Raw genomic sequence first — 44156 nt, forward strand, 5'->3', positions numbered from 1 at the left:
CCATCTGTTGCTCGCCAAGTGAAAATAAATATAGGTCTATCTAACTCATTTGGTTTCGGAGGTCATAATGCGGCTATTATTTTAAAGAAATATGAGAGAAAATGGCCCGTTTGCTTAATAAGAAAAAATCCTACATTATCAAAAGTCCACATATAAAAGGTTTAACTTTGTTTTAAATCCACAATTAAAAGTACTTAAAAATCTTTTGTGCGCTCATAATAGGTGATTTTTGGTACCAAGGTTGAAGAATTCCTTCTTAGCTTTAATTCAAAAACATCAAAATTACTGGAAGCATAAGTTTACCATAAACCAAAAGAACCATAACCTTGCCAATTCGGAAAACTTATGGTTTATATCACACCAAAATCAGAAACTTCCAGCACGTGTCATTTAATAGGATATGTAACACATTTTTTTATTCAAGAAGACATAAGTGGGTCTAACCAAAATCAAGTAAATACTTTTCAAGATGAGATAGGCCCCGAATCAAAGATAACCCTCGTCTATTAAAGGTGGGAATCCATACGATACTACTAAAGAATATAATGAAGGCGAAGAGGCATTTAGATGGATGCAAGGAAAGAACGTATAAAATACGAGAAGATGTCAAGGAACTATGAACGTATTTATTTAATCTCATTTATCCTATTAATAGTACTTATTTGTAGTAGTGTAATTATCATAGGAGCGGCAGAGGGGAAATATGGAGTGTTTTTGTTGTTAGCAATTTTATTTAACGCACGTATTACTAAAGAATTTCAAAAAAAGTATAAGCAGTATTTTAATAAAGGGCGTATATAAAATGATACATATCTTGAAAAAACAACATAGATATACATTTAAAATATCCCTATTTCATCATCTATTAACTAGTAAAAATAACCTTATATAAATAATTTTTTAGGAATTTAGGAATAGAAAACGTATCTTATTAAGATGTTATTTCCGTTCATATAATGAATTATCTTTCTAGCATATTTATAAGATTTATATCATATATTAGGAGAAAGAATGCAAGTTAGAAAGGAGCATTATAGAATGAGTTATTTGGAGGGAAATGATTTTAATGAACAAAATATGGTAAGTGTACCTAATCCCTATGTATATCAGACATTACAATCAGTAATTGGAAAACATGTGGTTATTGAAACTGGAAGAGGTAATGTAAGAGCAAAGTTAAAGGATGTGAAACCAGATCATTTGCTAATTGAAGATACGGTACCGTATATTGTACGAATTCAACAAATTGTATGGATTATGCCAAAACAATGATTCAATTGGTTTCATAGACATCCAAAGAAAAACACAGGGTTTTATCTCTGTTTTTCTTCAAATTTTCTTTTTTGGATATATGCTTGAGCATGGATAATTTCTTTCTGAAGTTCTTTTAATTCTTCCGTAGATCCTGATTCAATCTTCATGTACGTAGTAACTAGACTAATCATCATATCCATCTTCTCTACTATATTTTGAATGACTTGTTCAGATTGTTCTTTTTTAGGGTGTTGTATTGCTATTAATGCATTTTCTATATAATTATTCTTTCTTTGCTGGATATCATAAATAAACTGTTTTGTGTTTGCGTTCATTTGTTCTTCCTCCGTTTTAGATATATCTCCATTCTATCATATTTGAATGGGCAATATTAGATTCCCTAAATTGACACCTGACTAACTGAAATTCATGATTTTATATACCGACATTCAAATTAAAGATAGATTTTCAAATATTATTAATATTTTTCATCATTCATATCCCAAACGAAGCGACAGATAAACTATGTATTTTTTACATAATAAAATTAAAATTACAATAAATAATAAAAGGTTCAGCAATCTAGGAGAGAGAGCTGAACCTTTTTATTATTTTTCTTTCCCTATTCTGCCTAAACTATCTTTAATAGTTGTTTCCCCAAGTTGAGTGTATAACAATGCTGTATCTTGACTCGTATGCCCAAGTTGCTGCATCACTTGTAACGAGTCTTTTTCTTCCATATATAATTTATTTGCTAATGTATGTCTTAATTTATGAGGAGACATTCTTTTTCCATAAGCCTTAGTATATTTTTCTACTATATCTTGGATAGCCCTAACAGAAAGAGGCTGTGCAGTATGTTTATACTTCGATAAGAATACATTTTGTAACTCTTTCCCTGGAGCATATTTGCTATCCCTAATTTCCATATATTTTTCAAGATCATTTAATGCAATTGGGGTAATCCATACTGAATCTTCTTTATTTCCTTTGCGGATTACATCAATTAGTCTTTCTTTTAGGTTTATATCCTCCATACGGAGATCGGCCAATTCACTTACACGAATACCACTACCAAGAAAGAGGGAGAGGATGGCTACATCGCGCTCTTTATCTCTTAGGAAATAGAATAACTGATGTTTTGTTAAAGATTTTTCATGTTCGTACTTAACATAATTCAGAAATTCTTGATCATCATCATTATGGAATATTTTAGATCTCATACGTTTTGCACGAGCATTTAATGTTTCTTTATCTTTATGTATTTCAATTTTAGCCATCACATTTCTATAAAAATAACATTCTCCATCTTCATTCTCTGATAGGGAGGTGAGGTACTTAAATAAAGACTTTAAGGCCGAAATTTTTCTATTAACAGAGGAATTCTGCATGTTTTGTTGTAGTTTTAGAAACCTCATAAAGTTCTCAACATCTTTTTTCTTTAAATTCTCCAAATCAGAGAAGGATATGTCTTTAATGGGCTTAAATTCAATAATTTGTTCAGATAATAGCCAATTAAAGAAGACTCTAAAATCATATACATAATTCAGTAGGGTGGAGGGAGAGGCATCATGCAATTCTTTGTACTCCACAAATTCTTCTATGTAAAAGGGCATTTCATTTAAATTCTCGTATAATTTCTTACGATGTACGGATTTTTGACGTTGTTTACTATAATCCATAAAAATCACCTCATATATACTATAACAAAAAAGAAATACGAACACAAGTTCGCATTAAATTCAATTTTTACACAGACTTATTTACATAATTAAATTATGAGATACTAAAATATACTCGAAATTAAATAAGGATAGTGTAGTCATTCTAATAAAATTATAGATAAGCACGGGATAAATCTTTATTAAGCTATAAAAATTAGTACAAAAATCACATTCACAGGTGTGCAAAATAAAACAATTTTCATATATAAATTCATACAAAATGAATACACGAAAAATTTTTAACAGTTGTTATAAAATACAAATTGGTTAATTTAATCATGATTATAAGGAGTTAAATAGATCAACATAAGAAAAACTTTTATAAATTTAAATGTAATTTACTATAAAAATTTTGCAATGAGTAATTTAGTATTTGATAATTTCTATATAAAATATGAATTATATGGACACATACCAATTACAGAGATTCATGCTAACGAGCTCAAAATCCTTAAACACTTAATTAGATTTTTATTTATATATCTTATTGTTCGTAAAAACGGTATTTCGTGCGAACTTATAGCTATTAGAAAAATAGTAGCTTTACTACCATCTTCCTGTTGTTGATTCGCCCTTATTTGTTTTCTAGCTAGCGCTTCAATTACATCTTTAATATCCTTCTCAAGGGGCTTTACTGAATATGATGAAATCATACTCTCACCCTTTCATATATCAATTATGTTTAGGATATATATTCAAAAAATATAAAGTGATATTGTGAACAGAATAAAAAATATCAAAAAGTTAATTTAGAAAAAGCACTGCCAAAGTCTTCAGCACTGCCTTTTGATTAGACGTACTACGATAATGAACGTCTACTTTCTTCTATACGTTTGCTCATAAATAGAATACAAATTATTATTTAACATAGGTTCTGTATGTTCTTTTTTAGCATAATAATGATATAATTCTATCTCTCTATCATATTTAAAGTTTCACTTCAAAGTGTACTATTATCTTTAAATATTCCTTTATAGGACGAAGTTATAGTCATTGAACCAAGTTTTTTCACACCTCTCATTGTCATACACATATGCTCAGCTTCAATTACTACAGCTTGTATAATATTTGCATTCATATTTGCAAGTATCTTAGGTATCTTTTCCTTAAACAACCTTGGCTCTAAATTCAAAAGGACTACAGTTATTTAATTTCGTTTGAATTTGGTTTCTCATTTAAATTACTATGTTTTATTGAATAAACAAAATATATTGCTAATCCGATAGTTATCCAAATGCAGAAGTATAGCCATGTTCTTAATGGTAAATTTAGCATCAAAAACATACAACTTACAATTGAAATGATTGGTAATATAGGTACAAATGGTACCATAAAACCGCGTTTTAAATTCGGATGAGTTTTACGAAGGATAATAACTGATAAGCCCACCATTGAATAAGTCACCAAGCCACTAATATTAACTAAATTCGCTAATTCTTTCAAATCAATAAAACCAGCTATAAAAGAACTTCCTATTCCTATCAACCGTATTGTGAAAGTTGGTGCCCCAGTCTTCTTATTAATTTTCGCAAGTGATTTTGGTAACAGTCCATCACGACTCATTGCAAAGAATACTCGTGTTGCTGCATACATAGAAGAGAAAATAACAGCCATAAGACCAATGACTGCTCCTACAGCAATTACACCAGCGACTTTACCTTGTCCTACTACTTCCATTACATAAGCCATTGCTTCAGGTACATTTAATTCTTTATAGGAAACCATCCCTGTCATCACAAGACATACTATAACATAGATAATTGTACATATAATTAACGATACAATAATACCAATGGGAAGATTGCGTTGTGGATTTTTTACTTCTTCTGCCGAAGTTGCTAATATATCAAATCCCATAAAAGTAAAAAATGCTGCTGCCCCGCCAGCTAAAACGCCACTTAAACCATATGGTGTAAACGGTACCCAGTTTTCTGGCTTTACATAGAATACACCCACTACAATAAATAATATAACCATTCCAATTTTAATTAACACCATTATATTATTGATACGTTTACTTTCCTTTGTACCACGCGATAACATCCATGTAATTATCAATGTAATGACCATCGCTGGTAGATTCATCATACCACCTTGAGATGGAATCATTAACAGTGATTTTGGCATATCTAAGCCTAATCCAGTTATTAAATTGTGAAAATAACCTGTCCACCCACTAGCAACCGCTGCTGTTGCTAAAATATATATTGAAAGTAGCATCCAACCTACTAAATGTGCAACTAATTCACCAATTGTTGCATAGGCATACGTATATACACTTCCTGAAACCGGAAGTATTGAAGCAATCTCTGCGTAACATAAAGCTATAAATCCACATACAATTGCCGCCAATACAAATGAAAAAACAACTGCTGGTCCAGCGTCTCTTGCTGCTACTAATCCTGCTAACACAAGAACTCCCGTTCCAATTATTGAACCCAATCCTAACATAACTAAATCAAATGAACCCAATGTTTTCATTAAGGTTTTACTCTTACTAGGCTCTAATAATTGTGTAACAGATTTCTTTTTAAATAACTTACTCATATCTTCTGTATCCCCTTTGAAAAATAAGGTGTGTTCTTCTAATACTTATAACATGCATACATGTATATAAATATTGGCTAATTCAAAATTATTAAATTTACAATACATATTGTTGAATTATGCAAAAAAAATCAAAGATATTTTTCCATAAAAATTATAGGAATCGATTCCATAAACACTACTCCATATCGGTATCTAAATTTATTATTTTATCCGTCCGTCTATTTGGAGAGGATATTTCAATACTGCTTTGTAAAAACAATTGATATATCTTCTACTTCTGTTTTGAATCTTCTTCTGGGAATATTAAAATTGAGCTTTTATCCCTTGTACTTTTTATTTCTTCATCTATTTTCTCTAGTTTATCTGAAAATACTATAGAATCATGAGTGATAAAATTTCATGTTCCTCAAGTTTAAAAAATAAATACCCCAAAATGAAAAAATTTGCTTTCCCAAGTCAAAATGCATATTTTTTATTTTGGGCTATACAAGATTCTTAAGACGCGAAATAACAGTTCAATTCAAGTATGCTACGATATCAATTCAACATATATTTCAATCCTTACCTTCTATCCTGTGGTTCTATGGTTATCTTTCGTGCTATGACTTGGCATTTAAACATGACAATTGATTGAATACAGTACTTAAGTATTAAAACAAAAAGTGCAAAACTATAATGGAAACAATACCTCCCAGTACGGTTCCCAATAAACTACGTGTTTTTATAGCAATAAAGAAAGTTGGTATGGCTGCAAAAAATTCAATGTTACTTGTAAGTGATGCAATCTTTCCATCATGTATAAATATCTCTTGACCAATCAAAGCAGCTATAACAGAAATAGGGACATAATTCAACCATCTCATTAACCATTCCGGCAATTCGAAACGACTTAACACCATAAGAGGAACAACCCTTGGAATAAACGTTACAATAGCTGACCCTAGAATAATTAAAAAAACGCCCCATCTTACTTCCATTTTTCCACCACCATTCCTATTGTTGAAGCAATAATTGTAGCAACTATAACACCCATACTATTGGATAATACGAAAGAACTTCCCACAGCAATAACAACTGCTATAATTGCGACAATGATATCTAGTTTGATTGTACTTCTTCCTAACATTGTTAGTATAAGAATCCCTATAAACATCGCTGGCAAGGCAAATCCTAGACCGAATTCTTCAGGATTGGAAATCCACTGTGCCAAAAATGCTCCTGCTAAATTTGCTACAAGCCAGTTTATATAAGCTGCTATGTTAAGGCCATGCATCCATCTTTCACTGATTTGTTTTTTCTTTGCAGCTTCGCTAATAGCAACACCAAATGTCTCATCGGTAAGTAGAGAACCTACTAACATGTTCCTAAATGGAGAAAGATGCCGAAAATAAGGTGCTAGTGCTGCACTAAGTAAAATATGACGAAGATTAACAAAGAAAATCGTAATAATAATAGCAGTAAGAGAACTGCTTGTTGCTATCATTCCTGCAGCAATAAACTGACCAGATCCAGCATAGAGGATTAAAGACATGAGAGTTATCTCAGCTATGCTAAGTCCCGCAGTTTTTTGAATAACACCTGCCGCTATTCCGATACTTAAATAACCCAGTAATGTAGGGATACAATCTTTTACTCCTTTGATAAAACTATCTTCATCTCTCTGAGATGAATTCACTTGGGCGTTCGACAGACTCATTTCATTCCCTCCTTATTTTCGAATAACTAGACGCTAACACACTAACTACTATTAAAAAAATGAAAGAAAATACGGTTCAATTTATTTGAACCGTTTTCCAGTGACAACATGAAATAGATTAGAATCGTTTTTCCAAAGAGCTTCCGTTTTCTCTGGACCAACTTCTTTAACTAATTCTGAGAACATAATGTCATGTCTGATGTACTCCATTGCAATTAATACCAAGGCTGGATCCTCTGTTTTTATTGCCCATGCAGGTGTATTTGGAGAAAAATTTGCAATTAATACTTCTTCATTGTCCCGTGCGACAATCGTTAATCGACCATTCATACGTTCCTCAGCTACTTCGGGAGCCATGTAATTATGATGAGTAGTTATACCAAGTTGCATATCAGGTGCTCCAAAAAGAATAGAAAAAACATCGATTTTTTCATTAATACGTCTATCTATAGCACTTTTTATAGACGAGGCTTGTGGTTCCCAAATCGACAACCATATTTCTTCTTCTGCTTTATCTATGATATCAATCATTTCAGCAACAACATGCTCATCACTGCTGATACGATGAATAACATCTACTTCTTGTTCACTTTCTAAAGCAGATAAATTCTTTTCAAGATAATCCATAGAGTTTTCGAAGTTGTTACGTAATCGACGAATTAACTCTTTAGCTGGCAAGGGAGCGTAGGTTACAGGATCAGAAGGAACTGTATAAACCGCACCTTTATCTATTAATTTTGCCACCACTTCGTAAATCGTTGAACGAGGTACACCTGACCTTTTACTTATTTCATATCCTGTTATGGGGTAATTTTTTAAAAGACCTATATACGCTTTACATTCATATTGTGAAAAGCCCCATTTCTGAAGTTCTTTATAAAGTTCGTCCATAATAACTCCTTTAGTAGTTAGTGTAGTACTTACTATAAAATAAAGTGAATTATATGTCAAAGTTATTTTTAAATAATAACTATATAAAATACAATCCTTAAATATTTGAGTTATTTTCACATATATCTCAATTAAACTTTAATATCATAAATAGAGGGTAAATAGTCCCTTAACGTGGTATAAAAAGATTTGCAAAAATATCTTAGCAAGATAAAATTTCATTTAGGAGTTACTTTAAAACCTTAGCGTGATAGCGATGTGGTGATACCCCATCCCCATCAAGCTAACATTTTGAAGTGCCCCCAAAAAAGAAAAAACCGATTCATCCCCCATCTTCACTCCGTTTAGAGGAGGGGGTCTTCTCGGTTAAATGATAAAAAAACCAACTATATAATGACTAATAAAAATTGCTACATAAATCAAAGTGATATATGGTTGATAATCAATGTAAAATTCTTTATGTGTTAACCTAAATTTATGAGGAATTAAAACCCAACTAAGATAGTCGATAATTATCGACAATGCTGTCCATTGAATAACGGTATTAAGCATAAATTCTTTTACATTATCTGTATCTATCCCTTTGCTATATAGCCATAGAAAAACGGGGAAAATCGCAACGTTGTAAAGAACCTGATAGGGTCTAGATTTAACATAAACTGGTGATTTCAAAAAAGTTGTTCCTGCCTGTTTCGCGTTTTGCACACCAAAATATTTATTAGAGATTAGCATATGTATAAAAACTATTAATGTTGCAACACCATAAGCAAGTAACAACCATAAAAAAGAAATACCCAAATTATTAAACAACTAACTTCACCTCACTTTTAGTTACTAATACATTAGACAAATATTAGTTCAAATATATTATCCTTAAAATTCCAGTAATAATAAATCAAATATTTAGATAAAAATTCATATTTTTTAGTTAGATACTTAGTTCTCCTGATAATTACCAAATTAATAAAATCAAAGATTAGTTAATTAGACCCTCGTATTCTTTTTTAAATTTCAAATTAAGTCCTTCAGCTTTATTTGAATCCTTCACATATACGCTATCAAAGCCCTTCATATGCCTCAAATCAAAGTTGATTTTCTATACTCCTAAGCATAGGAGGTGATATCAATGAGTATTATCTTCAATCGAAAGATTAGGGTACCGTCACACATCCATCAACTTAAGGGATATTTTCAAACAAAATGTGGTTTTTTTATATAATTTTTTATTATCTTTTATAGATTTTATAAAATTAGGCATATCAAATAAACCCTGACGGGTTTCAATTTTTTACTATGCTACCTGAGGATTAGAAGTGGTATACTCATAAACAACACCCAAAATATCAAAGACTGTCTTTTTCTCATATCGATGAGATTTTCGTCCGTATCAAGTAAAAATCACTATTTTAGCTTTTTTGTACAAATATTGACACCTAGCAAGCGTTAAATGGATAAAAAGACTTTTCTTTAAATGACTCAAAAAAAAGGAATTCTTGCCGTACCCCTTTTTGAATTCCGTTTCTATAACTTGGGAATCCCATGATTATGGAAACATTCTATAATTCTACTTATTTGAATGCTTTTCTGATGGCATATTCCGCTGCAACTCATTAATAAATTTATAAGTTAATGGGGCTTTTTCTTCTAACTCAGCCTTCGTGTCTGGACCAGCATAAAAATAGGCAAAGGCTTCGGCGAAATATTCTTCCTTGTAATCGAAATATGGATTGTCATTAAAATCATCATGCTCCAAAGCGTGAATTTCAGTAAACTCATCCGAATAACTAACATTGTCAAATACATAACAATCAATGGAATGGGCTGTTTCATGCAGCTCAAGACTTACAGAACTATGCATCTTTTTATAGCTGTAACCGATTCGAGCAACAACTGTCTGCCCACCTGCACCCGGCACATCATCCCACGTATATGGAGTATGTTCCCATCCCCTTGGAACGGTTCCCCTTAAATATTCATACTCCGGCAAATCAGTAAGAGGGAAATTAATCAGTTTGACCTGAACTCCCTGTTTATGCATGGTGATCAATATATTAGTTGGGATGCTCCAGAGACGATCAACCATATTTTGAGTCTCTTCATGATCAAATTCACCCTTTGTTTCAACCGTCACAACCCTTTCAAGAACATTGTTCATTTTAAGTGATTGGGTAGTTCCGGATTCTCCAAATGTAGCAGTAGAAAATGAGAATGTTAAAACTGTAGTCAATAATAACGCGGAAAATGCTTTTTTCAATAAAATCCTTTTCATAGGCTCCTCCTAAATTTAGTATATTATAGTTAAATATTCGAAAATTAATTCTTTTTCCCTTTGTGGGGTACGACGCATGCCCATAAACCTAAGAAAACAAATCCACCCCAAAACGAAAAACGAGTTTTTTATTACAAATTAGGACAAAATCTCGTTCTGGGAGAGTTGTATTTTCTTAGCTTGATAGCGATGGGGTAGCACCACAAATCTATTAATTTAAAGAGAACTTTATTTCTGTACAGCTGCGTATAACGATTCTTTCTGACATAAAAACACGATGTCTTAAAAGACATCGTGTTTTTATGTCAGAGATTCATCTCTTGCTTCAATAATTTTATTGTATATTAGCATCTTTTTCTTTTATCAAAATTAAACTGAAATACCCGATGAGTAAAAAGACTGAAGCTAAATAAAATCCTGCTTTCATACTTCCTGTATAAATTGATAATACACCTGTGATATAAGGAGCTAGTACACTTGAAGACATTCCTATAAAATTGTATAGCCCAAAAGTTGTGCTATATAGATTTTGAGGAGCATTATTTGCTACAAAAGCTACAATTATAGGATCCATTGCAATTTTCCCCATAAAGCCATATAATACTAGCCCCACTATAATCCAAACAGTACTATTAGTAAAGCCAATTAAAAAAGTGAAGAATGAAGAAAATATCAACATAAATTTCATGATTTTGACATGTTTTTGAAAGCGGTCGTTTATCCAACTAAATAAAATACTTCCAGGAAGCGCTAAAAGTGCAATTATTGACGATAAATACCCCGCTATACTACCTTCTATTCCTTGTTCAGTTTGAAGATAATAAGGAAGCCAGGTTACCATAACTGAAAATCCATATAATGAACAAAAAGCTACAATATAACTAACTATTAAGTTTCTGTTCATTAATAAGAGTTTAATTGAACTTGAGAATTTTTTTTCTTCTATATCAATTTTCCTCTTTATTGAATTTTCATTTTTATTATCATTTTTAATAGTAAATAACATTATTATTGACACTATTATTGTTAGTAGAGCAAAAATAAAAAAAGTAATTCTCCAGCTAAACCCTAAAGATAGCGTAAAGTAACTAGAAAATATAAACCCTAAAGATAACCCTATTGCTCCTCCACTATTTATTATTGCACTCCCAATTGTTCGATATTTATTTGGAATAGATTCTGATGATAATGCAAATTGTGGACCATAAAAGGTTCCTTGTCCAATCCCGGCAATCATCCATGCAGATATAAGTAACAAATACCCTTCTGACAACCCCGTTACAGCTAAAAATATTCCAGAAATCAGAAATCCAGGCACGAGAACCCATTTTTTTGAATACATATCTCCTAAATAGCCCGATGGAATTTGTACAATTGTATAAGCTAAGAAAAACAAACTATTCATAAGCCCTATTTCTGCATTGTTTAATGAATAATCACTTTTAATCTCCCCTATTACTGGGGTTAAAATAGCGCGATTTCCATATATAAAAATCCAGCCTAAAAAAAATACAATAACTAATCTTATCCAATAAGGAGTCATTTTATTTTTTTTATTTTCTATTAATACTTTTTGTTCCATTATGTCCCCCTTTTAGAAATTTAATATTAGGGTCTTTGCTTGTAGTAGATCTGAATTGAATAAAATAATTAAATAGTTAATTTCAATAATCAATTTACTTAAACCGTGTTAATATGCTAATTCATATAATGTATGAATTAACACATTTACTCCCTCAGCTAAATCTTTAGGATCCGTATACTCAAAAGGAGAATGACTAATACCTTTATGACTTGGAACAAAAACCATGGCTGTCGGTATATATGGTGCTATAATCTGAGCATCATGACCTGCACCACTATGCATCATTTTATATACAATATTATTTTGCAAACATTGCTTTTCGATAATGTCAGTTATATCTCTATCCATTGGTACTGGTGCAGCATCCATCCACATTTTAATTTTTATTTGAACTCCTAATTGATTTGCAACTTTGTTCATTTCCTGTACTATTTTATCAGTAAATTGATGCAATTCTTCTTTTTCTACATGCCTTACGTCTATGGTAAATATAGCTTTACCTGGTACTACATTTACGATATTGGGTTCTACTTTAATTTCCCCAACAGTTGTAACAAGTGGCTCCCCATGTTCTAAAGTCATCGTATAAATCCTATGTATCATATAACTAGCTGCACTCATCGCATCTTTTCTATATTTCATTGGTGTTGTGCCTGCATGATTGGATTCACCAATTATTTCAACTGTAAACCGTCGTTGACCAACAATGTTTTGGACAATACCAATGGATCTCTCTTCTTTCTCTAGTACTTCTCCTTGTTCTACATGAAGTTCAACAAATGCTTTAATATCCTTACGAGCATATTCAGGATTAGCTTTAAATGTGAAACCAGTTTGTCTCATCACCTCTACAAATGCTTGACCATTAAAATCTGAGATATTCTGAACATCTTCTTGTTTAGCAATCCCAACAATATTTTTAGATCCCCAAAATGTATATGGAAATCGACTTCCCTCTTCTTCCGCCATGGATACAACCTCAATATTCCGCAAAGGCTGTCCATATTTTTCTTTTAAATATTTTATAGCTAAAAATCCAGCGATAATACCATACTGTCCATCAAATAATCCTCCATTTTTTACTGTATCAACATGAGAACCAGTTAATATTGTTTCGTCTTTATATTTACTACCTTCAAGCATTCCAAATAAATTTCCGATTTCATCATAATGGATAGATAATTCCTCTTTAATAAATAGTGTTTTTAGAGACTCTTGAGCCTCTAGCCACTCTGAACTATATAAGAACCTGGATACGCCCCCTTCTGGATCTTTTCCACATTCTCCTAACCAATGAAGTAAATCGAGTGTATCCTTTCCTAATTGCAACTTATCCAGTGTATGCATTAATTTCCCTCCAGTAAACTTCCAATTAATTTACTCTTATCCTCTTAAAGGTTTCCTTCTTCAAAATGTGTATTCGGAGAAGTCTCCTTAAAAAACATCATGATAATTAAACTTATTCCAAGAATGATAACAGCTGAATAAAACCCAGCAGCCATACTGCCCGTTAAATCGGCTAAATAACCTGCGATAAATGGAGCCACAATTGAGGATGACATTCCTATAAAATTATAAAGACTAAACGCTCGGCCATATGATTCTGGATTTACGTTCTCTGAAACAGTTGCAATTAGCACCGGATCTAGCGCTATTTTCCCAAAAAGACCATAAATAATAAGAGCTCCAATCATTAAAGGAATACTTTGAATATACACCGTTGCCCATAAAGAAATTGCGGCGATTGGAACCAATGTAAATACAAATATCTTTTTCTTTCCATATTTATCAGATAAATAACCAACAAAAAGTGATCCAGGTATTGCTGCCCATGGAACTAATGATGAAATAAAACCTATTTCACTTCCCTGAAATCCGCGCTCCACTTGTAAATACTTTGGTAACCACGTCATAATAACTGTAAATCCATAAATAGAGCAAAATAATACAATGAATGTAATTAAAAGATTACGGTTCTTTAATAAAGAAAGCATACTTATATCAGCCTCTACATCTATGACTGGATTACTCACATCTTTCTTTTGTCTCTTTCCTTCTTTGACAACAAAACCAATGAACAAACCGCATAAAATGGTTAAAACGGAAAATATGTAAAACATCATTCTCCAGTTTATTCCCCATTCCAACACAAAGGTACTAGAAGAAATAAAGCCTAATGATATTCCTAAAGCAGCTCCACTATTAATGATGGCAGAACCGATACTCCTTCTTTTATTTGGTATTGCCTCAGAAGAAAGTGCGAACTGTGGTCCATAATAAGTAGCTTGTGTAAGTCCTGTTAAAGCACGCGCCACTAAGAATCCTGTAAATCCAGCCATAATACCACTTACTCCTGTAAAAATTCCAAATAAAATAAAACCCGGAACCAGAATTATTTTCCTTCCAAACTTATCGCTCAATGTACCGGCCGGAATTTGTGCGATTGTATAAGTGAAAAAGAAAATACTATTTACTAAACCCAGTTGAGTATTGTTCAAGTTATACTCCAACCCTATCTCTCCCAATATAGGGTTTAAAATGTACCGATCCGCATTAAGAAATATTGTTCCTAAAGTAAATGCTAGTACAACTTTCCACCAGTAAGGAATAAAAGTAGTGGATTCTCCAAATTTATCTTGTTTTTTCATTAAAGATTCAGACATATTAACAATACTCCCTTTACATTTTTCAGTGAAAATCCACCTTATTTAATATTTTTATAAGCATACTACTTTAACACTTTGTCAAATTCGTATAATACTTTCTCTCACAATTCATTTTAAATCTATTTATGGAGAATCTTTCAAACATAACTCTGAAATAATTGGATATCCAACAACTTTTCGAATTTTTTATAAGGCCTATTTCATATATTATTATTTAATTCTAATAACTACATTGACAAATCATCTAAATATATACTGTTTTTTTAGTTATTATAACCATACTTAGGGATAACACCGTTTACTTTCAGGTTTCCTGTTTTATAATGGCAGTTATTTAGAAAAATATTATTAATGAATTTATCCAGTTATTATTTTCCATAACGTAGTATTTACATTTAAACTTTGTAATACATTCTAAGAGTTAGTATAATCTACTTATTTAGTAATTTGGCTCTTAATATCCTACATAAGTCACCCTTGGAGGAAATCGAATGAAACTATATGATATTATGAAAATCCCTATTTTTGATCAAGCTAAACTTATCGCTGGTCATAAGGGTTTAGAACAAGAAGTTTATACCGTTAATATGATGGATGCACCTGATATTATTCATTTCTTAAAGAGAAACGAATTGCTAGTTACAAGTGCATATCATTTTAAAGACGATATGTATGCATTACGAGAACTTATCATACAAATGAAGAAACAAGGTTGTACAGCATTAGGTATAAAAACTAAACGGTTTTTACAAGAAATCCCCGAAGAAATTATTTCATTAGCAGATGAAATTTATTTTCCAATTATTGAGCTCCCATTTGACATAGGACTAGGAGATCTTGTAAATCAAACCTTAAGTTATATTCTGGATATGCGAACTAATGAATTACATCAAGCAATGCAAATACATCAACAATTTTCAAATCATATTATAAGTGGAAAAGGCATAAATATGATTTTGGAAAATTTATCATCACTAATTCAGTTACCAGTAGTACTACTTGACTATCACTTACGCCCTATTTCCGAACACAATAACACTAAAGCATCTATTCAAAATTTAAAGAAGTTTTTTATAAACGGGCGTAAACTACCGTTATCAACAATAGAAATTGTTACTTTTTCTCTTCTTACTAAAACTCGTGATACAGTTTCAATTTTTCCCATTTATACACAGAATAATCAATACAGCTATTTAGTTATAGACGGCTTTATTTCGCCTTTAAATCGTTCAATGGTATTGGCTGTTGAACAAGCTGCAAACGTCCTTGCTTTTGAATTAATAAAAGAACATTCTTTAAGACAATACTCAAGACGCATTCAGGATGAATTTTTTACGAATGTTATTAATAGTGTTTTCTCTACTCAAGATGAAATTATTAATCTAGGAAAAGAATTTAATTTATCATTTGATCAAAAGTATATTTGTATTATAGGAAAAATAGATATAAAAGAATTCACTATGTCATTTATGGAATATCAAGAAGAAAAGGATCTTATATATGACTTGATAGAGGAAGAACTAAATTCTTATACTGCAAATGTTCATTTATTCATAAAAGATGATATGTATGTTTTGTTGGTGAATTGTGATGGCATTTGGAGACAAACTGAAAAAGAACGAATGATCTCTTTATTAAAAAACATACAGGTGAAAATCTATACATATTTTCAAAAAAGCATATCTTTTGGAATTGCTAATTCTAGCGAACAATTGTTACATATATCTCATTCATTTAAAGAAGCAACAGATGCATTTTACTACGGTGAAATATCAGGGAGTAAAGAATTTATTGAGATCTATCAAGCAAAAGAAATCTCAGCGATTTTACGTATGATTCCACAAGAACAATTAAAAAAGTTCTATGAGAGCACACTACATTCCCTTGCAAATGAAAATGAGAAAGATCATGCTGTACTATTGCACACGTTATCTGTTTATCTAGAAACTCATTGTGCAATATCCGAAACTGCTAAACGTTTATTTTTACACCGTAATACCGTTATTTATCGTTTAGAGAAATGTGAAGAAATACTTGGACGAAACATAAAAGATCCAAACGAAACTTTACAATTAAGAATTGCATTTAGAATAAAACCATTAATCCATGTTTGAGATTTATATAAATTAGAAGCTCATAAATAAATTTTAATTTGTTGGTGCTACTCATTATAAATACATATTATTTATGAACCTGCTTTGTATCGAAAGTTAAAAGAACTAAATATAAATCAAAAAACGATTCTTTAAATACATGAGAATCGTTTTTTTTTTTGTAAAATATTTCATCTCTGATTCTTCTCACTTTATTTTGCGCAAAATTAGCTTACTTTTAAGAGACTTTGCAACAAAATCGAAGCCCTACTTAAAAATCCTTAATTTTTATACAGAGTGAAGCATGGTTTGATGCGGTGTAACGTGTCCCCTACATCTAGAGATGTATAGAATTTTAAGACTGTTAGCGGATTTCAAGACTGTTTTTTACTGATATATTTAATGAGTAGAGCGAAAATATATTGACTACTTATTTTATAGTATAAAACTTATTGGGCCATTTATTCACTCACATTAATCTCTTATGCTATGCTTTGAACTCGAAATATATTTTTACCATTTAAAACGGTATAAAAAGAAGAGCAGCAGTGAAAATCAAGATTTATAATATAATGACTGATATTTAAATGTAATTTGAAGAAAGACAAATATTTTGACGGTTTTATATGCTAAATAATTTTTAATCCCCCATTCTGTTGAGTTAATTGAAGATGAAATATTTAGGTTAAACCTTAAATGTCAGGTTCAAATTTCTAATAAATTAAAATATATTTTGGAAGGATGAGAACAATGAAAAAATGGTTTTTAGTCTCTTGTTTAATCATGCTTTTTACAGTCATTTGTACAGGCTGTACAGGATTAAATAATCAAATCAATCGTATCGGAAAAGATTCTTATTATGTACAAGTAACCAAAGAAGGAACAAAAGAGGATACAGGAGGAAGTAAAACGGAAATATATTGTTATGAATTGCCCGCCTATGATGAAAAAGGAAACGAAAAAATAATAAAATTTACATCCGATAAGCAATTGAAGAAAGACGCATTTTTACGTCTTTATGTGAAAAAAGAAAAAGAAGTAACAGCATGGGAAGAGGTTTCTATTGAAGGTGTGCCATCAAAAGTGAAAGAAAAAATGAATAAAAAATAATTTTATTCTAAATGGTTATACACCTTTGGAGGAAACTCTACTAGCAGAGTTTCCTCTTTTTTGATACGAAGATAATACTGTAAGGAAAATGTAATGTGAATAGATAGCAAAGAAGATTTAATACACACTAAAATAAAAAAAGAAGAGAAAGTACAGGATGAAAACGATGAAAACAAGCGTTGTACGCGTAAAAGATGTGCAAAAAATATACGGTAAAAAAGGAGAAAGTCAGTCACATGCTTTAAAAGGGGTTTCTTTCTCTATCCAAGAAGGAGAATTTGTAGGGATCATGGGACCATCTGGTTCCGGAAAAACAACATTATTAAATGTGATTTCAACATTAGATAAAGCAACAGGCGGCGTAGTTGAAATTGCAGGTACGGATATTACAAAAATGAAGCAAGGTGAGCTTTCTGATTTCCGTTCACAAAAGTTAGGATTCATTTTCCAAGATTTTAACTTATTAGAGAACTTATCTGTTTATGAAAACATCGCACTTCCACTTTCACTTCAAGGTGTTTCATCACGTAATATTGGACCGAAAGTAGAAAAGGTAGCTGATATGCTAGGAATTTCAGAGATACTTCAAAAGTATCCATCTGAAGTATCTGGTGGACAGAAACAGCGTTCAGCCGCAGCCCGTGCACTTGTGCATGAACCGGCAATTATTTTAGGGGATGAGCCAACAGGAGCACTTGATTCTAAAAATGCAACAAGTCTACTAGATGCCATGACAAACTTAAATCAGGAACAAGGCGTATCTATCATGATGGTAACTCACGATCCGTATAGTGCAAGTTACTGTCAGCGAATTTTATTCATTCAAGACGGAGAGTTATATAAAGAAATTCGCCGCTGTGATACGCGTGAAGCATTTTATAAAGAAATTTTAGATGTACTATCAGACATAGGTACACAGAAATCACTGGTAAGGAGGAGCTAGTATGTTATGTAAACTTGCCTTGTCAGGACTTAAAAGTAAGCTACAAGACTATATTGTTTTACTTATGGGCCTTGTGATGTCTATTGCAATTTTTTATATGTTTCAAACACTAGCGTTGAATAAAGTATTTATTGAAGCGAATTCTATCATTAGTTGGATTCAATTCATTTTCCATGCGGGTTCTGTACTATTGGGTATCATTACATTCTTTTATATTGTATATGCGAACTCTTTTTTACTATCACTTCGTCAAAAAGAGTTTGGTATGTATATGATGTTGGGGGCCAAAAAACATAAGGTTATCATTCTTATGTTCATTGAAACAATTGTATTAGGAGTAGCATCCCTTGTAGTCGGTATTGCAATTGGTGTAGGGCTAGCACAAGGAATCGGTAAACTACTTATGCAACAGTTAGAATTTACTGCAGGTGGTTATCAAGCATTTTATATGCCCGCTGTGATTGTTACTTGTATGTTCTTTCTTGTGTTATTTATTCTATCTGGAATCATGAATAGTATAAAATTATCACGTATTACGGTTTTGCAACTGTTTCATGTGGGTTCGCAAGCAGAACGTACTTCACTAAAAGGAAGAAACATCGTTTTTGTAGCATTCTTTTCGATTGTTTTATTGATAATAGGTTATGCTGCCATGATTTATATGAATCGATTAAAACAATCCGGAATTATTATCGCATTATTTACAGTAACATTTGGAACTTATCTGTTATTTGGTACATTCCTTCCACTTTTGATTAAAAAATTCAAAAATAATAAAAATCAAATTGGAAAAGGGCTAAACGCTTTTACTTTTGCTCAATTAAGTTTTCGAATGAATAGCTTAACGAAAATACTCGCAACCGTAGCCATGTTAGTAGCTTTGGGAGTAGGTGCTATTGCAGGTGGGATGGCTTTTAAAAATAATGTGCTCCCATTAACCGAAATAATTCAGCCTTACGATGTAGTCATCCATACTCCAACTATAGAAGAAAAGAAACTTTTAAATACAATTACATTTAAAGAGAAAAAGGAATATCATTATAAAACAGATGGAACCTTTGTTTATTATGTAAAGGAAGAATTAGAGCCGAACCGTCCAATCATACCTGATTATAGTAATAATAGTAGAAAAGTTGTTTCAGAATCCCTCCAAACAGGGGAAATCCTGTCGGAAGAATGGCAAAAAGCCTTCAGCTTCATCCAACCACCTTATGTATCTCAAAAACAAAAAATCAATATTGTAAATAAAAAAAGTTATGATCATATACAAGCTAATGAGGGGATCGTATTACTTGGGACATCAGATGGTTTTCTCCGATATAAAGAGAAGTGGAAAGAACTTGATGAGTTGGAATTAGCTAAATATCCGTATACGAAATCATTGCAAAGTAAATATGTTACGTACACAGGATTAGAAGGGATGTTTAGTGGTACTATATTTATGGGATTTTTCTTAGGTATTGCGTTCTTAGCCATGATGGCCAGTTGCTTAATGTTTAAAATCCTGACTGGTGCGTCAAGTGATATACCACGTTATCAAATGCTTCGTAAGATAGGTGTTCGCCGTGAGTTATTACGGACATCCATCTATAAAGAATTCTTTTTTGTATTCCTATTTCCAGCGATAGTGGGAGTTCTTCATGTTATAGTAGGAATGAATATCTTCCAAGGTATCGTATTGAACCCATATTTTCGTATTTGGCTTCCTATTCTCATTTTTGTAGGTATTTACTTCGTATATTATTGGATTACAGTTCAACTGTATCAAAAAATTGTTTTGCCTAAAGAAGATTAAAAATTTAAAAAGAAGAAATTCTATAAAACCCCTGATTCTTTCATCCATAAAAAATCGGGGGTTTCCATATTATGTCTTACCGTACAATTTTCTTTTTTAGGTCGTGTCAGACCTAATAACGTAGCAAAAGTGGCTGCTTCAGAAAAAAATGCAGTGTAATCAATTAATCGTGTTAAGAATCCACTGAAAAGGATATTATTAAACTTTTCTTTATTTTTTGATACAAGTATTTTACATTGTATTTCATATATATATCAAATTAAATTGATATGCCGTGTAATTTAAATATCGTCACCTAAGTTTAAATATTCGTATCTAATACTTTTCGATACTCTTTTGAGGTCATTACACCAAGATACATGCTACTTCCCTTCTGAATACTGATTAAGACTAGATTTATGTTATCGAATGAAGCTTTGATTTTGCAGCTCGTTCATACTTCATTCTTTGTTGTAGTTGTCAGAAACGTTCGGGTTTAAGGAGTCTAAGTATGTTTGCAAACTTACACGTTCTTGTAAAATATAATACCGCTCATCTTGATCTATCTATCTCTCCCTCCTCTTCCTAGCTGATAGCTATACCTATCTCATTTACACAGTTATACAAGATTTTTCTTCTAGTGGAATGTAATCCGCCTCTTTTAGCTCATTAAAAGGGCGTAATTGTACACTGTATATCGTATCTCCCGCTGCTTTCATTCCCGAGAAAAAATAAATCTCTCCTTCTATTTCGTAGGCAGGACGTATGATTAGTCCTTTTTGACTTTCATATTGGACATGGCCAATTTCAACGATTCCTTCATTTAACAAGGCATCTCGAGCATTTGTATAGTCATTTCGAAAATCGGTATGAATCGTTTTATAAGACATTGTATCCCTCCAGCGTTTGATGAGTTGCTTTTAGCTATGTACATCCAGGTGTCTGGCATCTATTTTGAATGACATGTACGTTTAAATTCGATGTAGGAAAACATAATTCCTAGTTTGTTCTTGCTCTTTTATGGAAAAGTAACATTTGTCATGTTGTGTTTATAGAATCAAAAAAGAGTAACACCCTTTCTCAGGTACTACTCTATCTTTGTGTTATTGTATATATGGTTTAATATCCAAGTATGCCGACAATTTGAGTTGCTTTGTTATTACGAATGGAATAATAAATTTCTAAGCCTTTACGTTCAGCTTTTAGTACTTTACCCTTCATTTTCGATAAATGTTGTGAAACAGATGATTGGGGTATCTCTAAAATTTTTGTTAGCTGCGAAACATTAAAAGTATTTTGTTTGCTTAGCTCGTTCACAATACGTAAACGAATTGGATGCGCCATTATTTTTAAAATTTCAACATCTTCTTCAGTAATGTTAGTTTTTTTTGATTCCAGTACGGTGCTTGTCATAGTTATTCTCCTTTATTACTTTCTTATAAGAAGTTATTTACCCTAGTATTCCGTATCAAAATTTTATATTTTATATATCTCAATAGATAAAAAATTAATGTAATATTAATAAATTCTATAGTTATTATATAACGGATTTTCTATTGGAGTGTGAAGTTCATCTGGAGTTTACGTGATTTTTATATATCCTAATGTACAACTGAATAAATGTATATATGAGGTCTGATATTGCATAATCGTAAAAAACAAAAATATAAAGTTCTCATATTTACTAAAGGTAAGTAATCCTTCTATTTTATTTTTCTACAATACAATTACGTTCTTACAGTGGGGCACCAGACATCTATCAACTTAAGAATGGAAACAAAGTGTACTTTCATTTTGTGGGGTAAAGCATTCCTAAAATAGAAGCATACTCTTAATAATACGCATACCAAATAAACCCTATCGTTTTATTAAAAGTCAAGGCAATGGTAATGAAATCCTATATTTATGCGATTGAATACAATGTCACACATTTTATAAGGTAAAAAGGAAAGGATAGATGAACAGGAGAGTATACCTGTTTACATCTATCCTTTTTTACAACAATATGACCACATTTACTACTACAACAAGGATTATTACCACAACAAATTTTCATATAGTTATTGAACTATTTTTTGAATAACTAAATTAACCTCTTCGTTAAATTTAATTACGAATAAATGGTCCCCTTCCCCTTCACCTTCAATTGAATCAACTACATCTTCATTAAAAGATTCAGCATGTTGTCTACCATATCTATTAAACTAGCGGTTTTTATTTTCTCTGATTCCTTTCCATACCTAAGGTACCCAAAAGTCCAATGGATTCCCGAGGCTACCATCCACATTTGTGTCTCTGAAAAGACATTTTGTGCCACTAGACGTAACTGTAGATTCCTGAACTAGCTAAATTATGAAAATACACACAAAGATAGATTATCATCCATTACATTACTGTTTTGCTTCGTTCGAATAGAAAAACTCGGAAGAACGCCACTTCTTCGATATCTCCTCAATGTGATAAGGTGTCGTTCTACAGCATCCGCCTATTAAACGTGCACCTGCTTGGTACCATTCTTCAGATTGAATATTCAACGTGTTACATTGTTCATGACCATGCCATGTTTTTGTTTCTGGATTATAAGTTTCACCAGAGTTTGGATAAACAATAATCGGTTTTTTGGTGTTTTCCCTCAACGCTTGGATTGCACCAGTCACAACGGTTACTGGTGCACAATTGATGCCTATCGCTACAATTTGTTCACTTTTCTCAAAAGCTCGTGCACAATCCACGAGTTTCTTACCTTCACTAATCTCTTTCTCATTTTTTAGCGAAAAGGAAAGCCACGCATATGTTTCTGGAAACTCACGCAATAATGTGTCTAATACTCTTGCTTCTTGCAGGGAAGGGATCGTTTCAAATGCCAATAGATCTGCACCTGCTTCGATTAACGCAGACATTCTCGAACGGTGAAAGTCTGCTAATGTTTTATCTGTCACACCATAGTTGCCTACATACTCTGAACCATCTGCAAGGTAAGCACCGTACGGTCCAACTGATGCAACAACCAATGGTTTAGGCCTATTCGTTTGCGTATTTTCCATCCAAAAATCATCTCTTGCCCTTCTTGCAAGTAACACCGTTTTCTTAATTAATTCCAAAGCTTCCTGTTCTTGTATTCCACGCGCGGAAAAACCACTAATAGTAGCTTGATAGCTTGCTGTTATGGCACAGTCCGCTCCAGCACGAAAATAGTCTAAATGAACCTGGTAAATTAGCTCCGGATTTTCTAGTAACACACGTGCCGACCAAAGAGGATCGTCCAAATTACATCCATGCGCCTCCAATTCTGTAGCTAATGCTCCGTCAAGAATCATAATAGAATGTTGGGATAAAATAGCTTCAATTGGGTTGATTTTGTTCGACATAATCTACGCCCCTCTTTTTTAGATTTTTTGTTAGATAATAACTTCCATAGCAAAACAAAATAAACGGTATGCCGCAATATAAGGCAATTCTCTGTGTTGGATCGAATGCAATTCCAATACACGATGCCAGACAAAGGATAAAAGAAGCAATTGGTACTAATGGATATAGTGGTGTGCGATAAATCAAGTCCTTCTCTGAATTTCCTTCTTTCAAAAATTGTCTGCGAAATAGGAACTGCGAAGCACTAATACTCATCCAAACTACAACTACTGCTAGACCGGAAATGGAAACAAGTACGATATAGACAGTATCTGGTGCCACAATACTCGAGAGCAAAGCCAAAGCTCCACCCACCATGCTGAAAATGACGGCGTTGATTGGAACACCTTGCTTCGTCATTTTCCCAAAAATTGGGGATATCATATTCTTATTAGCAAGCGACCAAAGCATTCTAGAAGAGGCATAAAGGCCTGAGTTTGCCGCAGATAAAATAGCTGTTAAGATAACGAAATTCATTATGTCAGCTGAATATGGCACCCCAATTCGTTCTAGAACTGCAACAAAAGGGCTCTCTAATACCCCCGCATCGGAAATAGGCAATAACGCAGATAAAACAACAATCGTTCCTACAAAAAAGATGATTAATCTCCACAGAGTAGTTCGAATTGCCTTCGGTATCATTTTTTCCGGGTTCGCTGTTTCTCCAGCTGCAATACCTATTAATTCTGTTCCCGAAAAAGCAAAATTAACCGCAAGCATGGTCATCATAATGGCCGTAGCACCATGGGGAAATAAACCTCCACTTGTAAAATTAGAAAAGAATGGTGCAGCTTTTGAATGAGTCATCGGAAGAAACCCTAGCATTGCCGCTACTCCTAAAACAATAAAAATCGCAATAGCTATAACCTTTATCGTTGAAAACCAAAATTCGGATTCGGCAAAAAATTTAACAGTCAGGACATTTAATACAAAGATCAAAATGGCAAAAAGAGCACTCCATACCCAAACATTAATCGATGGAAACCATCGCTTCATAAGTAATCCTGCGGCTGTAAATTCAGAACCTAAAGCAACAGTCCAAGTTAACCAATACAACCAGGCTACTGTATACCCTGTACCCGGTCCAATGTATTTAACTGCATAACTATGAAATGCGCCCGTTTCAGGCATATGTACGGAAAGTTCTCCTAAACATAGCATAACTAGATAAACCACTAGCGCACCAACCAGATAGGATAGAACTGTTCCAAATGGGCCAGCTTGTTGAATAGTGTAACCCGAACTTAAGAATAAGCCAGTTCCAATCACCCCACCAAGTGATAGCATGACTAAATGACGTGCTTGCATTTTCCTTTGAAATCCTTGCCCATTTTTGTTCTCCATTTCTACTCTCCTTTAGTTATTACCCAGAAAAAACAAAAAACGCACTCTAAAAAAGAGGGCGCTACTGACAAATAAAAACGGAAGCTCTCATCTATCAGGATTATCACCCGCTGGAATTAGCACAGTGTCTACTTAAGCAGACCTGTTGCTGAGGTTTCATAAGGCCAGTCCCTCCACCTCTCTGGATAAGAAATATTTTTTTATAACCTTATCAATCCATTCAATAACTGTCAAGACAATTCTGTTTTTTAAAAAAATTATCTATTATAGAAATACAAAAAAAGGAGTATTACTATAACTGCAATCCACTCCTTCTTGGGTAGTATTTAAAAATCGAACATACAAAACCTCATTTATTTATGATACGGTTCACAAGCACTTCCTCAAAATTTGATGCATTTCTAAATATCTTCTTACTTCTTTGGCTACGGGGGCACCATACATATCCAGCAACTTAGGGATGTATGACGAGATCCCATGGCCATCAACTTAAGGATGTGTATGGTGACCCCTATTAGAATTAACCTTTAACTCTTTTTCCATAAAAGATGTATTATTTAGTAACACTTGTTTTTGATAGACTTTTTTAGTTTTATAGCCACCGATTAAACTTCCTAATGTATATTCTCTTTATAAATTGAGTAACTAGAGCATACATTGTTAAAATTCCCAATAACCACAGAAAATAATAAAATGGAAGGGGAGTTAAACCAATTTGAGTACTTAAACTGGTAAATGGAAGGGAAATTCCTATAAACATAACTAAGCCTGTAAGTATCAAAACTGGCCTAGCAGCCGTACTTTGTAGGAAAGGGATATGTTGAGTACGAATCATATGCACAATTAATAATTGTGTTAATAACCCTACTACGAACCAACCCGTTTGAAATAAGGATTGCATCTCAGGAATATTTGCACCAAATACATTCCACATTACGATAAAAATGATTATATCAAAAACACTACTTACCGGCCCAATAAAAATAATAAAACGAAATAAATCTTTTGTATCCCAACTTCTTGGTTTTACTAAAAATTCATTGTCTACTTTATCCCACGGAATTGAAAATTGGGATAGATTATATAGTAAGTTTTGACATAATATTTGAATTGGTAGCATTGGAAGAAAAGGAAGAAATGCACTAGCAATTAATAAACTTAATACATTTCCAAAATTTGAACTTGCTGTCATCTTAATATACTTCAGTATATTTCCAAACGTTGTCCGTCCTTCCACTATAGCATCTTCTAAAACATGTAAATCTTTTTCTATAAGTATAATATCTGAACTCTCTTTAACAATATCATCTGCTGTATGGATAGATACACCAACGTCAGACTGTTTTAAAGCAAACACATCGTTAATTCCATCCCCTATAAACCCAACTGTATGACCATTCATTTGAAGTGCCTTTATAATACGGAATTTTTGACTAGGATTTAATTTTGCGAACACACTTGTTTTACTTGCAAGTTTTCCTAATACCTTATCAGGAAGACTATCAATTTCATAACCCAGTACTGGTTCTCCTATATACAAGCCCATTTTCCTACATACATTTCTTGTCACGGACTCGTTATCACCTGTTAAAATTTTCACTTGTACTCCTTTCTTTTGTAGAGTATGAAGTGCAGCGATAGCCGATTGTTTGGGTGGATTTAAAAAACCTACATATCCAACGAGTATCATATCTGATTCATCATTTATAGAATAACTTCCCACTTTATCACTATTTAATTGCTTATATGCAACTGCAACAACTCGCATCCCCTGCTCTTGCCAGAGTTCCATTAGGTGTTTATTTCTACGCTGGATTTCATCTGTAATAGGAATTATCTTATTATTTTCTTTTATAAAACTACAAATTGATACAACTTCTTTAACTGCACCTTTACAAATCATTATTCGTTCGTTAGCATTTTTTTCTATAACAACTGAAACTCTTCTTCTATCAAAATCAAATAGACATTCATCTATTTTGGAGTATTGAGACAGATCATATTTACTACTATCTTTTACATAACGTATAACTGATAAATCAATTTCATTTTTATAATTTGTATGGAAGTAACTATTTATATACGCTAATCTTAAAACCTCATCTGACTTCTCTCCATTTGTATCTGTATGGCGTACCAGGTCCATCTTATTTTCTGTCAACGTGCCTGTTTTGTCGGTACAGAGAATATCCATAGCTCCGAGATTATGAATAGAAGATAATTGTTTTACAAGTACCTTTTTTCTACTCATTTTAATAGAGCCTTTAGCTAAATTAGCTGTTACAATCATTGGAAGCATTTCTGGAGTGAGTCCAATTGCTATAGCAATTGCAAATAAAAAAGCCTCATACCAATTCCCATTAATGCCCCCATGGATTAACATGACAATAGGAGTCATGATGATCATAAATTTAATTAATAGCCAACTAACTTTGCTTACCCCTTTATCGAATTTAGAATCAGATTTCTTTTTCAGCTTAACCTGATTCTTTGCTATTGAACCAAAGTAAGTATCTGTCCCAGTACCTACAACTATTACTTTTGCTGTACCACTTATAATATGAGTTCCCATAAAACAGAGATTTTCCAATTCAATTAGATTTTGGATTTTTCTAATTTTACGTTTTTTGTACATATGGAAATACTGATTTGATTTTTCAACGGGTAATGCTTCTCCTGTTAGGGATGATTGATTTACCAGTAAATTTTCTGATGAGATAATCCGTACATCTGCAGGCACAATATTTCCAGCAGATAATTCTATAATATCCCCTGGTACAAGATTCTCAAGACCAATTTGTACCTTTCCACTTTCCTCCAATAAAGTTCTCTTATTTTCTTTATAAGGAATATTTCCCTTCCTGAGGACAGTTACCTTTTCATATACAAGATTTTTTAATCTTTCTATAGACTTCTGAGAACGAATTTCTTGTATGAACCGAATTAACACGCTTAACGTCACCATAATTCCCACAATAATAGTACCTTTTATATCATTGGTAAAAAAAGATAACATACCTAATATAATTAGAAGTGAAATAAACGGACTTCTAAAAGAATTAAATAATGTTATGTACCATTTTATTCTTTTTTGAGAAACTACTTTATTTTCTCCATACACTTCAAGCCTCTTAGTAGCTTCCTCGTGAGACAGCCCTTGAGACGTTGTTTTAAAAAAATCTAACGTTGATTCAACATCACTTTTTGCAATTTCAATTAGCATATTATAATTTTTGCTCAATACTTCCTGTTTATAAAAATATTTTTTATTAGATCTCAACAAATTTACCTCCTATCCAAATAAATAGAATCCCCCTGTTTTTAAAAAATAATTTTAAAACTTCATTTTATAATTAATCTGAATTTCCAATCATTATTAGAAGTTCAATAGCACTTAAATAGTATTATTCTCACCATAAATAGTAATTTTTATTTATAAGTTCCCTCTTATTAGCAACCAAAAACTACTATAGCCATAATTTTTAACTGCAACAATTGAGCCAGCACTATACATTATCAAAATTCCAAATACAATTGTAATGATAAGCGAAAACACCAACGGATATTCCAGTAACTTGAATACTTTTTCATTTCTATTCTCTCTTTCTCTATACTTCCAACGCGTTTGTCTACAAACTTTGCGGGAACGAACTTAGGTATTAAAAACTTAATATAAATTTCTTATAACCCTAGTAACATTTTTGCAATGGTAAAGTACAGAATTAACCCCGTTCCATCGACTAATGTCGTAATGAACGGACCTGAGATAACAGCTGGATCCAGCTTTAACTTATTTAAAATCAAGGGTAATACAGATGAAACAATGGACGACCAAATAACAATGAACAATCCAGTAATAGCTACAACTTGCGCGACTTCTGTACCTACGCCTAAAGTGTACGCACGAATTAATGCTGCCACGGCTAATGTAAGACCTAGTAAAAGGCCTACTAATGCTTCTTTTTTCATAACACGAAATATATCTTTAAATTTCACCTCATTTAGAGCTACAGCTCGAACCAATGTAGTTACGACCTGTGTACCTGTATTTCCACCAGTTCCAATTAACAACGGAATAAAGAAAGCCAGTGCAACTACATGAGTCAATGTTTCTTCATAATGCCGAAGTACAGAACCAGTATATGCTTCTGCTACAAACAGAAGTAATAACCAACCTATACGTTTACGGTATATTTGCCAAATAGAGGTTTCGAAATATGGCTTATCTAATGGGGTGCTCCCTCCTAATTTTTGAATATCTTCAGTTGCTTCTTCTTCGAAAACATCCATTGCATCATCGAAGGTTATAATACCTATCATCCTATTATCCATCGTTGTTACAGGTATAGCGGATAAATCATAATCCATTAGTTTTTGGACGGCTTCCTGTTGGTCTAGGTTCACTGAAACTGAAATAACATCTGATGCCATTATAGATGATAAAGTCTTATCATCTGAAGCTAGCAATAATTCACGAATTGAAACAATTCCATTAAGCTGACCACGTGTATCCAGAACATAAATATACGAAATTGATTCAACCCCTGCCCCAATTTTTCTAATATGCGACAGCGTATCTTTTACTTTCCAATTTTCCCTGGCAGCAATATAGTCAATCGTCATCAAACTGCCCGCTGTTCCAGATTGAAAAACCAGCAGACTTCTAATTCTTTGTTGAGATTCTTCAGACAAAAGTTGTATAAGTTTTTCAGCCTGAAGTGGATGAATTGAAAGAATTACATCAACAAGGTCATCAATAGATTGCCTAGCTAATAGCTCTTCTCCTTTATCCACAGGCAAATTGGTACAAATATTATATTGCTCTTCTGGTGTAAGGTAACTGAGAATCTTCGCACCTTTTTCAGTAGGAAAACATTTCATTAAAGATATCTGATCTTTATGTTGAAAACCTTTCATTTCCATTGCAATATCATAGGATTGGTTTTTTATAAGCTCCTGCACTAAGTGTATGTCTTTTGTCGTTAATAATTGTTTTAAACATTTTTTCATCGTAAATCCTCCTTAAGGACAATGGTACTTGTTATCATTTCCCACTTCAGGGAAAACATATTTCTTAATAAATATGGGATCAATATCATCAATCATTAGTTTTCCCCCCTTTTATAAGAGACTTATTACAAATAAAATTTTGTATATAAAAAACCTCCTCTAGTGATTCAACTAAAGGAGGTAGATTTAAAAAAGACATAGCTAAATAAAGCTCATTCCCCCTAGTTGAGTTTTGGCACTATACAACGTAAAGGATGAATCATTCATCACTTAGCTATCTTAAGAAGAGCCTTAATCCGACAATTCCTGTTCTACCCATTGGCATCTTTCGATATTTTTGGGCAATAGCCTGTGTTTGTATAGGAGCCTCACCTAACAGGTTATTAATATTTTAAATTTTTTGTTTGTTTCGTATTAAAGCATATTAACTATTTTTGAACTTGTCAAGTATTGATAAAACCTATTACTTCATTTTTTGATATCATAACATTCCAAAATCACACATATATATCCGTATAATAATTTGTATTAATATAACGAATTTCATAAACTATAAACTATTATGTTAATTTTTTATTATTACACGTGTCCTGACGCTTTATTTTTGAAGATTATTGTGGTGGGAATTTTTAAAAAGCATAAAAAGCCCGATAGATAACAAAAATTTCAACTTGATTTCCTCTTACAGCTCGATATAACATGTATCTTGAAAAGAGATACTGAAAATTTAGAGGACAGGATTGAAATTTTTGGAAAGCTTCTTCATGCTTTCCCATAATTAAATTGATATTTCTAGAAGGGGTAGCTCCATAATCGATCATTTTAGTCATGGTAATTTGCATTTTACAATGAGTTATCTTTAAATGAACCAAATCTATATATAGGGGAAATATAATTAAACTTATCTGAGAGAAAAAATTAAAATTTATGATGCATACTATTACTTTATTATCCTTCACCATTCTCATTTTATATGGCATTATAATTTTTTATGTATCGTTTATTTTTTATTTCATATTTAAAGGAAAAGAGCTTCGTATATTTGCTATTGAAACAGCTTTTTATCAGCTATTTACTTGGATTATTGTATTGATTTACAAAACTTTTGTTATAAGAATTTTAATGTGTTCTGTGTTCCATTTCGATATAAATGCGAATAATATGTCAATCATATTGTGGACAGCTCCATTATATATAATCCTAACTATTTTATTTGTTTTCGGGCCTCTTAAAGGAATTTTATATGTATTACAAAGAAAAAGTTTTCATTAACCGGTTATTTCTAAAAGGATTAACAAGTAAAAAATAATAAAATCAATATATTTCACACAAATTAATTAGCTCCTTTAAATCAGGATCTAATTAATTTGTGTTTAAACGAAAATTTATAATATGTATATAAAAATAAATAAATTTATATACTTGAAACAACACATATAGAGCTACCTACCAAATCGTATCTTCCAAAGCAATTAGGTATTATAAAGTGGTCCCCTTTTTTAAAGCAATAATGCTCCCCTTCTTTAATTAACTCACCTTCACCCTGTATTACACTAACAAGAAGGAAAGCCTTTTGTTGTTCCAAACTAGTTGATCCATCTAACTCCCATTTTGCCACTGAAAAATATGGACATTTGATAAAGTTAGTTATACTCAAATCATCTACTTTTTCATGTTTAACCGTTAACTGATTCGATATAAATGGGGCTTCTATTACATCAATGCTCCTTTCAAAATGCAGCTCACGTAAATTCCCTTCTGAATCTCTTCTATCATAATCATACAATCTATAGGTTGTATCAGAGTTTTGCTGTGTTTCTAATACTAAAATCCCTTTACCAATTGCATGAACAGTTCCACTCGGCACATAGAAGAAATCTCCAGGTTTCACCTTTACACGATGCAATAGTTGGTTCCACTCTTTCTGTTCAATCATAGCCATGAATTCTTCTTTTGTTTTCGCATGATGTCCATAAATAATTTCCGCGTCTTTTATGGAATCGATTACATACCAGCATTCTGTTTTTCCTAGTTCTCCATCCTCATGCACGCTAGCATATTCATTATTAGGATGAACTTGAACAGATAGATCTTGATTGGCATCCAAAATTTTTGTAAGAAGAGGGAAACGCTCCCCCTCCATATTTCCAAATAAATCTCGATGGTTATCCCACAATTCACCCAAGGATAGCCCTTTATACTTTCCGTTCTTAACAATGCTTTGTCCATGTTGATGCGCTGCAAAAGCCCAACACTCTCCAGTTTGATTTGATGGAATTTCATATCCAAAAGAAGTTAAATGTGTCCCACCCCAAATTCTTTCTTTAAAAACAGGTGCAAAAAATAATGGTTCAGTCATGATTTAAATCCCCCATTCTATGCTATTTCATCTAGTAGTTTGTATGCTTCTGCTTTTGTTTGAACAGATAATAACCGCTCTCTATAACTATCATCCATTAGTTTTCGAGAAAGCATTTGAAGGATTTTTAAATGTTCATTTCCTTCATTTTCTTTTGGTACCGCAATCATAAATATTAACTTTGCTTCCGTTCCATCAAGGCTGTTCCAATCTATACCCGATTGTTTAATTCCAAATACCACGCTCGGTTTCCTAACGGTAGCTGATTTCCCATGTGGAATCGCAATGTTTATACCAATACCTGTAGTACTTTCTTGCTCACGGTTCATAATAGCCTGTTTAAATTCTGTCACTGAATGTAATGCACCTACCTGCTTTAACTTTTGAATCATTTCATCAATGATGTCATCTCGTGTTTCCCCTTTTAAGTCTGTTTCAATTAATTCTAAACTTGTAATATCTGTTAATTTTTTAATTTCTACCTTGTCTACTTGTTTGCCTCTTACTTGAGTCTCTCGTTCCAGTTGTTGCACTTCTATTGTTGCTGATACTTCTTTTACTTGCTCATTTTCTTGTTTTTCTAACTTCGAAACGTCTTTTTTCAATACATTTACTACAACAGCTGTCACAATAGAGCCTACAATTACAGCTACAAAAAACATAAATACATTATCTACTGCCCCTAACACTGCAACAATTGGACCACCATGTGCTACTCTGTCTCCTACATGACCAATCATCGCAATCACAGCACCCGTCATCGAACCAGCCATTATACTTGGAATAACCCGAAGTGGATCTTGTGCTGCAAAGGGAATCGCACCTTCCGTAATACCAAATAGCCCCATTGTAAATGATGCTTTACCCATTTCTCTCTCTGAATCTTGAAATTTCCCCTTACCTATGAAAGTAGCCAGTCCCATTCCAATTGGTGGTATACAAATTGCTGCAGCAATTGGTCCCATAATTTCATAGTTTCCTTCTCCAATCATTGCTGAACCAAATAAGAATGCTACTTTATTGACTGGACCACCCATATCAAATGAAATCATTGCCCCTAAAATTAATGCTAAGAGAATTGAACTTGACCCTTGCATACCTGCTAACCAAGCTGTTAATGATACGAAAACTTGCGCAACAGGAGCACCAATAATAAATACAAATGCTAAGCCTACAATAAGTGAAGTAAATACCGGAATAATAATAATCGGCATAATTGGTTGAATCGCTTTTGGAACTTTTAATTTTTTAATTCCTAACGCTATGTAACCAGCTAGAAAACCAGCGATAATTCCACCAAGAAAACCAGCACCACTTTCACTTCCGTAAAAGCTTCCTGTTGCTGCAATATATCCACCAATCATCCCAGGAACAAGTCCAGGTTTATCCGCTATACTATATGCAATATATCCAGCCAGTATTGGGACCATGAACGTAAATGATGCACCACCAATTTGTTCAATGGTTTTCCAAAAAGAACCCTCTGGAATCACTAAACCCCCAGGAGTTTTTTCTCCCCCAAGTGTTAACGCAATAGCAATTAATAATCCACCGACTACGATAAATGGGACCATAAAAGATACACCATTCATTAAATGACGATATATGGGATTTTGCTTTTTTTCCTGTTGGTTACTTTCTACTATTTTTGACTGTGAATGATAAATAGGTACATTCCCGCTGATTACTCTCTGAATTAATTCTCCTGGTTTACGAATACCATCTTGCACTCCGACAACCAACAATTTTTTACCTATAAATCTATCTTTATTTACGACTCTATCTGCAGCTATAATAATGCCGTCTGCTTCGCGAATATCTTGTTCAGTCAACTCATTTTCTACCCCTATTCCACCTTGGGTTTCAATTTTCATTTGGACTCCTAATTTATCCGCTGTTTTTTGCAAATTTTCAGCTGCCATATAAGTATGGGCAATCCCATTTGGACACGATGTAACCGCTAACAATTTCATTCTTAATCCTCCTTACACTTCTTATTAAGCGCCTACACTTACTATAAATCAATATTACGACATCAAAAGTTTCATTTTTTACCGTAACTTCCGGAAAAATAAACCTTTTATCCAAGCAAACAACAGGTTAATTAATCCTCCACTTTTCGGTTAATTATGTAAAAAGGACAAAAATTTCATGACATTTGTTTCTTTCACAAGCTTTTGAATAAAGGATGGTTGCTCACTTATAAAGGATAGTTCCTGAAACAATTGTTTCGTTACCTCTTGTCCATCACTTTTAACTGCTAGCATAAATACAAGTGATACCTTCTCTGCTCCCCAATCAATTGGTTCCTTTAATGTAGCAATTGCAATTACTGACTCTTGAATAAATTTTGGATTGCCATGTGGAATTGCGATTCCTGCCCCAATCGTTGTTGCTGACATTTTTTCTCTTATGATTGCATTTTCTGCATACTCTTTATCTACATAACCCTTACTATGCAAAGCATACGCTAACTTTTCAATTAGTTCATATGGATGCTGTATATCCTGTTGTAAAAACACTAAAAATGGAGATGTATAATTGAACATAACAAAGTCTTTTTGTTCTTTATAACTTGGCTCATCATAATTTTGTATAAAGTCCCCTAGCTTCTTTTCTTCTGGCCCCTCTAATAATGGTGATACTACTATATGAGGAATGTTTAATCTTGAAAGAGTAGTAGTTGAAATAACGAGATCCACATCACGATGTTTCATTATATAACTTTGTAAATCAGCTTTTGAAATACAGTCCATCACATGGATATGACGAAATTTACGCTCAATTTTTGTACGTAACAACTGCGACATGCCAATGCCCATATGGCAAACAATAATTACATTTTTAGATTTTCCCTGGTGATTTAACCGTTCAACAGATGCTTCAAAGTGTAGAGTAAGATAAGCCGCTTCCTCTTCTGGAATATATATAGTGAGAGATTCATTTATCTCTTCTAATACTTGTATCAATACATTAAACACATAGGGATACATTCTCTTTATATCGTGTAACATCGGATTAGAGACAGAAAGATCATAGCTTAAGCGATTCAATGCGGTATATAAATGAATCGTTAACCCTTCAATTAAAATTTTGTCTTTACTGAAATCAATTTCATACAACTGCGACATACGTTTAACTAATTGCTGTATAACCATAGAAAGAATTGGATTACTTTCAGTAAGTGTACTATCCTGCATTGGTTTATCTTGATAACGGATTTTCCCACCTAAAATATGAGCTGTTAAATACGTAACTTCTTCTTCTGTAAAATGAACTGAAAAAACACATTCCAACTGTTTTAAAAATTGCAATGTCCATATATATTCTTTTGTTTCTTTCAGTATTTTTATTTCCTTTTCAGCATTTAAAATAGGTTGCTTAAGTTTCATTCTCCGTACCATAAGCAACGTATGTACTAATAAACTTTCAAATGTATCATCCGTAAAAAACAATGCATTTCGTTTTTGTAACGCTTTCAACTCGTTCGTAACAAATTCAACCTCATGATATTGAAATTGTTCTTTAATAAATTGATTCGTAAGATCAGAATTACGAATCAAATCTGATAATCTAGCCAATGCTCTTCTTTTTTTCTTTTCATTTCCATCAATAATAAGTCCAACTCGCTGTTTTGAAACAATGGTTAAATCAAAATGACATAACCATTTTTCAATTCTATCTAGATCTTTTTTTATAGTAGTTCGACTTACAAAATGTTGGGATGCCATTTCCTGTGCAGTAACTGCCTTTACATTCATTAATAAGTTGTATGCAATTTGTAGAATTCTTTCTTCATCTGATTCATACTTTGTGCAATTATTAATACAATAAAGTTTATTAAACAAGTCCACCTTTTCATATTCCTCAATCTCTAAGTACACGCCTAATCCCGGTTTCCTAACAAGAATCGCACTTGAATAATTCGCAAGGTGCTCCTCAATTATTTTAAAGTCATTACGAATTGTTTTTTCAGAGCAATTCACCTTATCCGCAAGGTCTTGTACTAATGAATAGTCGTTAGATTCAGATAATAGTAGAAATAAAATTTCTTTTTGTCTTGTATTCATAAATTTCACCTATCTCTTATATCTTTCTATGTTATATGCATTACTTTACAAGATACTTTTACCCTCTCTTATAACTAGCAATTTCAATTAATTATACTTATTTTCAAATTTTAGCTACCTTACGTTAAGAATTCTTATTTAGAATTAATTATTTTTCTTGATACTCCAACATCATTTCTATATTTAGTATCTTCAGCAACTAAGAAGACAATTAATTTCAATATACCGTAAAATATCCCAATTAAAAGTTTAATTTATTACCAAGGCTCCGGAAAAGCTGCTTTATTTCTGTACCGAAATAAAATCCTGTATTAGTAGTTTTTTTATCTACATAATTAATTTTAATCTCTCTTCTAGAATCTCCCTATCTGATTGTGATTTTGAAATTACAAGACATGTATCATTCCCACAAATACACCCCACTTTTTCTTTCCAGTCTACAGAGTCTAATAACACCCCTATAACATGTGCATTACCTGGTAAAGTTTTAATAATGGTCAATTGATTTATATAATCAATCTTTACGACAACTTCTCCCAACTTTTTCTTTAACATCATATCAGTTTGTATAATATCTCCTGTGAAGTTTTTATATATAGTTAAACCGTTTGAAGAAACAGTCTTTATTATATTTAATTCGCGAATATCTCGCGAAATAGTAGCTTGTGTTACAATTTCTCCTTTTTTTGCTAACAGTTCTACTAACTTTTCTTGTGTATCTATTTCATGCTCTCTCACCGCTTGTTTAATTAGCCTTTGTCTTTTCTCTTTTCTCATAAAAGACGCCCCTTATATCGTTATACTTTTATTATATCTTCCTATAAATTTTATTCGAAAGAGGTAAAGGGGAATGTTGCGGAAACGTTCATAGTTTTGGGCACTTTACGCCCTTATAGGAGCCCACCACATCGCTATCAAGCCAAGAAAAGCAAATACCCCAAAATGAAAAAATGAGTTTTTTGATACAAGTTAGAACAAAATTTCGTTCTGGGGAAGGTATAAATTTTCCAAGTTGATACACATGAGGGCGATCCCCTATTACGTTTAGTATTTCATTTCCGTTAAAAAGCTTGTTCTCCCTCTTCGCTGAAGGTATCAAAGCTACATAATATTTATTCCCATTATAAAATACAAAAAATTGGTATAAACAGATTCCTACATGTAATATATGTAATGATACATACTATTAGGAGGATTACAAATGTGGCTAGCATTTTTTCGGTATTTTCTTTTTTTCTTAGGATTAACTTTCTTTGGGCTGGGCAATGCGATTGCAGTAAATGTTAAATTTCTTGGACTCCATCCATGGGAAGTCTTGAATATGGCGCTCTATCAGCGATTTGGATGGACCATTGGAACATGGAGTGTTATATGTGGTCTATTTCTTGTTCTCGTGTCCTTGGTAGTAGCTCGGAAATATATAAACATAGGTACATTCTTAAATGCATTGCTAATCGGTCCTATCATGGATTTTTTCTTAAAATTGGATATCCTTCCTCATGCCACACACTTGTTGTGGATAAACCTTCTTATATTACTTTCTGGAATTATAATTACAGGTATTGGAGGCGGTATGTATGTTGCTGCCGGAATTGGTGCAGGACCAAGGGATGGATTCATGCTTGCTATCTCTGATAAAACAGGATTATCTGTAAGCCGAGCTAGAATTATTGTGGAAAGCTTTATATTAGTAATTGGTTATATTCTAGGTGGTCCTGTTTTTATTGTAACTTTCCTGTACACCTTTATCCAAAGTCCTATATTCCAGGGATCATTCAAGGTGTTTCAAGAATTATTATATAATTTAGAGAGAAAAAATAAGGACAAAGTTCATGTAAATTTATAAGTACTCATTTATCTTTATATGCTCCATTAATATGACACTAAATTTCTTTTCTTGTTATGAAAAGACAAATAATTAGTTCTTCATAAAATTAACAAATACGCTATTCTTTCTTTAGATCATATGTGGTCTGGCCCCATTTGGTGAGACAAAGAAAAAACACCTAGATAACATGTTTCCTATAAGCTATAGGTGACATATTATCTAATTTCCTCTGAATCCGTTCATTATTATAGTAGTGGATGTATTCATCCACAGTTTGTATTATACTAGCATTATTCGATTGTTTTATATTTTGCGCATAGAATCCTTCGGATTTCAAATGAGAATGAAAGGATTCTATGAGGGCATTATCATGGCAGTTTCCTGTACGAGACATGCTTGTGATAATGCCTTTTTCTTTGGCATAAGTTTGAAATTGTTTTGATGTATACACCTTTCCTTGATCCGAATGTAAAATCGTATCAATCACATTTCGCTTTTTTAAAGCCTCTTTTAGAGTATCTAATACAAGAGAAACATCCTGTGTCTCAGCTATTTTATAACTTACAATTTCATTGTTAAACCCATCTATATTAGATGAAAAATAAAGAGTCTTATTGCCGAACATCAAATATGTGATATCAGTGAACCATTTTTCATTAGGCTTGGTAGCTTTAAATCTCCGTTGTATTCTATTTTTAGCTACCACTGGTTCATGACCGAGTACAAATATCTTTTTCTTTTTTCTAACCCGAGATAATACGTTGTATTTTCTCATGATACGTAATACTTTTTTATGATTCATTACGATGTTAAATTGATCACGTAGACAAGCTGTAACCCGACGATATCCATACCGATATTTATGATGTTGACATATTTCTATTACGGTTTTTTCTTCATGGTTAGTTACTGTTTTCTCCTGCTTTTTCCAACGATAATAAGTAGCACGTGAAATATTAAATATGGAACACAGTTCCGCAATTGTAAAAATTGATTGCCATTCCTTTATCATTTTCATTATTTCTTCTTTTCCTCCCACCTCCTTAAGATTTCTTGGCACTTTTCCAGCAATATAATCTTTGCCTTTAAATAACATATTTCTAATTCTTTTTGTTCAAGTTCTGTTAACCTTTTTAAGCCTTTTCCATGTACAGATTGTCTTCCAATAGATTGTTCAAACCGATAGGTTTCGCCTTCACGATACCATTTCATCCAAGTTTTAATTTGAGCCACATGTCTAATTCCTAAGGCATCCATAATTTCTTTATTTTTGAATCCTTGGTGTTTCATTTCAACTACTTTCCACTTTATTTCGGCGGGATAATGCACCTTTTTCCCCATACGAAAAACACCTCCATTAAAATCATAACTGATACTTACGATTTAGAGAGGTGTTTTTTATCGCCTCATTCTCAGGGTTCACTCCATACAAAAAAGATAGCGTTTTTTGATTAAATGATTACATATTAACCATTATTAGCTGGAGCCTCTCCTGTATTTCCCTCATTACTTGATGAAGGTGGCGTTCCATGGTCATCCTCATTGTTTGGTGGTATTGTATTCCCTTGGTCACCGCCACTTTTTGGCGGCGTTGTATTTCCTTGGCCATTACCATTGTTTGGTGGTGTTGTATTCCCTTGGTCACCGCCACTTTTTGGCGGCGTTGTATTTCCTTGGCCATTACCATTGCTTGGTGGTGTTGAATCTCCCTGGTCACTACCACTTTTTGGCGGCGTTGTATTTCCTCGATTACTACCATTGCTTGGTGGTGTTGAATCTCCCTGGTCACTACCACTTTTTGGCGGCATTGTATTTCCTCGATTACTACCATTGTTTGGTGGTGTTGTATTTCCTTGGTCACTACCATCGTTTGGTTCACTTTGCTTTCGCTCTTCCTGTTTCTTTAATTCTTCTTGTTTCTTTTGCTTTTCTTTTTGCTTATTTTCACTCGGCTGTTCAGTCGTATTTGCTATTTTCGTATTTGGAGAAGAATCACGCTTCTCACCTTTAATACGTAATTCGCTACCTTCTTGAACTACACTGTTCGGCATTTTAAATTGTGACTTATCTGTAGCAAACTTACTCATCATTTCTTTAAAAATCAATTGAGCTATTTTCGTATTTTTACTACTAATATAATCATCTTTACTATCCTTTGTATATCCGGTCCATACTGCCATCGTATATTGTGGTGTATAACCAGCAAACCAACTATCACGAGTTGCACTTTCTGGTAGATTATATTGTGCTATTTGTTCTAAAGAATAGTTTGTTGTACCTGTTTTACCCGCTATATCTAAAGAACTTATATTAGCTGTTGTACCTAATCCAGATGAAACAAAAGTACGAAGCATATCAGTAATCATATATGCTGTAGAATCCTTCATAACTCGTTTTGACTTTTGCTCAAAGCTTTTTGATTTACCATCTGAATAAATGACTTTCTTAACAAAATGTGGCCTCGTATACTTACCATCATTACCAAATGCCGCATAAGCACCTGCAATTTCAGTCGGTGACGCTTCATTTGTACCAATCGCTGTTGATTCGGTCGGTGCTACATTAAATGTAATACCTAGCTTTTCAGAGAAACCTTTTGATCTATTAATTCCTACTTCTTTTGCAGTTTTTATTGCCGGGATATTTCGGGACGTCTTCAATGCATCACGCATTGTAATTAGTCCTAAATGCTTTCTATCAGCATTTCTAACTTCTTGTCCCGTTGAGTACTTAAATGGAGAGTCATCAATTTGATGGTAAGTAGCCCATTTTAAATATTCAATTGCAGGAGCGTAATCAAAAATTGGTTTCATTGTTGAACCTGCTGAGCGATTTAATTCAATTGCAATATTATGTCCTTTAAAAACAGCTTTATTTTCACCACGCCCACTACCAATTGCACGTACTTCTCCTGTTTTCGTATCCATAAATGTGAAAGCCCCTTGGAATTTCTCATTTGGATAATTAATAATATCTTTATTTAAAAGTTTGTCCGCAAAATCCTGTGCCTTTGGATCTAATGTTGTATAAATTTCTAAACCGTCAGATCCGATATTAACATCTGGCAACTCTTTTTCAACTTCTTTCACAACCGCATCCATAAAAGCTGGATAGGGCATTTCTTTTTGTTCAGTTGCTTTCTTAAGTCCTTCTGTTACTGGAACTTTTGATGCTTCTTCCATTTCTTTTTTTGTAATATAACCATGTCGATTCATTAATTTAAGTACAACATTTCTTCTTTCTGTTGCTTTTTTGATATTTTGTTCTTTCGTTGGATCATAGTTATTAGGAGCTTTCATTAAACCAGCAAGCATTGCAACTTCTGGTAGTGTTAAATCTTTTAATTCCTTACCATAGTAATTTTGGACTGCTGTTGCGATTCCATATGAACGGTTACCTAAGTAAACTTTATTTAAATACATTTCTAAAATTTCATGTTTTGAATACTGTTGTTCTAGCTTATATGCTAAATATATTTCTTGCGCCTTTCTCTTTGACGTTTTTTCCATCGATAAGAAGTAATTTTTAATAACTTGCTGTGTAATCGTACTTCCACCTTGAGAGCCGTAATCCCCTTTTAGGCTGACTAAGGCTGCACGTGCAGTACCCTGAAAGTCTACGCCACTGTGCTCGTAAAAACGTGCATCTTCTGTTGCTAAAAACGCATTTTCTACTAACTTAGGAATCTGATCATACATAATATTCGTTCGTTTTTCTTTTCCATATTCATATATCAATTTCCCATCTTTATCATAAATTTTTGAGGATAACGGATTAACAAGTTTTGCTTTCTCAAGTTTTGGAGCATCTTTGATCATAACGAAAAAGGTAGCAACCCCTGCGACTAACCCCACAATACCAAGTAATAAACAACTAACTAAAAACTTACGAAAAAATGAAGTTTTACCTTTTGCATTTTGTTTCTTAGCAGCAGGCTGTTTTTTCTTTTTAATTTGTCGTCGCTCCTCTCGAGAACGATAATTTTCTGACATACTACTTTCTCCTGCCTTTCAATTCTCGTGTTGATTTACTTAAAATTATTGAAGTCACTTTAAGAAATATATTCATATTTAAAAAGTGTACTAAATAGACAATTTAAGTAATCAATTTGTTCCACTTTAAGATGAGGAAGAAATTTTGGCTTATCTGATAACGAAACAAAAACGGTAATAGTGGCACAACTAAAAAAATGGAATTTCATAGAAAATCCATTTTTAGCTTGATGGACATATGGCTGTACCCCTTGTATAAGAGTTTGTTTTTAAACAACTCTGTCTCAATAGTATCCTGATATTACAAAAAAGAACTAAGATGTTTCATCCTAGCTCTTTTTTGCAATATCAACTTATTATATACATTCCTCAATCATTATTTTACTTCATTGGCAACAAAGAAATGCTCACATACACTTGAAATACGTTTTAAATCCACATTGCCACCTGAAATAACCGCTACTACTTTTTTATCCTTTACATATTTATCAACTTTCCCTGCAAGAAGAGCGGCTGTGGCTAACGCTCCCGCTCCTTCTACGACAGCCTTTCCGCGTTGCAATAAGTCTTTCATCGCTACTTCTAATTCTTCTTCTGATACAGTTACAATGTCATCTACTAGGTTTTTTACAATTTCAAAGGTTAAATTTCCAGGTATTTTAACTGCACAACCATCCGCTATTGTTGGGGCTTTATAATGTGATACAATTTCTCCAGCATCATAAGAAGCTTTCATACCGTGTACGTTTTCAGCTTGAACCCCAATAATATTAATGGAAGGATTAAATGATTTCAGTGCTACAGCAATCCCTGAAATAATTCCTCCTCCACCAATAGGTACAATAACAGTATCAACATCCCACATATCATCTAGAATGTCTAAGCCAATTGTCCCTTGGCCAGCCATTACTTCTACATCATCATATGGATGTAGGTATGTTTCGCCTGTTTCTTTTATAATCTCTTCACATTTTGCTTTTGCATCATCAAATGTATCACCGTATAAAATAACTTCAGAACCATATCCTCTCGTCGCATCCACTTTAGCTTGCGGTGCAGAGGTCGGCATCACAATTTTGCTTTTAATTTTGAGTAAATGAGAAGATAATGCAACACCTTGTGCATGATTTCCAGCTGAACAAGCGATTACTCCACGTTTTTTTTCTTCATTTGTTAGTTGGGAAATTTTATTAAATGCACCACGAAATTTGAATGACCCCGTTAACTGCATATTTTCTAACTTCAAATAAATTTCTCCACCGGTTTTACTGGTTAAATAAAAAGATTTAACCAAAGGCGTTTTTCTAGCATTCCCATCTAAAATTTTTTGTGCTTTTTTTATATTCCCAATGTTAAGTGGTAAAATCTCATTACTCATATTAACACTTCTTTCAATGGCTTATAATCTAATTCTAGTGTTGTACCTAAATTCTCATAAGTTATAGTACCCTTGTAAATATTTATCCCCGTCGCCAAAGCCGGTTTATTTTGGATTGCATTCTCTAATCCATTTTTAGCTATTGCTAGTAAATACTCAATATTTCCATTTGCCAACGCCATAGTTGAAGTACGTGGGGTGGCACCAGGCAT

Annotated in this window: 32 protein-coding genes, 3 pseudogenes and 2 riboswitches; of the genes and pseudogenes, 9 read left to right on the forward strand and 26 right to left on the reverse strand. The window is 32.8% G+C overall.

Going from position 1 to position 44156, the window contains the following annotated elements:
• The first annotated feature begins 345 nt into the window (after nucleotides 1-345).
• From QO049_RS30815 to QO049_RS26805, 3 genes and pseudogenes are all read left to right on the forward strand, one after another.
• Nucleotides 346-592 (forward strand): annotated as a pseudogene (locus QO049_RS30815) (hypothetical protein).
• Nucleotides 568-801 carry a hypothetical protein gene (locus QO049_RS26800; RefSeq protein WP_065705855.1) on the forward strand — a complete coding sequence of 78 codons (234 nt, stop codon included), beginning with the start codon at nucleotides 568-570 and terminating at the stop codon, nucleotides 799-801. Before QO049_RS30815 ends, QO049_RS26800 begins: the two are co-directional and overlap by 25 nt.
• A gap of 237 nt (nucleotides 802-1038) precedes the next feature.
• Nucleotides 1039-1272, forward strand: a complete 234-nt coding sequence (locus QO049_RS26805) for a YuzF family protein (protein WP_246963697.1) — start codon at nucleotides 1039-1041, stop codon at nucleotides 1270-1272.
• Between the two features lie 41 nt (nucleotides 1273-1313).
• On the opposite strand, the gene QO049_RS26810 is transcribed toward QO049_RS26805, so the two are convergent.
• The 12 genes and pseudogenes from QO049_RS26810 to QO049_RS26865 form a co-directional block, all read right to left on the reverse strand.
• Nucleotides 1314-1589, reverse strand: coding sequence for a hypothetical protein (locus QO049_RS26810; protein ID WP_065705857.1), 276 nt, complete (start codon nucleotides 1587-1589; stop codon nucleotides 1314-1316).
• Between the two features lie 273 nt (nucleotides 1590-1862).
• Nucleotides 1863-2936 carry a tyrosine recombinase XerS gene (gene xerS, locus QO049_RS26815; protein WP_246963698.1) on the reverse strand — a complete coding sequence of 358 codons (1074 nt, stop codon included), beginning with the start codon at nucleotides 2934-2936 and terminating at the stop codon, nucleotides 1863-1865.
• Nucleotides 2937-3918: 982 nt separating this feature from the next.
• Nucleotides 3919-4086: pseudogene (locus QO049_RS26820) on the reverse strand (GTP cyclohydrolase I); the annotation flags it as partial.
• Between the two features lie 35 nt (nucleotides 4087-4121).
• The gene (locus tag QO049_RS26825; protein WP_098277311.1) at nucleotides 4122-5525 is read right to left on the reverse strand and encodes an amino acid permease; all 1404 of its coding nucleotides are present in this window, start codon (nucleotides 5523-5525) and stop codon (nucleotides 4122-4124) included.
• 653 nt (nucleotides 5526-6178) lie between these two features.
• Nucleotides 6179-6505 (reverse strand): AzlD domain-containing protein, encoded by a 327-nt coding sequence (locus QO049_RS26830; protein WP_284489645.1) that lies wholly within the window; start codon nucleotides 6503-6505, stop codon nucleotides 6179-6181.
• The gene (locus tag QO049_RS26835; protein ID WP_284489646.1) at nucleotides 6496-7224 is read right to left on the reverse strand and encodes an AzlC family ABC transporter permease; all 729 of its coding nucleotides are present in this window, start codon (nucleotides 7222-7224) and stop codon (nucleotides 6496-6498) included. Before QO049_RS26835 ends, QO049_RS26830 begins: the two co-directional genes overlap by 10 nt.
• Before the next feature lie 81 nt (nucleotides 7225-7305).
• Complete coding sequence (locus QO049_RS26840; protein ID WP_168411493.1) at nucleotides 7306-8115, reverse strand: TrmB family transcriptional regulator; 810 nt, start codon at nucleotides 8113-8115, stop codon at nucleotides 7306-7308.
• Nucleotides 8116-8481: 366 nt separating this feature from the next.
• Nucleotides 8482-8925, reverse strand: a complete 444-nt coding sequence (locus tag QO049_RS26845) for a hypothetical protein (protein WP_016083347.1) — start codon at nucleotides 8923-8925, stop codon at nucleotides 8482-8484.
• A 754-nt stretch (nucleotides 8926-9679) separates the two neighbouring features.
• A complete protein-coding gene (locus QO049_RS26850) occupies nucleotides 9680-10384 on the reverse strand; it encodes an anthrax toxin lethal factor-related metalloendopeptidase (protein WP_284489647.1) in 705 nt (234 codons plus the stop codon).
• A gap of 334 nt (nucleotides 10385-10718) precedes the next feature.
• Nucleotides 10719-11966: an MFS transporter gene (locus QO049_RS26855; protein WP_098277524.1), complete on the reverse strand. Its 1248-nt coding sequence runs from the start codon at nucleotides 11964-11966 to the stop codon at nucleotides 10719-10721.
• A 108-nt stretch (nucleotides 11967-12074) separates the two neighbouring features.
• On the reverse strand, nucleotides 12075-13316 hold the full coding sequence (gene allC, locus QO049_RS26860) for an allantoate deiminase (RefSeq protein ID WP_284489648.1): 1242 nt from the start codon (nucleotides 13314-13316) through the stop codon (nucleotides 12075-12077).
• A 44-nt stretch (nucleotides 13317-13360) separates the two neighbouring features.
• A complete protein-coding gene (locus tag QO049_RS26865; RefSeq protein ID WP_284489649.1) occupies nucleotides 13361-14632 on the reverse strand; it encodes an MFS transporter in 1272 nt (423 codons plus the stop codon).
• 494 nt (nucleotides 14633-15126) lie between these two features.
• Here QO049_RS26865 and QO049_RS26870 point away from each other — a divergent pair, with 494 nt between their 5' ends.
• From QO049_RS26870 to QO049_RS26885, 4 genes are all read left to right on the forward strand, one after another.
• Nucleotides 15127-16749 carry a PucR family transcriptional regulator gene (locus QO049_RS26870; protein WP_284489650.1) on the forward strand — a complete coding sequence of 541 codons (1623 nt, stop codon included), beginning with the start codon at nucleotides 15127-15129 and terminating at the stop codon, nucleotides 16747-16749.
• A gap of 729 nt (nucleotides 16750-17478) precedes the next feature.
• Nucleotides 17479-17838, forward strand: coding sequence for a YxeA family protein (locus QO049_RS26875; RefSeq protein WP_284489651.1), 360 nt, complete (start codon nucleotides 17479-17481; stop codon nucleotides 17836-17838).
• A gap of 166 nt (nucleotides 17839-18004) precedes the next feature.
• Entirely contained in the window at nucleotides 18005-18781 is a 777-nt protein-coding gene (locus QO049_RS26880; RefSeq protein WP_284489652.1) for an ABC transporter ATP-binding protein, read from the forward strand.
• A gap of 1 nt (nucleotide 18782) precedes the next feature.
• Complete coding sequence (locus QO049_RS26885; RefSeq protein ID WP_284489653.1) at nucleotides 18783-20576, forward strand: FtsX-like permease family protein; 1794 nt, start codon at nucleotides 18783-18785, stop codon at nucleotides 20574-20576.
• 590 nt (nucleotides 20577-21166) lie between these two features.
• Here QO049_RS26885 and QO049_RS26890 read toward each other — a convergent pair.
• The 6 genes from QO049_RS26890 to mgtE form a co-directional block, all read right to left on the reverse strand.
• Entirely contained in the window at nucleotides 21167-21445 is a 279-nt protein-coding gene (locus tag QO049_RS26890; RefSeq protein WP_098276379.1) for a hypothetical protein, read from the reverse strand.
• Nucleotides 21446-21674: 229 nt separating this feature from the next.
• Nucleotides 21675-21968, reverse strand: a complete 294-nt coding sequence (locus QO049_RS26895) for an ArsR/SmtB family transcription factor (protein WP_284489654.1) — start codon at nucleotides 21966-21968, stop codon at nucleotides 21675-21677.
• Between the two features lie 977 nt (nucleotides 21969-22945).
• Entirely contained in the window at nucleotides 22946-23923 is a 978-nt protein-coding gene (gene mmuM / locus QO049_RS26900) for a homocysteine S-methyltransferase (protein ID WP_284489655.1), read from the reverse strand.
• Complete coding sequence (mmuP, locus tag QO049_RS26905) at nucleotides 23898-25307, reverse strand: S-methylmethionine permease (protein ID WP_284489656.1); 1410 nt, start codon at nucleotides 25305-25307, stop codon at nucleotides 23898-23900. The genes mmuM and mmuP overlap by 26 nt, the downstream gene beginning before the upstream one ends.
• Nucleotides 25308-25391: 84 nt before the next feature.
• A riboswitch (SAM riboswitch) is annotated at nucleotides 25392-25499 on the reverse strand.
• A gap of 400 nt (nucleotides 25500-25899) precedes the next feature.
• On the reverse strand, nucleotides 25900-28590 hold the full coding sequence (mgtA, locus tag QO049_RS26910; protein ID WP_284489657.1) for a magnesium-translocating P-type ATPase: 2691 nt from the start codon (nucleotides 28588-28590) through the stop codon (nucleotides 25900-25902).
• A 398-nt stretch (nucleotides 28591-28988) separates the two neighbouring features.
• Nucleotides 28989-30317, reverse strand: a complete 1329-nt coding sequence (gene mgtE, locus QO049_RS26915; protein WP_000710591.1) for a magnesium transporter — start codon at nucleotides 30315-30317, stop codon at nucleotides 28989-28991.
• A 210-nt stretch (nucleotides 30318-30527) separates the two neighbouring features.
• A riboswitch (M-box (ykoK) riboswitch) is annotated at nucleotides 30528-30704 on the reverse strand.
• 540 nt (nucleotides 30705-31244) lie between these two features.
• On the opposite strand from mgtE, the gene QO049_RS30820 reads away from it, so the two are divergent.
• Nucleotides 31245-31589 carry a hypothetical protein gene (locus QO049_RS30820; protein ID WP_349816878.1) on the forward strand — a complete coding sequence of 115 codons (345 nt, stop codon included), beginning with the start codon at nucleotides 31245-31247 and terminating at the stop codon, nucleotides 31587-31589.
• A gap of 142 nt (nucleotides 31590-31731) precedes the next feature.
• Here the strand turns inward: QO049_RS30820 and manA are convergent, their stop codons facing one another.
• The 4 genes from manA to QO049_RS26935 form a co-directional block, all read right to left on the reverse strand.
• Nucleotides 31732-32676, reverse strand: coding sequence for a mannose-6-phosphate isomerase, class I (gene manA, locus QO049_RS26920; protein WP_284489658.1), 945 nt, complete (start codon nucleotides 32674-32676; stop codon nucleotides 31732-31734).
• 17 nt (nucleotides 32677-32693) lie between these two features.
• Nucleotides 32694-34649, reverse strand: a complete 1956-nt coding sequence (locus QO049_RS26925; RefSeq protein ID WP_284489659.1) for a PTS fructose transporter subunit IIABC — start codon at nucleotides 34647-34649, stop codon at nucleotides 32694-32696.
• Nucleotides 34650-34799: 150 nt separating this feature from the next.
• Nucleotides 34800-36746 (reverse strand): BglG family transcription antiterminator, encoded by a 1947-nt coding sequence (locus QO049_RS26930; RefSeq protein WP_284489660.1) that lies wholly within the window; start codon nucleotides 36744-36746, stop codon nucleotides 34800-34802.
• A gap of 327 nt (nucleotides 36747-37073) precedes the next feature.
• Complete coding sequence (locus tag QO049_RS26935) at nucleotides 37074-37523, reverse strand: arginine repressor (protein WP_065705881.1); 450 nt, start codon at nucleotides 37521-37523, stop codon at nucleotides 37074-37076.
• A gap of 424 nt (nucleotides 37524-37947) precedes the next feature.
• On the opposite strand from QO049_RS26935, the gene QO049_RS26940 reads away from it, so the two are divergent.
• The gene (locus tag QO049_RS26940; RefSeq protein WP_246963706.1) at nucleotides 37948-38592 is read left to right on the forward strand and encodes a YczE/YyaS/YitT family protein; all 645 of its coding nucleotides are present in this window, start codon (nucleotides 37948-37950) and stop codon (nucleotides 38590-38592) included.
• A gap of 160 nt (nucleotides 38593-38752) precedes the next feature.
• Here the strand turns inward: QO049_RS26940 and QO049_RS26945 are convergent.
• The 4 genes and pseudogenes from QO049_RS26945 to QO049_RS26960 form a co-directional block, all read right to left on the reverse strand.
• Nucleotides 38753-39915, reverse strand: a protein-coding gene (locus QO049_RS26945; protein ID WP_284489661.1) for an IS3 family transposase whose coding sequence is annotated in 2 segments (ribosomal slippage) — nucleotides 38753-39648 and nucleotides 39648-39915 — 1164 coding nt in all. Because the reading frame shifts where the segments join, the coding sequence is not laid out codon by codon here.
• Between the two features lie 125 nt (nucleotides 39916-40040).
• Nucleotides 40041-42566 carry a PBP1A family penicillin-binding protein gene (locus QO049_RS26950; protein ID WP_284489662.1) on the reverse strand — a complete coding sequence of 842 codons (2526 nt, stop codon included), beginning with the start codon at nucleotides 42564-42566 and terminating at the stop codon, nucleotides 40041-40043.
• Nucleotides 42567-42942: 376 nt separating this feature from the next.
• Nucleotides 42943-43944, reverse strand: a complete 1002-nt coding sequence (gene tdcB / locus QO049_RS26955; protein WP_087965799.1) for a bifunctional threonine ammonia-lyase/L-serine ammonia-lyase TdcB — start codon at nucleotides 43942-43944, stop codon at nucleotides 42943-42945.
• Nucleotides 43941-44156, reverse strand: a pseudogene (locus tag QO049_RS26960) (alanine dehydrogenase); the annotation flags it as partial. The pseudogene QO049_RS26960 and the gene tdcB, both read right to left, overlap by 4 nt.

Origin of the sequence: Bacillus sp. RB3 (assembly GCF_030164735.1) — a bacterium.
Classification (GTDB): Bacteria; Bacillota; Bacilli; order Bacillales; family Bacillaceae_G; genus Bacillus_A; species Bacillus_A cereus.

Coding starts and splice junctions, on each gene's coding strand:
- QO049_RS26800 (WP_065705855.1), top strand. CDS start 568: ATGGATGCAAGGAAAGAACGTATAAAATACGAGAAGATGTCAAGGAAC.
- QO049_RS26805 (WP_246963697.1), top strand. CDS start 1,039: ATGAGTTATTTGGAGGGAAATGATTTTAATGAACAAAATATGGTAAGT.
- QO049_RS26810 (WP_065705857.1), bottom strand. CDS start 1,589: ATGAACGCAAACACAAAACAGTTTATTTATGATATCCAGCAAAGAAAG.
- xerS (WP_246963698.1), bottom strand. CDS start 2,936: ATGGATTATAGTAAACAACGTCAAAAATCCGTACATCGTAAGAAATTA.
- QO049_RS26825 (WP_098277311.1), bottom strand. CDS start 5,525: ATGAGTAAGTTATTTAAAAAGAAATCTGTTACACAATTATTAGAGCCT.
- QO049_RS26830 (WP_284489645.1), bottom strand. CDS start 6,505: ATGGAAGTAAGATGGGGCGTTTTTTTAATTATTCTAGGGTCAGCTATT.
- QO049_RS26835 (WP_284489646.1), bottom strand. CDS start 7,224: ATGAGTCTGTCGAACGCCCAAGTGAATTCATCTCAGAGAGATGAAGAT.
- QO049_RS26840 (WP_168411493.1), bottom strand. CDS start 8,115: ATGGACGAACTTTATAAAGAACTTCAGAAATGGGGCTTTTCACAATAT.
- QO049_RS26850 (WP_284489647.1), bottom strand. CDS start 10,384: ATGAAAAGGATTTTATTGAAAAAAGCATTTTCCGCGTTATTATTGACT.
- QO049_RS26855 (WP_098277524.1), bottom strand. CDS start 11,966: ATGGAACAAAAAGTATTAATAGAAAATAAAAAAAATAAAATGACTCCT.
- allC (WP_284489648.1), bottom strand. CDS start 13,316: ATGCATACACTGGATAAGTTGCAATTAGGAAAGGATACACTCGATTTA.
- QO049_RS26865 (WP_284489649.1), bottom strand. CDS start 14,632: ATGTCTGAATCTTTAATGAAAAAACAAGATAAATTTGGAGAATCCACT.
- QO049_RS26870 (WP_284489650.1), top strand. CDS start 15,127: ATGAAACTATATGATATTATGAAAATCCCTATTTTTGATCAAGCTAAA.
- QO049_RS26875 (WP_284489651.1), top strand. CDS start 17,479: ATGAAAAAATGGTTTTTAGTCTCTTGTTTAATCATGCTTTTTACAGTC.
- QO049_RS26880 (WP_284489652.1), top strand. CDS start 18,005: ATGAAAACAAGCGTTGTACGCGTAAAAGATGTGCAAAAAATATACGGT.
- QO049_RS26885 (WP_284489653.1), top strand. CDS start 18,783: ATGTTATGTAAACTTGCCTTGTCAGGACTTAAAAGTAAGCTACAAGAC.
- QO049_RS26890 (WP_098276379.1), bottom strand. CDS start 21,445: ATGTCTTATAAAACGATTCATACCGATTTTCGAAATGACTATACAAAT.
- QO049_RS26895 (WP_284489654.1), bottom strand. CDS start 21,968: ATGACAAGCACCGTACTGGAATCAAAAAAAACTAACATTACTGAAGAA.
- mmuM (WP_284489655.1), bottom strand. CDS start 23,923: ATGTCGAACAAAATCAACCCAATTGAAGCTATTTTATCCCAACATTCT.
- mmuP (WP_284489656.1), bottom strand. CDS start 25,307: ATGGAGAACAAAAATGGGCAAGGATTTCAAAGGAAAATGCAAGCACGT.
- mgtE (WP_000710591.1), bottom strand. CDS start 30,317: ATGAAAAAATGTTTAAAACAATTATTAACGACAAAAGACATACACTTA.
- QO049_RS30820 (WP_349816878.1), top strand. CDS start 31,245: ATGATGCATACTATTACTTTATTATCCTTCACCATTCTCATTTTATAT.
- manA (WP_284489658.1), bottom strand. CDS start 32,676: ATGACTGAACCATTATTTTTTGCACCTGTTTTTAAAGAAAGAATTTGG.
- QO049_RS26925 (WP_284489659.1), bottom strand. CDS start 34,649: ATGAAATTGTTAGCGGTTACATCGTGTCCAAATGGGATTGCCCATACT.
- QO049_RS26930 (WP_284489660.1), bottom strand. CDS start 36,746: ATGAATACAAGACAAAAAGAAATTTTATTTCTACTATTATCTGAATCT.
- QO049_RS26935 (WP_065705881.1), bottom strand. CDS start 37,523: ATGAGAAAAGAGAAAAGACAAAGGCTAATTAAACAAGCGGTGAGAGAG.
- QO049_RS26940 (WP_246963706.1), top strand. CDS start 37,948: ATGTGGCTAGCATTTTTTCGGTATTTTCTTTTTTTCTTAGGATTAACT.
- QO049_RS26950 (WP_284489662.1), bottom strand. CDS start 42,566: ATGTCAGAAAATTATCGTTCTCGAGAGGAGCGACGACAAATTAAAAAG.
- tdcB (WP_087965799.1), bottom strand. CDS start 43,944: ATGAGTAATGAGATTTTACCACTTAACATTGGGAATATAAAAAAAGCA.